This window comes from Bradyrhizobium australafricanum, assembly GCF_020329495.1.
Taxonomy (GTDB): Bacteria; Pseudomonadota; Alphaproteobacteria; order Rhizobiales; family Xanthobacteraceae; genus Bradyrhizobium; species Bradyrhizobium australafricanum.
The window spans coordinates 55,701-113,371 of record NZ_JAGKJL010000028.1 but is presented as its reverse complement, the minus strand read 5'-3'; the positions used below and the strand labels follow the sequence as shown (position 1 = coordinate 113,371).

General features: G+C 65.2%; 50 protein-coding genes and 1 riboswitch (2 of these 51 cut by a window edge). Of the genes, 32 read left to right on the top strand and 18 right to left on the bottom strand.

Going from position 1 to position 57,671, the window contains the following annotated elements; translation table 11 throughout:
- From J6525_RS24415 to J6525_RS24390, 6 genes are all read left to right on the top strand, one after another.
- Positions 1–347, top strand: partial view of a formylglycine-generating enzyme family protein gene (locus tag J6525_RS24415; RefSeq protein WP_225646609.1) — the 3' portion only. Its footprint begins 628 nt before the window's first position; only the last 347 of its 975 coding nucleotides appear in the window; the start codon falls outside the window, past its left edge; it ends in the stop codon at positions 345–347.
- Complete coding sequence (locus tag J6525_RS24410; RefSeq protein WP_225646608.1) at positions 347–2,053, top strand: arylsulfatase; 1,707 nt, start codon at positions 347–349, stop codon at positions 2,051–2,053. The genes J6525_RS24415 and J6525_RS24410 overlap by 1 nt, the downstream gene beginning before the upstream one ends.
- Positions 2,054–2,127: 74 nt before the next feature.
- Positions 2,128–3,141 (top strand): HAD family hydrolase, encoded by a 1,014-nt coding sequence (locus tag J6525_RS24405; protein WP_225646607.1) that lies wholly within the window; start codon positions 2,128–2,130, stop codon positions 3,139–3,141.
- Positions 3,142–3,237: 96 nt separating this feature from the next.
- Positions 3,238–4,542 carry a DUF3300 domain-containing protein gene (locus tag J6525_RS24400; protein WP_225646606.1) on the top strand — a complete coding sequence of 435 codons (1,305 nt, stop codon included), beginning with the start codon at positions 3,238–3,240 and terminating at the stop codon, positions 4,540–4,542.
- Positions 4,543–4,871: 329 nt separating this feature from the next.
- Positions 4,872–5,081 (top strand): hypervirulence associated TUDOR domain-containing protein, encoded by a 210-nt coding sequence (locus J6525_RS24395; protein ID WP_038387511.1) that lies wholly within the window; start codon positions 4,872–4,874, stop codon positions 5,079–5,081.
- Positions 5,074–5,637 carry a DUF488 domain-containing protein gene (locus tag J6525_RS24390; protein WP_092080317.1) on the top strand — a complete coding sequence of 188 codons (564 nt, stop codon included), beginning with the start codon at positions 5,074–5,076 and terminating at the stop codon, positions 5,635–5,637. Before J6525_RS24395 ends, J6525_RS24390 begins: the two co-directional genes overlap by 8 nt.
- Positions 5,638–5,682: 45 nt before the next feature.
- Here the strand turns inward: J6525_RS24390 and J6525_RS24385 are convergent, their stop codons facing one another.
- Positions 5,683–6,288, bottom strand: coding sequence for a TetR/AcrR family transcriptional regulator (locus J6525_RS24385; protein WP_225646605.1), 606 nt, complete (start codon positions 6,286–6,288; stop codon positions 5,683–5,685).
- Between the two features lie 115 nt (positions 6,289–6,403).
- Here J6525_RS24385 and J6525_RS24380 point away from each other — a divergent pair, with 115 nt between their 5' ends.
- Together J6525_RS24380 and J6525_RS24375 are read left to right on the top strand one after the other, a co-directional pair.
- Positions 6,404–7,261, top strand: coding sequence for an oxidoreductase (locus J6525_RS24380; protein WP_225646604.1), 858 nt, complete (start codon positions 6,404–6,406; stop codon positions 7,259–7,261).
- Between the two features lie 59 nt (positions 7,262–7,320).
- Positions 7,321–8,322: an NADP-dependent oxidoreductase gene (locus J6525_RS24375; protein WP_225646603.1), complete on the top strand. Its 1,002-nt coding sequence runs from the start codon at positions 7,321–7,323 to the stop codon at positions 8,320–8,322.
- Between the two features lie 40 nt (positions 8,323–8,362).
- Here J6525_RS24375 and J6525_RS24370 read toward each other — a convergent pair whose 3' ends face one another.
- A complete protein-coding gene (locus J6525_RS24370) occupies positions 8,363–9,517 on the bottom strand; it encodes a caspase family protein (protein WP_225646602.1) in 1,155 nt (384 codons plus the stop codon).
- A gap of 73 nt (positions 9,518–9,590) precedes the next feature.
- Complete coding sequence (locus J6525_RS24365) at positions 9,591–10,823, bottom strand: CgeB family protein (RefSeq protein WP_225646601.1); 1,233 nt, start codon at positions 10,821–10,823, stop codon at positions 9,591–9,593.
- 197 nt (positions 10,824–11,020) lie between these two features.
- Here J6525_RS24365 and glf point away from each other — a divergent pair, with 197 nt between their 5' ends.
- Together glf and J6525_RS24355 are read left to right on the top strand one after the other, a co-directional pair.
- On the top strand, positions 11,021–12,229 hold the full coding sequence (gene glf, locus J6525_RS24360) for a UDP-galactopyranose mutase (RefSeq protein WP_225646600.1): 1,209 nt from the start codon (positions 11,021–11,023) through the stop codon (positions 12,227–12,229).
- A gap of 67 nt (positions 12,230–12,296) precedes the next feature.
- On the top strand, positions 12,297–13,565 hold the full coding sequence (locus J6525_RS24355; RefSeq protein WP_225646599.1) for a serine hydrolase domain-containing protein: 1,269 nt from the start codon (positions 12,297–12,299) through the stop codon (positions 13,563–13,565).
- 110 nt (positions 13,566–13,675) lie between these two features.
- Here the strand turns inward: J6525_RS24355 and J6525_RS24350 are convergent, their stop codons facing one another.
- Positions 13,676–13,963, bottom strand: coding sequence for a hypothetical protein (locus J6525_RS24350; RefSeq protein ID WP_075969423.1), 288 nt, complete (start codon positions 13,961–13,963; stop codon positions 13,676–13,678).
- A gap of 456 nt (positions 13,964–14,419) precedes the next feature.
- Between J6525_RS24350 and J6525_RS24345 the strand changes: the two genes are divergently transcribed.
- The 3 genes from J6525_RS24345 to J6525_RS24335 all read left to right on the top strand — a co-directional run bounded on the left by J6525_RS24345 (position 14,420) and on the right by J6525_RS24335 (position 16,685).
- Positions 14,420–15,721: a PQQ-dependent sugar dehydrogenase gene (locus J6525_RS24345; RefSeq protein ID WP_225646598.1), complete on the top strand. Its 1,302-nt coding sequence runs from the start codon at positions 14,420–14,422 to the stop codon at positions 15,719–15,721.
- 137 nt (positions 15,722–15,858) lie between these two features.
- On the top strand, positions 15,859–16,185 hold the full coding sequence (locus J6525_RS24340) for an ArsR/SmtB family transcription factor (RefSeq protein ID WP_092080338.1): 327 nt from the start codon (positions 15,859–15,861) through the stop codon (positions 16,183–16,185).
- A complete protein-coding gene (locus tag J6525_RS24335) occupies positions 16,182–16,685 on the top strand; it encodes an SRPBCC family protein (RefSeq protein ID WP_225646597.1) in 504 nt (167 codons plus the stop codon). Before J6525_RS24340 ends, J6525_RS24335 begins: the two co-directional genes overlap by 4 nt.
- Before the next feature lie 31 nt (positions 16,686–16,716).
- Here J6525_RS24335 and J6525_RS24330 read toward each other — a convergent pair whose 3' ends face one another.
- From J6525_RS24330 to J6525_RS24315, 4 genes are all read right to left on the bottom strand, one after another.
- A complete protein-coding gene (locus J6525_RS24330) occupies positions 16,717–17,487 on the bottom strand; it encodes an SDR family oxidoreductase (RefSeq protein ID WP_225646596.1) in 771 nt (256 codons plus the stop codon).
- 158 nt (positions 17,488–17,645) lie between these two features.
- On the bottom strand, positions 17,646–18,500 hold the full coding sequence (locus J6525_RS24325; RefSeq protein ID WP_225646595.1) for an alpha/beta fold hydrolase: 855 nt from the start codon (positions 18,498–18,500) through the stop codon (positions 17,646–17,648).
- 40 nt (positions 18,501–18,540) lie between these two features.
- Positions 18,541–19,140, bottom strand: a complete 600-nt coding sequence (locus tag J6525_RS24320) for a TMEM175 family protein (protein ID WP_092080345.1) — start codon at positions 19,138–19,140, stop codon at positions 18,541–18,543.
- 33 nt (positions 19,141–19,173) lie between these two features.
- Complete coding sequence (locus J6525_RS24315) at positions 19,174–19,869, bottom strand: alpha/beta fold hydrolase (protein WP_092080348.1); 696 nt, start codon at positions 19,867–19,869, stop codon at positions 19,174–19,176.
- Positions 19,870–20,055: 186 nt separating this feature from the next.
- Here J6525_RS24315 and J6525_RS24310 point away from each other — a divergent pair, with 186 nt between their 5' ends.
- From J6525_RS24310 to J6525_RS24295, 4 genes are all read left to right on the top strand, one after another.
- Positions 20,056–20,670: a CGNR zinc finger domain-containing protein gene (locus J6525_RS24310; protein WP_225646618.1), complete on the top strand. Its 615-nt coding sequence runs from the start codon at positions 20,056–20,058 to the stop codon at positions 20,668–20,670.
- 29 nt (positions 20,671–20,699) lie between these two features.
- Positions 20,700–21,383 carry a haloacid dehalogenase type II gene (locus J6525_RS24305; protein WP_225646594.1) on the top strand — a complete coding sequence of 228 codons (684 nt, stop codon included), beginning with the start codon at positions 20,700–20,702 and terminating at the stop codon, positions 21,381–21,383.
- Between the two features lie 178 nt (positions 21,384–21,561).
- Positions 21,562–21,909 carry a hypothetical protein gene (locus J6525_RS24300; protein ID WP_076827336.1) on the top strand — a complete coding sequence of 116 codons (348 nt, stop codon included), beginning with the start codon at positions 21,562–21,564 and terminating at the stop codon, positions 21,907–21,909.
- A 341-nt stretch (positions 21,910–22,250) separates the two neighbouring features.
- A complete protein-coding gene (locus J6525_RS24295; RefSeq protein WP_225646593.1) occupies positions 22,251–24,284 on the top strand; it encodes a DEAD/DEAH box helicase in 2,034 nt (677 codons plus the stop codon).
- 256 nt (positions 24,285–24,540) lie between these two features.
- Here the strand turns inward: J6525_RS24295 and J6525_RS24290 are convergent, their stop codons facing one another.
- Positions 24,541–26,034: a sensor domain-containing diguanylate cyclase gene (locus J6525_RS24290; RefSeq protein ID WP_225646592.1), complete on the bottom strand. Its 1,494-nt coding sequence runs from the start codon at positions 26,032–26,034 to the stop codon at positions 24,541–24,543.
- A gap of 115 nt (positions 26,035–26,149) precedes the next feature.
- On the opposite strand from J6525_RS24290, the gene J6525_RS24285 reads away from it, so the two are divergent.
- Positions 26,150–26,407, top strand: a complete 258-nt coding sequence (locus J6525_RS24285) for a DUF7662 domain-containing protein (RefSeq protein ID WP_092080361.1) — start codon at positions 26,150–26,152, stop codon at positions 26,405–26,407.
- Between the two features lie 207 nt (positions 26,408–26,614).
- On the opposite strand, the gene J6525_RS24280 is transcribed toward J6525_RS24285, so the two are convergent.
- The 3 genes from J6525_RS24280 to metG all read right to left on the bottom strand — a co-directional run bounded on the left by J6525_RS24280 (position 26,615) and on the right by metG (position 32,359).
- Positions 26,615–29,491, bottom strand: a complete 2,877-nt coding sequence (locus J6525_RS24280; protein WP_076827342.1) for an EAL domain-containing protein — start codon at positions 29,489–29,491, stop codon at positions 26,615–26,617.
- 120 nt (positions 29,492–29,611) lie between these two features.
- Positions 29,612–30,610 (bottom strand): NAD(P)H-quinone oxidoreductase, encoded by a 999-nt coding sequence (locus J6525_RS24275; RefSeq protein WP_225646591.1) that lies wholly within the window; start codon positions 30,608–30,610, stop codon positions 29,612–29,614.
- A 69-nt stretch (positions 30,611–30,679) separates the two neighbouring features.
- A complete protein-coding gene (gene metG, locus J6525_RS24270) occupies positions 30,680–32,359 on the bottom strand; it encodes a methionine--tRNA ligase (RefSeq protein WP_225646590.1) in 1,680 nt (559 codons plus the stop codon).
- Between the two features lie 273 nt (positions 32,360–32,632).
- Here metG and J6525_RS24265 point away from each other — a divergent pair, with 273 nt between their 5' ends.
- Complete coding sequence (locus tag J6525_RS24265) at positions 32,633–32,824, top strand: DUF1192 domain-containing protein (protein ID WP_016845225.1); 192 nt, start codon at positions 32,633–32,635, stop codon at positions 32,822–32,824.
- Positions 32,825–33,304: 480 nt separating this feature from the next.
- A complete protein-coding gene (gene rcdA / locus J6525_RS24260; RefSeq protein WP_092080371.1) occupies positions 33,305–33,817 on the top strand; it encodes a protease adaptor protein RcdA in 513 nt (170 codons plus the stop codon).
- 13 nt (positions 33,818–33,830) lie between these two features.
- Here rcdA and pdxR read toward each other — a convergent pair whose 3' ends face one another.
- Entirely contained in the window at positions 33,831–35,345 is a 1,515-nt protein-coding gene (gene pdxR, locus J6525_RS24255) for a MocR-like pyridoxine biosynthesis transcription factor PdxR (protein WP_225646589.1), read from the bottom strand.
- A gap of 98 nt (positions 35,346–35,443) precedes the next feature.
- Here pdxR and J6525_RS24250 point away from each other — a divergent pair, with 98 nt between their 5' ends.
- Entirely contained in the window at positions 35,444–36,070 is a 627-nt protein-coding gene (locus tag J6525_RS24250) for an FMN-binding negative transcriptional regulator (RefSeq protein WP_092080377.1), read from the top strand.
- Between the two features lie 159 nt (positions 36,071–36,229).
- A complete protein-coding gene (locus J6525_RS24245) occupies positions 36,230–36,847 on the top strand; it encodes a LysE family translocator (protein ID WP_225646588.1) in 618 nt (205 codons plus the stop codon).
- Between the two features lie 86 nt (positions 36,848–36,933).
- On the opposite strand, the gene J6525_RS24240 is transcribed toward J6525_RS24245, so the two are convergent.
- Positions 36,934–39,507, bottom strand: coding sequence for an MASE1 domain-containing protein (locus tag J6525_RS24240; RefSeq protein ID WP_225646587.1), 2,574 nt, complete (start codon positions 39,505–39,507; stop codon positions 36,934–36,936).
- 777 nt (positions 39,508–40,284) lie between these two features.
- On the opposite strand from J6525_RS24240, the gene J6525_RS24235 reads away from it, so the two are divergent.
- On the top strand, positions 40,285–40,587 hold the full coding sequence (locus tag J6525_RS24235; RefSeq protein ID WP_225646586.1) for a hypothetical protein: 303 nt from the start codon (positions 40,285–40,287) through the stop codon (positions 40,585–40,587).
- A gap of 110 nt (positions 40,588–40,697) precedes the next feature.
- Here J6525_RS24235 and J6525_RS24230 read toward each other — a convergent pair whose 3' ends face one another.
- Positions 40,698–41,204 carry a LysR family transcriptional regulator substrate-binding protein gene (locus J6525_RS24230; RefSeq protein WP_225646617.1) on the bottom strand — a complete coding sequence of 169 codons (507 nt, stop codon included), beginning with the start codon at positions 41,202–41,204 and terminating at the stop codon, positions 40,698–40,700.
- 329 nt (positions 41,205–41,533) lie between these two features.
- Entirely contained in the window at positions 41,534–41,761 is a 228-nt protein-coding gene (gene rpmE, locus J6525_RS24225; protein WP_016845230.1) for a 50S ribosomal protein L31, read from the bottom strand.
- Between the two features lie 194 nt (positions 41,762–41,955).
- Between rpmE and J6525_RS24220 the strand changes: the two genes are divergently transcribed.
- The 6 genes from J6525_RS24220 (at position 41,956) to J6525_RS24195 (ending at position 51,261) form a co-directional block, all read left to right on the top strand.
- A complete protein-coding gene (locus tag J6525_RS24220; RefSeq protein WP_225646585.1) occupies positions 41,956–43,812 on the top strand; it encodes an ABC transporter ATP-binding protein/permease in 1,857 nt (618 codons plus the stop codon).
- A 152-nt stretch (positions 43,813–43,964) separates the two neighbouring features.
- Positions 43,965–44,357, top strand: a complete 393-nt coding sequence (locus J6525_RS24215) for a hypothetical protein (protein WP_225646584.1) — start codon at positions 43,965–43,967, stop codon at positions 44,355–44,357.
- A gap of 153 nt (positions 44,358–44,510) precedes the next feature.
- Positions 44,511–46,001: an amidohydrolase family protein gene (locus J6525_RS24210; protein WP_225646583.1), complete on the top strand. Its 1,491-nt coding sequence runs from the start codon at positions 44,511–44,513 to the stop codon at positions 45,999–46,001.
- A 1-nt stretch (position 46,002) separates the two neighbouring features.
- Positions 46,003–46,932, top strand: coding sequence for a CobW family GTP-binding protein (locus J6525_RS24205; RefSeq protein ID WP_225646582.1), 930 nt, complete (start codon positions 46,003–46,005; stop codon positions 46,930–46,932).
- A gap of 250 nt (positions 46,933–47,182) precedes the next feature.
- A riboswitch (cobalamin riboswitch) is annotated at positions 47,183–47,378 on the top strand.
- A gap of 107 nt (positions 47,379–47,485) precedes the next feature.
- On the top strand, positions 47,486–49,759 hold the full coding sequence (locus tag J6525_RS24200) for a TonB-dependent receptor (protein WP_225646581.1): 2,274 nt from the start codon (positions 47,486–47,488) through the stop codon (positions 49,757–49,759).
- Between the two features lie 2 nt (positions 49,760–49,761).
- Positions 49,762–51,261 (top strand): cytochrome b family protein, encoded by a 1,500-nt coding sequence (locus J6525_RS24195; RefSeq protein WP_225646580.1) that lies wholly within the window; start codon positions 49,762–49,764, stop codon positions 51,259–51,261.
- Positions 51,262–51,268: 7 nt separating this feature from the next.
- On the opposite strand, the gene J6525_RS24190 is transcribed toward J6525_RS24195, so the two are convergent.
- Together J6525_RS24190 and gspD are read right to left on the bottom strand one after the other, a co-directional pair.
- Positions 51,269–51,742, bottom strand: a complete 474-nt coding sequence (locus tag J6525_RS24190; RefSeq protein ID WP_225646616.1) for a tetratricopeptide repeat protein — start codon at positions 51,740–51,742, stop codon at positions 51,269–51,271.
- Between the two features lie 76 nt (positions 51,743–51,818).
- A complete protein-coding gene (gene gspD / locus J6525_RS24185) occupies positions 51,819–54,200 on the bottom strand; it encodes a type II secretion system secretin GspD (protein WP_225646579.1) in 2,382 nt (793 codons plus the stop codon).
- A 336-nt stretch (positions 54,201–54,536) separates the two neighbouring features.
- Between gspD and J6525_RS24180 the strand changes: the two genes are divergently transcribed.
- The 3 genes in view from J6525_RS24180 to gspG are tightly spaced (at most 17 nt apart) and all read left to right on the top strand, a layout consistent with a single transcriptional unit that may run on beyond the window.
- Positions 54,537–56,213 (top strand): GspE/PulE family protein, encoded by a 1,677-nt coding sequence (locus tag J6525_RS24180; protein WP_225646578.1) that lies wholly within the window; start codon positions 54,537–54,539, stop codon positions 56,211–56,213.
- 4 nt (positions 56,214–56,217) lie between these two features.
- The gene (locus J6525_RS24175) at positions 56,218–57,429 is read left to right on the top strand and encodes a type II secretion system F family protein (protein WP_028340295.1); all 1,212 of its coding nucleotides are present in this window, start codon (positions 56,218–56,220) and stop codon (positions 57,427–57,429) included.
- A gap of 17 nt (positions 57,430–57,446) precedes the next feature.
- On the top strand, positions 57,447–57,671 hold the beginning of the coding sequence (gspG, locus tag J6525_RS24170; protein ID WP_225646577.1) for a type II secretion system major pseudopilin GspG. 291 nt of this gene lie beyond the right edge of the window; 225 of the gene's 516 nt are visible here — the first part of the coding sequence; the start codon lies at positions 57,447–57,449; its stop codon lies off the right edge, out of view.

Below are 57,671 nucleotides of genomic sequence, written 5' to 3'. Positions count from 1 at the left end.
CGCGCACTTCGCCTGTGATGGCCTATCCGCCGAACGGCTATGGCGTGTTCGACATGATCGGCAATGTCTGGGAGTGGACCAGCGACTGGTGGGCTCCGAAACACCGCGCCGATGCAAAGAAGGCTTGCTGCATTCCCCAGAACCCGCGGGGCGGCTGCGAGCATGACAGCCACGATCCGTCGCTGCCGCTCAGCAGGATACCGCGCAAGGTGATCAAGGGCGGCTCGCATCTCTGCGCGCCGAACTATTGCCGGCGCTATCGACCGGCGGCGCGCCATGCCGAGCCGATCGATACGTCGACCAGCCATCTCGGATTTCGCTGCATTACACGTTCAGGGAGAAAGTGATGACTGAGAAGACAACAGAAGCCGTTAGCCGCCGCAACCTGCTCGCGGCCTCCAGCTCGCTTGCCACCATTGCCGCCTTCTCGGCCATGGCGCCCGTCCAAACTGCGCAAGCGCAGGCGACCGCCCCGCAGCCGTCATCCTCTGCCGGTGGAGCAAAGCCGAACATCATCCTGATCCTGTCGGATGACTTTGGTTACGGGGACTCCGGCCCCTATGGCGGCGGTGAAAATCGTGGCATGCCCACCCCGAGCATCGATCGTCTCGCGAATGAAGGACTGCAATTCATGTCCTTCTATGCACAGCCGAGTTGCACGCCTGGACGTGCCGCGGTGCAAACCGGCCGGATTCCAAATCGCAGCGGTATGACGACCGTCGCGTTCCAGGGCCAGGGCGGCGGCATGCCGGCGGCGGAATGGACGCTTGCCTCGGTTTTGAAGACCGGCGGTTACAAAACGTTCTTCACGGGCAAATGGCACCTTGGCGAGGCCGACTATGCGTTGCCGAGCGCGCAAGGCTACGACGAGATGAAGTATGCCGGCCTTTATCATCTCAATGCCTACACCTACGCCGATCCGACCTGGTTTCCCGACATGGACCCCGAACTCCGGGCGATGTTCGAGAAGGTCACCAAAGGCGCACTTTCCGGAAATGCCGGGCAGCCGGCGAAGGAGGATTTCAAGATCAACGGCCAGTACGTCAACACGCCGGACAAGGGCGTGGTCGGCATTCCCTTCTTCGACGACTACGTCGAGAAGGCCTCGCTTGAGTATCTGGACCGCAACAAGTCATCGGGCCCGTTCTTCATGAGCATCAACTTCATGAAGGTGCACCAGCCCAACATGCCGGCGCCCGAATTCCAGGGCAAGTCGATGTCCAAGAGCAAGTACGCCGACTCTGTGGTCGAGAACGACACGCGGATCGGCCGTATCATGGACAAGGTGCGGTCCCTCGGCCTCGACAAGAACACCTATGTGTTCTGGACGACGGACAACGGCGCCTGGCAGGACGTCTATCCGGACGCCGGCTACACACCGTTCCGCGGCACCAAGGGCACGGTTCGCGAGGGCGGCAACCGCGTCCCGTCCCTTGCATGGGGCCCAGGCATCAAGGCCGGCACGAAGAATTCCGACATCGTCGGCGGCCTCGATTACATGGCAACCTTCGCAAAGCTCGCCGGCGTGAAGCTGCCGGAGAACGATCGCGAGGGTAAGCCCATCATCTTCGACAGCATCGACATGTCGCCGATCCTGTTCGGAACCGGGAAGCCCGAGCGCAAGAACTGGTTCTATTTCACGGAATCCGAGCTCTCGCCTGGCGCAGCCCGTGTCGGCAACTACAAGGCGGTGTTCAATCTGCGCGGCGACAACGGCGCAAAGACCGGCGGTCTGGCGGTCGACAGCAACCTCGGCTGGAAGGGACCGGAGTCCTATGTGGCGACCGTTCCGCAGGTCTTCGATCTCTGGCAGGACCCGCAGGAGCGCTACGACATCTTCATGAACAACTACACCGAGCACACGTGGTCCTTGGTTTCGATCAATGCCGCGATCAAGGATCTGATGCAGACCTATGTGAAGTATCCGCCACGGAAGATTCAGAGCGAGACCTACGCGGGACCGATCACCATCCAGCAATATGAGCGCTTCGCGTTCTTCAGGGATCAACTCGCCAAGGACGGCTTCCAGATCGGCTTGCCCACAGGCAACTGATCGATGCAAATGGAGCGGCCCCCACTCTCGGGGGTCGTTCCTCTCTGAATGGCTGACGTGGAGGACGGAGATTCGTGAACGGAAGCTTGGTTGACCGCCGTACGATCCTGGCCGGACTGCTGGTGTCGGCGGCCACGCTGTCGGTCTCCGGCCGTATCGCACGCGCGCAGAGTGATCCTCTCCCGTCCTGGAATGAAGGCCGGTCGAAGCAGTCGATCCTTGACTTCGTCGCCGCGGTGACGCGGGAAGGCACGCCGGATTTCGTGCCGGTGCCGGAGCGCATCGCGACATTCGACAATGACGGCACGCTCTGGTGCGAGCAGCCGATGTATGTGCAGCTTGCATTTGCGCTGGACCGGGTAAAGGCGCTGGCGGGCCAGCATCCGGAATGGAAGCGGAAGCGGTCGTTCAAGGCGGTTCTCGACAACGACATCGCCGCGCTGGCCAAGGCCGGCGAGAAGGGCCTTGTCGAACTGGTCATGGCGACCCATGCCGGCATGACAACGGCCGAGTTCGCGCAGATCGCCGGCGACTGGATCAAGTCGGCACACCATCCGAAGTTCAACCGGCCTTATACCGACCTCGTCTACCAGCCTATGCTGGAACTGCTCGCCTATTTGCGCGCCAATGGCTTCAAGACCTTCATCGTCTCGGGCGGCGGCATCGAGTTCATGCGGCCATGGAGCGAGCGGGTCTATGGCATCCCGCCCGAGCAGGTCGTGGGATCGAGCATCAAGACGAAGTTCGAGATCGACAAGGGGAAGCCGACACTGATCCGTCTGCCGGCGATCGATCTCGTCGATGACGGACCCGGCAAGCCGGTCGGCATCAACTCGCATATCGGCCGACGTCCGGTCGCGGCCTTCGGTAACTCAGACGGCGACTTCCAGATGCTGCAATGGGCGACGCAATCGCCCGGCAAGCGTTTCGGCCTGATCGTGCATCACACCGACGCCGAACGAGAATATGCATACGATCGCAAGTCCGCGTTCGGCAAACTCGACAAGGCGCTCGACGCGGCGAGCTCCAATGGCTGGATCGTTGTCAGCATGAAGGACGACTGGAAACGCATGTTCCGCTTTGAATAGAAGCCGAATGATTGCGTAGGCATCGCCGACGCCCGGCGCGGCCGAGCACGCCAGCGCCGCCGGTGATGCAAGCGAGACGAAGAACGAGGAGGCATCATGACACGACTTCTTCCAGGATTGCGCCGGCTCACCATTGCGAACGCGGCGCTGGCGGTTGGTCTGATGCTCGGAGGCTCGGCATACGCGCAGACACCCGCGGACCAGAAGCCGGCACAAGACCAGGCTGCCGCGCCGGCGCCGGCCCCGACAGCCAGCAAGCTTCCGAACGGACAGATCGAGCAACTGGTCGCGCCGATCGCGCTCTATCCGGACGCGCTGCTGTCGCAGATCCTGATGGCGTCGACCTATCCGTTGGAAGTCGTCGAGGCGGCGCGCTGGTCGCAAGACAACAAGACCGTCACCGGCAAGGCGCTCGAAGACGCCATGCAGAAGCAGTCGTGGGATCCGAGCGTCAAGGCCCTCGCGGCGGTGCCGCAGGTTCTTCAGATGATGAACGACAAGCTCGACTGGACCCAGCAGCTTGGCGATGCCTTCCTCGCGCAGGAGCAGGACGTGATGAGCGCCGTGCAGACCCTGCGCCAGCGCGCCGAGGCTGCGGGCAATCTCAAGTCGACGCCGCAGCAGAAGGTGATAAAGAGCGCGCCTCCCGCCGGTGTGACCGCGCCCTCCGGCATGCAGCAGGCGATCTCGATCGAGCCGGTCGATCCCGACCAGTATTACGTCCCGGTCTACGATCCCGGCGTCGTCTACGGGGCCTGGGATTATCCCGACTACCAGCCGTTCTATTGGTCTCCGCCAGGCTATGTCGCCGCGGGCGTGATCGGCTTCACCGCCAGCGTGGCCGTCGGCGCTGCGATCTGGGGCGGCTGCAACTGGTGGGGCCGCAACGTCTACGTCAACGTCAACCGCTATAACCAGTTCAACCGCACCAACATCAGAAACACCAATTGGGCCCACAATCCGGCGCATCGCGGCGGCGTTGCCTATCGCGATGCCGGCGTGGCGAGGCGGTTCGGCAGCGGCAATACCCCCGCCGCGCGCGAGGCGCTGCGCAATCGCACCGGTGCTCGCGGCGGCAGGATCTCGAATGCGGGGGCCGGCCGGGCCAGGACCGCGGTCTCGCAACGCGGCGGCAATCGCGGTGCAAGCGTATCCCGCCGGGCCAGCAGCCGGAACGTCACCCGCGCCCATACGCGCGCGGGCAATCGCGCCGCGATCTCGCACAGGAGCGTCACGCACACCCGCGCCAGCGGACGCATCGGTGGCGGCCGGCCGGCCGCGATCCGCGGTGGCGGCATGCGGGCCGGCGTCGGCGGTTTCCATCGCGGCGGTGGCGGCGGCATGCGTGCTGGCGGCGGCTTCCGCGGAGGCGGCTTCCACGGAGGTGGCCGCCGGCGCTGAGTGGCGTGATTGCTATTCGGGGAATTCCATGCGAGATCGCCAAACGGCGTGACCCACCAGGATGCGACCGTCGCAGGTGGCGGTCTATCGCGACCACCGGCTCCCGGTCCCAGCGATTCGACATATCCTTGTGCGGATGAAATCCTGGTTGAACTTACGTGCTCCAAGGGCCATGAAATCTCCGGCGCGCCGTAGACACTTGAATCCCAAACACGAGGCAGGAACCTGGCCGGCTGCGAGCTCGTTTGCTCCGGCAGGCTTTTTTAGTTCGTGCCGACGATTGGCACCGTATTGTGCGAGCAATTCCGCGCCTGAAGGAGGCGTCAAACATGGCCAGGAAATTCAAGGTCGGCGATCACGTCAGCTGGAATTCCGAGGCCGGCCGCGTCTCGGGCACCATCATTGCGGTTCACACCCGCGATTTCGACTACAAGGGGCACACCCACCGCGCCTCGGAGGCCGATCCGCAGTACGAGATCAAGAGCGACAAGACCGATCACGTCGCGGCCCACAAGGGCAGCGCGCTGCATCATGCGTAGCAAAGACGCGGCGCTTCCGTTCTTCACGATCGGTCATTCCACCCGCAGCCTCGAGGATTTCATCGCTGTCCTCGGCGCGGCCAATATCGAGCGTATCGTCGACATCCGAACCGTGCCGCGGTCGCGCACCAACCCGCAGTTCAACAAGGACACGCTGCCCACGTCGCTCAAGGCTGCTGATATCTCGTATGAGCATCTGGCCGATCTCGGCGGGCTCCGCGGCAAGGCGCGAAGCGTGGCGCCGTCCGTCAATGGATTCTGGAGCAACGAGAGTTTTCACAACTACGCCGACTATGCGTTGTCGCCGCAGTTTCGTGCAGCGCTCCAGCATCTGCGCGACGAGGGCCATGAGCGACGCTGCGCGATGATGTGCTCGGAAGCGGTGTGGTGGCGCTGCCACCGCCGCATCGTGGCAGACTATCTCATCGCGTCGGGCGAGACCGTCCTCCACATCATGGGGGAGGGCCGCCTCGAGCCCGCCCGCCTCACCGAAGGTGCCGTGGTACAGAGCGACGGCACGGTGGTCTATCCGGCTACGGGGCAGCTGGATTTATGAGGGGATGGCGAAGCTTGTCCACCAGCTTCCAGTGATGCCGAGAAATCAACGCTCCAGTCTTTTCTTGGTCGCGCGAAGGATGTCGTCCGCAAGCTTCGGATCATTCACGGCGCGGGCGAGTACGAGCGCTCCGACCAGCAAGGCAAGGGTTGCAGCCGCGCGCTCATCGCGTTGGCGCTGCTTGATCTCCGAGCCCATTCGGTCACCGAGCCATCCAACCATGCCGCGCACTCCGGCTGTGAAACGTTCGCGCACGCCTTGGCTCTGGCGCTGCATTTCAGAGCCCAAAGCTGCGAACGGGCAGCCGCTCCCCGGGTCGTCCCGATGTATTTTCGAGAGGTATTCCGAAAAATAGTTGCCGAGAGTAGGCACCTCATCCAGTTCCTGGCCCTTGACAGCTATCGCGTCGGCCACGGCTTCCTCGACAAGCCGCTCCTTGGAACCGAACTGACTGTAAAGGCTGCCGTGGGTCATCCCCGCCGCTTCAGCCAGCGCGTCGACGCCCACTCCGGAGATGCCGCGCTCTCTCAATAGGCGCGATGCGGACTTGAGAATTCGGTCGCGGTTCTCGGCCGCTTTTTCCTTTGAAACACGCATGCCGCAGATATGGCGCCAGACCCGGCCCTTGACAAGTATAATTACGATCGTCATCTATTCTAAAGATTGCGATCGTAATCAAACGGCCGGAACTGAACTACTGCAACGAACAGATGCCGGGTTGCGAGCAGGTTGATCGTGCTGCGCCGTCCATCGCCAGGAGAAAGAGATGACCAGACCTACCGGGAAGATCGCGCTCGTTACGGGCGCCTCGTCGGGCATCGGCGAGGCCACGGCGGAGCGACTCGCCAGAGCCGGTTACGTCGTCTACGGCACCAGCAGACGTGGAGCCCAGCCTGGCAAGCGGTCGTTCGAGATGCTGTCCCTCGACGTAACCAGCGATGCTTCCGTGGAAGCAGCCGTCGGCGAAGTGCTGAAGCGAGATGGCCGCATCGATCTCCTCGTCAACAACGCAGGGATTGGTGTGGCTCCCGCTGGAGCGGAAGAGAGCTCGATCGAGCAGGCCCGATCCATCTTCGAGACGAACTTTTTCGGGCTGGTGCGGATGACCCGCGCCGTCGTGCCCCACATGCGGCGCCAGGGTAGCGGTCGCATCATCAACATCGGTTCCGTTCTTGGCTTCCTTCCGATGCCGTATGGCGCGCTCTATGCCGCGACCAAGCATGCGGTCGAGGGTTACTCGGAATCGCTCGACCATGAACTCCGCACGCGGGGTATCCGGGTCTCGGTCATCGAGCCGGCCTATACGAAGACACCATTCGACGCGAACTTCGCGGCACCGGACGCCAAGCTCGATGCGTATCGCGAGGCTCGCGAAGGCGTCGACAAGCGGGTGAACGAGGTGATGGCGACCGCCGAGCCACCTGGCGTCGTTGCCGACACCGTGCTGGAGGTGGCCACTGCGGCGCACCCGAAGGTCCGATACCCGGCCGGTCGTCTCGCGAAGCGCCTGCGGTTTCTTCGCAGGTTCGCGCCTGCGAGCCTGGTGGACGCCGGGATTCGAAAGGACCTGCGACTTGACGCGCCGTCGGTTTCGCGGCCCCTCAGCAAGGCGCGAGCTTTCTGAAACCACCAGGCTCGATGCGAGAACCCAAGGTCCAGCCCAGGACCCCGGACATAGGAACCATGAGAGCACTTGTCTTCAAACGTTACGGCAAGCCGGACCAGGTCGGGTTCGCCGATCAGTCCCGACCGAAGCCACGGCCGGATGAAATTCTTGTTCAGGTTCATACGGCTGGCCTGAATCCTATCGACAACATGATTCCAAAGGGGACGTTCAAACCCATCCTTCGGTTTAAGCTGCCGGCCACGCTGGGCAGCGACGTGGCAGGCGTCGTGGTGGAGATTGGAAGCCGCGTGACCCGCTTCAAGCCAGGTGACGAGGTCTTCGCCAGTATCTTCGACCTGGGGACAGGCACCCTTGCTGAGTTTGCCGTCGTGCCCGAGAGCGCGGCCGCCCTCAAGCCGCCAAATCTCGACTTCGTGCAAGCCGCCTCGATCCCGATGGTCGGACTGACGTCGTGGCAGGCGCTCAAGGAGCGTGCGCGCCTCAAGCCCGGCCAGAAGGTGTTCATTCCCGCAGGCTCCGGCGGGATTGGTACATTCGCGATCCAGGTCGCAAAATATCTGGGAGCCAAGGTCGGGACGACAACCAGCACCGGGAACGTTGGCCTGGTCCGGAGCCTCGGCGCTGACGAGGTGATTGACTACACGAAGCAGCAGTTTGAGGATGTGCTGCGGGACTACGATGCGGTGCTTGGCACAGTCAGGGGTGACGCGATCGAGAAGTCGCTCCGGATTCTAAAGCCCGGAAGCGCCGTCGTCTCGCTCGTCGGGCCGCCGGATGCCGCATTTGCTCGTGCCAGAAGCATGAACTTCGTCCTGGTGCTCTTGTTCGGGTTGTTGAGCGGCAAGATCATTCGTCACGCCCGGAAGCGCGGCGTTGAATACTCGTTTCTGTTCGTACGTCCAGACGGCAGCCAACTGGCCGAACTCGGCGAGCTTCTCAAGGCGGAAACCATCCGGCCGGTGATCGACAAGGTATTCCCATTCGAACAGGCGAAGCAGGCGCTTGCGTATCTCGAGAAGGGGCGGTCCAGGGGAAAGGTCGTTGTCCAGATGAGATAATGGCGTTTGGGCACCATCCCTCACGTACGCATCACGCGGCTCACTCCGCGCTGCGTTTCCAATATCCGGTGCCGAGCTTGCCGGTGATGACGGCGGTCGAGTCGTGGATCTCGTAGGAGCCGCCGTCCGTGTAGTTCGCAAGTCCTCTCAGCGCATGCAGCGTCCAGCGGCCGTTGGCAAAGCTGACGGTGCCTTCGTGCGGGCGCGCGGCGCGGGAGGGCTCGGCGTGGAATTGGTAGGTGCCGTCGGCCATGATCCGCCAGATCCAGCGCGACTGGCCACGACCACCCGGCACCATGATCTCCCAGGTGCCGACCAGCGCGGGATCGATCGCGCCGGCTGCTGTCGCCGATGGCGCCGACAATGCGGCGGCTACCGGCGCAGCGTTCGCCTGTTTCGTGGCGGCGGCGTCGGCGGGCGGAGCGGCCACGAGGTAGATCGCCTTGCGTGACAGCGAGCCGTACACAAACGGCTGCTGCGCGTTGCGCGTCGCCTCCATCACGTCGTCGCGGACGTTGCGGAACATGAAGGTGACCTCGACGCCCGGCGTCTCGATGTTGCGGAGCAGCGCCGCGGCGAACGGGCTGTTGCGGTCGTCACCGTCGAGCGCGGTGGTGCCGTCGCGCGCGGCATAGGCGACCAGCACATTGCCGACCGGCTCGATGCGGCCGAGCCCGCTGCCGGCGGCGGCGCGGGTGGCGAGCGAGCGGCTCATCTTCGCCGCGAACGGATTGTTGCGACAGGCATCGAGGATGACGAGGCCGAGGCTTGTGGTGTTGGAGACCTGCAGCATCACGCTTTGCAGGCTGATCGCTTCATTGGCGGCGTCGGTATCGCGCTTCAGCTCGGCATCGACCGGGATCAGCCAGTTGTCGCCGTTGATCTCCATGCCATGGCCGGCGAAGTACACCGCCGCCATGTCGGCGCCGGCGGCATTGCGTCCGAATGCGATCAGGCCGCGCCGCATCTCGTCGAAGCCGGCATTGGTGATGAGCGTCACCGCAAAGCCGAGGCGCTTCAGCGCGGCGGCGATATCGCCGGCATCATTCGGCGGATTGGACAGTGCCGGCACGCTTTTGTAGGCACCATTGCCGATCACCAGCGCCACCCGCTTGCCGTCGGCCGCAGCCGGCAAGGCGAAGCCCGCCAGCGCCGCGGCAACGGCCAGTCCCGAGACAAACGCGCGGCGATTCATGCTGGCCCCGATCGGAGGTGACGGGTGCATGGTAGCGTAGCGGGCGCGACGCGGCCACGGAAATGGTGCGCGATCAGGCCGCCTGCTTCGGCGTCCAGACGCCGGCCGGCACCGGCTCGGCCGGCAACAAACTGGCGCCGGCTGCGCCCGCGATCGACATCGTGATCTCGTGGATGTCCTGCACCGACCGCTGCATCGAGAAGCGCGGATAAAGCTCGCGCAAGGTGGTCGCGGCCGCCGCCTGCGCTGCCGAGGGATCGGCCAGCACGGCCTCGACGGCGGCGGCGATGCTCATCGCGTCCTGGCCGAAGCTGAAGCGGGCGAGATGCGGCATCTCCGCGGCCGAGAAGCGGTTGGCGTCGAACACCGGCACGGTGCCGGCGCCGAGCGCGAAGAACACCCGGTCATGCACCGACAAGTCGATATTGGGATTGAGTGAGACCGCGGCAAGGTAGCTGCCGAGGCCTTCGCGCATCGCATCGAAGGTCATCGCGCCGAGCACGCGGGCCGGACGTCCGCTGACGTCGAGATCGCTCCAGCCGCCGCCGATGAAATCGACCGGATAGTCGGCGAGTACGGTGCCCACCTCGCGGGTGCGCACGCCTCGTGTGTAGTTGTCGAGCCGGGTCAGGATCACGTTGAACAGGTCGCCGCCGGGCTTCAGATAGACCAGATGCTGCTCGGCGACGTCGACGATGATCTTCGGAAATGCGCCGCAGGTCTTGCCGCGCGCCTCGGCGATCGCATCGAACAGCAGCGCGAACAGTTTTGGCGGCATCATCTTGCGCCAGCCGCGCTCGAGCGCCAGCGGATTCCAGCCGGACTTGGCGAAGATCAGCCGGCCGTTGCGCTGCTCGGGCGGCAGGCCGCCGAAGAAGCCGGGATCGGGAATGCCCATATGAGTCGCGAACACGGCGCCGTTGGCCCCCAGATGATCGCGGTTGAAGGCGGCATGGTCCGAAAACACGTAGCCATGCGCGGTGTAGCGGCTCTCGAGCCCGTGACGCCTGGCGAAATAGCAGGGATGATCGCAGAACCAGGTGAAGACCGGGATCTGGGCGACGTCCCAGAACAGTCTGCCGTCCTTGGTGTGGATATCGAGCCCAATGCCGGAGAAGCCGAGCGCCATGGCCTCGGCACGCCGCGGCAGCAGGGCGTTGAGCCGGGCCGAGAAATCCGGCGCCAGCAGATCGAGCATCCTGACCTCGTGCCCGAGCCGGTCGAGCTCGGCGGCCGCCATCGCCAGGATGCCGCGCAGCGAATCATAGGTGGTGTTGCTGGAATACAGGACGCAGATCACGGACATGGGACCTCCGCGCTTGATGGTGTGGCTGCTCGCGCGGGCATTTCCGTCGCCTTGCATGCTGTCAGTTGAACGGCGGAGCCGGCCGTTCCGGGCTCGGAATTATCCTGATGGGCGGATTTATTTCGCCGGAAACGGCCATGCCGCCACGTTGAAGCTTCGTCGGGCGCCGTCGCGATCCGACATGAGGGCGAGAGCGCATGCAGCTTGATGGCTTCGACGTCGTCGTGGTGGGGGCCGGCTTCTTCGGCGCCGTGATCGCCGAGCAGGTGGCGAGCAGACTCGGCCGCTCCGTCTGCGTGCTCGACCGCCGTCCGCATATCGGCGGCAACGCCTATTCGGAGCTCGACCCCGACAGCGGCGTCGAGGTGCATCGCTACGGCACGCATATCTTCCACACCAATTCCGAGACCGTCTGGCGCTATCTGCACCGCTTCACCGAGTTCACCGGGTACCGTCACCGCGTCTTCACGGTGACGAAGGGCCGCGTCTATTCGATGCCGATCAACCTTGCGACCGTGTGTGCGGCGTTCGGGCGCGCCATGACGCCGGACGAGGCCCGCGTCGTGATCGCGGCGGAGGCGGCCGCGCACGGCGCCGCGGGGATCGGCAATCTCGAGGACAAGGCAATCGCCTCGGTCGGCCGCACGCTCTACGATCTCTTGATCCGCGGCTATACGCAGAAGCAGTGGCAGACCGATCCGCGTGAGCTTCCGGCCGACATCATCGGCCGCCTGCCGGTCCGCTTCACGTTCGACGATCGCTACTTCGCCGATCGCTATGAGGGCATGCCGCTCGACGGCTACACCGCCATCTTTCGCCGGATGCTCGATCATCCCAGGATCGCGGTCCACCTCGGCGTCGACTATTTCGACGTCGCCGACCGCATCAATCCGCGGCAGCTCGTGGTCTATACCGGTCCGATCGACCGCTTCTTCGGCTATGCCTGCGGCCATCTCGGCTGGCGCACCGTCGACTTCGCGCGCGAGGTGCACGACGTCGCCGACTACCAGGGCGCCGCGGTCATCAACTATGCCGACGCCGAGGTGCCGTACACCCGCGTCCACGAGTTCAGGCATCTGCATCCGGAGCGCGCGCATGCCGAAGCGCGGACGACGATCTACCGCGAATATTCCCGCTTCGCGGGCCGCAGCGACGAGCCGTATTACCCGATCAACACCGTCGCCGACCGCGCCATGCTCGCGTCCTATCACGCCATGACGGCGTCGCATCCCAACGTCATTTTCGGTGGCCGGCTCGGCTCCTACAAATATCTCGACATGCACCAGGCGATCGGCGCGGCGCTGAAGACGTTCGAGCTCGAGGTCGAGCCGTTCTTCGCCCAGCAAGGCATGCACCCGCGTGACGCGGCCGCGCGCCGCGAAGTCTTGTCGCCCTTGCCGGCGTGATCTAATCCTGCGAGCTGCGGGCAACGAACGCCATAATAAATCGCCCGCGGTCCCCGGTGAGGAAACAATGAGAAAAACCGTTATTGCCGCGGCTGCCGCCGCCACTAGCCTTGCTTTCAGCATCGCCCACGCCGCGCCGCTTCCGGAAACGTCGGCGCACCAGGTCGGTTTTTCGGAGCAGGGGCTGGCGCGGCTCGACGACTTCTTCGCGCGCGAGATCGCCGCCAAGCGCGTGCCCGGCGCCGTGGTGGCGATCGCGCGCGACGGCAAGCTCGTGCATTACAAGGCATATGGCCAGCTCGATCCGGTGAAGGGCACGCCGATGCCGATCGACGCGGTGTTCGCGCTGGCGTCGATGACCAAGCCGATGGCGGCGGTTGCAGGACTGACGCTGATGGAGCAAGGCAAGCTGCCGCTGCAGGCCAGGGTCGCCGAGTTCTATCCGGCGTTCGCCGACATGAAGGTCGGCGTGCAGCAGGCCGACGGCTCGCTGAAGATGGAGCCGCAGACGCAGCCGATCTTCATCCACGATCTCTATCGCCACACCTCCGGCCTGATGTATGGCGGCCGGCCCGACAGTTCGAGCGTGCTGGCGCGGCTCTATCCCGACGGCACCGCGCCGGCGGTCGAGGGCGATACCCAGGCCTTCATCGACCGCATCACCCAGCTGCCTCTGGTGCATCAGCCCGGCACTGAGTTCGAATACGGCTTCTCGATCGACGTGCTCGGCGCCGTCGTCGAGAAGGTCTCCGGCCAGCGGCTTGGCGATTATCTCGCGGCCAATGTCTGGAAGCCGCTCGGCATGAAGGATGCGACGTTCCACCCGGCCGATGCGCAGCGCGCGCGGCTGGCGCGTCCGTTCCCGAACGATCCGCTCACCGGCAAGCCGCAAGCCATCAAGCTGCTCGATACGGCGACCAGGTTCGATTGCGGCGGCGCCTGCTCGTTCGCCACCGTCGGCGACTATCTGCGCTTCGGGCAGATGCTGCTCAATGGCGGCGAGCTCGACGGCAAGCGCATCCTCAGCCCCAAGACGGTGCATCACATGACGTCGAACCATCTCGGGCCCGAGATCAAGAACAACGTCGCGGCGGTCGAACCGCATCGCGGCGGCTTCGGCTTCGGGCTGTCGGTCGCGGTGCGGACCGGCGAGGGGCTGTCGTCGGTGCCGGGCAATCCCGGCGAGTTCACCTGGAACGGCGCTTACGGCACCCAGTTCTTCTGCGACCCGAAGGAGCGCCTTGTCGTCGTTGTGGGAACCGCAGCTCCGGGCGAGCTGCGCAAATATTATCGCGAGAATGTGCAGGACATCGTCTACGGCGCGATGGTGAAGTAACGCCTCAGCAGAAAAATCGGACCTCACGTTGCCACGTTTGCATACGTGGAACGTGGAACAGCAAAAAGGCCCGTCGCTCAAGCCGAGCGACGGGCCTCAAATTCGCGGGCCTACCAGCGCCTGTACACGCCGGTCAGCGTACCGTTGTTGTTCCCTTCAGGACCCACGTCGCCCTGGGTCGAGCTCGGCGTCGGGTGGTTGGTGCCGTTGAATGAACCGTACCAGCCCGGCTCCGCTGGAGAGTACATCACGTCAGGCTGCACGGCCTGATAGCGGGGGCCGCCGTAATATCTCGGACCAGGGTTCCCGTAAGGATAGTAGCCTTGTGCGAACGCGCCTGCCGTTGTTGCGATCAGGGACGCCGCGGCGAGGGACAATATCTTGGTCTTTCGTTGCATTCACACTCTCCTTGCTGGTGTCCCGACCAACGACCGCCATGGAGCGGCGTTCCTGATCTGCCATGCATCTCGCAAAGGCAAATCTGCGCGAGCGTGGGATCAGGTTCTTGTGAAGGGGCTTGTGTTCCGGGAGGGCACTGCCGGGCTCTGCCCGGCAGGATGCATCTGTCGCCGGCCCGTTATGCTTCTATGGCTATAACGGCGGATGCGCGAGCGGCGCCTCGAAAAGCCGGGGCGGTTCGTAAAAGGAAGCCCGCCACTGCGGCGGGCAAGGTCTCAGGGAGGAAAGCGCCCTGACAAGGGAGCGTGCAGCCAGTCTCCCCGATTCGTGCGCGGCTGCGAAGATCGTATAACTACTGTCATCAGGGCCGGCATTATGCGAATGCTGCGGGCCGCGGCCGGTCGGCAAGGGAATGACAAGGCGCGCTAACACTGCGCAATTACAGGGGAAGTTTCATGAGCACGTCTGGAGTTTTTGCCCGCGTCGTCGCGGCGATCGGGGCCGGCGCCCTGGCGTGGCGGCGGATGCAGGGCACGCAGCCCGCGCCCGCCTGGGGTAGCGCGCCAGAGATCCCGCAGGCCAAACCCCAGGGCGCGATCCCGACGCTCAAGATGCCGACGGCGCGGGGCTGGGACAAAGACCAGAAGCCGGTCGCCGCGCCCGGGCTCAAGGTCAACGCCTTTGCGGCCGGGCTCGATCATCCGCGCTGGATCAACGTGCTGCCCAACGGCGACGTGCTGATCGCGGAGGCGACGCAGATCGCAGGAAAGCCGCGCAGCGTCTTCCACTACGCGATGCAGGCGACGATGCGGCGCGCCGCGGCGCTCGGCGTCAGCGCCAATCGCATCACGCTGCTGCGCGACCGTGACGGCGACGGCGTCGCCGAAAGTCGCGGCGCCTTCATGGAGGGTTTGAGCCAGCCGTTCGGCATGGCCCTGGTCGGCGACACCTTCTATGTCGGTAACACCGACGGCGTCGTGGCGTTTCCCTACACCGCGGGCGCCGATCGCATCACCGCGCCGGGACGCAAGCTCGTCAGCTTCAAGCCCGACGGGCACTGGACGCGCAGCCTGCTGCCGAGCGCCGACGGCAAGAAGCTTTATGCCGGCGTCGGCTCGCTCAGCAACATCGCCGAGAGCGGTTTTGCGGTCGAGGAAGGCCGTGCTGCGATCTACGAGCTCGATCTCGCAGGTGGCACCAGCCGCATCTTCGCCGGCGGCCTGCGCAATCCGGTGGGCATCGCGTGGGAGCCGACCACCAATGTGCTGTGGACCGTCGTCAATGAGCGCGACGGCCTCGGCGACGAGACGCCGCCGGACTATCTGACCTCGGTGCGCGACGGCGGCTTCTACGGTTGGCCCTATTGCTACTGGGGCAAGACGGTGGACGATCGCGTGCCGCAGGATCCGGCGATGGTCGCCAAGGCGATCCAGCCGGACTACGCGCTCGGCGGCCACACCGCCTCGCTCGGCCTGTGCTGGATGCCGCAGGGCACGCTGCCGGGTTTCCCCGACGGCATGGTGATCGGCCAGCACGGCTCGTGGAATCGCTCGACGCTGTCGGGCTACAAGGTGGTGTTCGTGCCGTTCGCGGACGGCCGTCCCGCGGGGCCGCCGCGCGACATCCTGTCGGGCTTCCTCGCGCCGGACGAGAAGGTGTCGTACGGCCGCCCGGTCGGCGTCGCGCTTGGCCCCGACGGCTCGCTGCTGGTGGCCGACGACGTCGGCAACGTGATCTGGCGCGTGACGGCGGCGTAAGCGCCTGCACTCGCGGCAAGACGACTTGAACGGCGCGGCTTCGATCGGAGCCGCGCCGTTTCATTTGGAACAGAGCGTTAGCCTTGACTTACCGTAAGTGTTGACTTACGTTAAATCCGACAACGGACGACACGATCATGATCAGCGCAGAACGCGCGCTCGACGCGCTGGGAGATCCGACCCGCCGCATGGTGTTCAAACGGTTGCGCGAAGGCAATCGATCGGTGCAGGAGATCGCCGACGGCCTCAAGGTGAGCCGTCCGGCGGTCTCGCAGCATCTTCGGGTGCTGAAGGACGCCGGCCTTGCCGTGGTGCGGATCGAAGGCACGCGGCGGCTCTATGCCATCGACACCCGCGGGTTGGAGAGCCTGCGCGGCTGGCTCGACGGATTCTGGGACAAGACACTCACCGCCTTCAAGCAAGCGGCCGAACGCGAAGCCGCCAAAGAGAGGAGATCCCGATGACGATGCAAGCGACCTCCGACAATTACGATCCCTACAGCGTCCGCAAGGTGATGAATGTCGAGGCGCCGCCGGCGGTGGCTTGGCGCGTCTTCACCGAGCAGATGGGCACGTGGTGGCCGCTCGCGCATTACAAGATCGGCAAGACCAATGCGGTCGATGCAATCATGGAGCCGCGCGTCGGCGGCCGCTGGTACGAACGCGGCGACGACGGCAGTACCTGCGACTGGGGCAGCGTGCTGCTCTGGGAGCCCCCGTCGCGCCTCGTGCTGTCGTGGGATATCACCGCGGACTGGCAATACGATCCGAACCTGAAGACCGAGATCGAGGTGCGCTTCATTGCCGACGGCAAGGACGCCACCCGCGTCGAGCTCGAGCACCGCAAGCTCGACCGTTACGGCGCCCGCGCCGCCGAGATGCGCCGCATCTTCGATACCGAAGGCGATTGGGGCCGGCTGCTCGCGATGTTCGCGGCACGCGCCGCGCAGGGGCCGAAAGCATGACCGCGCGCGGATCGGCAATAGCGCGGCGATGTCAGACAGTCCTGATCTCGCCGCCATCGATGCGCAGCACGGTGCCGGTCATCCAGCGCGCCGGCGGCGACACGGCATAGGCGACGAGGTCGGCGATCTCCTCCGGCGTGCCGAACCGTCTGATGCCGACCTGCCTGAGGAAGCCGGCCTTGGCGGTGTCGACATCGACTTGCCTGGTTGCCGCGGCCTTCTCCAGCATCGCGAGGCGGCGTCCGGTCATCACGGCGCCCGGGGACACGCAGTTCACCTGCACGCCGTCGTCGATGCCGCGCTCGGCGAAGGCTTTTGCAAGTGCCTCGATCGCGGCGTTGATCGTGCCCACCGCGGCGGCAGCGGCGCGGGGCAGCACGGCGGCATTTCCTGAGGTGAAGATGACAGCGCCTCGTGACGCTTTCAGCGCGTCCCAGGCGCGGATCGTCAGCCGCCTGGCGCCGTGGAACTTGAGCGCGAGGCCGGCGTCCCATTGCGTATCGGTCATCTCGAACAGATCGAGCCCTGCCACCGCGCCTGCGACATTGACCAGCGCGTCGATGCGGCCGAAGCGATCCAGCGTGGCCTTGACGATTTCATCAGCGGCATCAGGCGCGGCGAGATCGAGCTCGAGCGCCAGCGGCGTGCTGCCGTGTCTTTCGATCTCTCGAGCGGCCTCGCGCAGCCTCTCGCCGCTGCGCGCGACGAGGACGATGGCGGAAAAATCCCGCGCGAGCCGCAGCGCGGTGGCGCGTCCGATGCCGGAGCTGGCGCCGGTCACGATGGCGACGGATTGGGTCATGTGCATTTCCTTGGAGTGGTCGGCGTGACTGAGTGGATGTGAGCCCGTCATTGCGAGGAGCGACAGCGACGAAGCAATCCATCCTTCCGTTGTGCGGAGCTATGGATTGCTTCGCTTCGCTCGCAATGACGCGGATGGAGTTGTCGCTGCCGCCACCTTCAGCGGCTCAGGAACTCGCGGATGGCCTGCGCGATCTCGGCGGCGTGCGTTTCCAACGCAAAATGGCCGGTGTCGAAAAATTTGACCACCGCCTTTGGATTGTCGTGCTTGAACGCCTCGGCGCCCGGCGGCAGGAAGAACGGATCGTTCTTGCCCCACACCGCGAGGAACGGCGGCTGGTGAGTGCGGAAGTAAGTCTGGAAGGTGGGATAGAGCGCGACGTTGCTCTTGTAGTCGCCGAACAGATCGAGCTGCACGTCGTGCGCGCCGGGCCGCGCCATGTAGTAGTTGTCGAGGTTCTGGCCGTCCGGCGACACCGCCGCCGGATCCGAAGTGCCGTGGGTGTACTGCCAGCGCGTGGTGTCCGGCGTCAGCAACGCACGCAGGGCGTCGCGGTTCGCCGGCGAGGGATCCTGCCAATAGGCCTTGATCGGGGTCCAGCCGTCGCTGAGGCCTTCGTCATAGGCGTTGCCGTTCTGGGAGATGATCGCCGTGATCCGCTCCGGATGCTTGACCGCCAGGCGGAAGCCGGTCGGCGCGCCATAATCGAACACATAGACCGCGAAGCGATCGAAGCCGATCACCTCGGTAAAGCGATCGATGACGCCGGCGATGCGCTCGAAGGTGTAGTTGAACTTGTCGCGCGGCGGCATGTCCGACTGACCGAAGCCGGGCAAATCCGGCGCCACGATGTGGAATTTGTCCGCGAGCTGCGGGATCAGATCGCGGAACATGTGGCCCGCGCTCGGGAAGCCGTGCAGCAGCAGCAGCTTTGGCGTGCCGGGCGAACCGGCCTCGCGATAGAAGATGTTAAAGCCGTCGACATCGGCGGTGCGGTATTTGATCTGAGACATCTGTCACTCCTTGTGATCGTGCGTTGGCGAATTCCGGGACTTAGGATTTGATTTGCTTCGCGAGCCCGCTGATCGCTTCGGGACGCAGATAGAGCAGCAGGGCGCAGCACACGGTGGCAAAGCCCAGCAGCGGCATGAACGGGGCGATGGCGGCGCCGGCCGCGAACACCAGCACGGCGAGCAAGGTGCGACGCTGCGTCCATGTCCGCACGCGCTCGGAGATCAGGCTCTGGTCCGCTTGCGCCAGCACCGCGCGCTCGAAGGCGAGATAGGCGAGGTCGATCAGCAGGAAGATCACCGCATAGACCACCACCGGCGCGGCGGCCATGTGCGATCGCGCGACCCATGCGGTGGCAAACGGCAGCAGCGAGACCGCGAACAGATGCACGAAGTTCAGCCAGATCAGCCGCGGCGTCGGCTGCCGCACCAGATGCAGCAGATGGTGATGATTGACCCAGATCACCGCAATGAACAGATAGCTCGCGGCGTAGCTGATCGCGGTCGGCCACAGAGGCAGCAGGTCGGCGAACCGCGAGCCTTCCGGCGGCTTCAACTCCAGCACCATCACCGTGATGATGACGGCGATCACCGCATCGGAAAACGCGCCGAGCCGGTCGGCCGAGAGACGTTTCTCCTGCATGGCAGCTCTCCTGTCCGAAATCGTGGGAAGAGGTCAGTGCTCTGTAACGCTGTCGACCGCTTCTCGGATGATGTCGGTGACGAGCTTCGGCGCGGTGACGATCGGGGTATGATCGACGGGATGTGAGCGCACGGTCGCCTGCATCCGCGCCGCCATGCTGCGCTGGGTCTCGGGCGCGATCATCCGGTCGTCCTCGGCAACCAGGAACCAGCTCGGGACGTCCTTCCAGAGCGGGCGGCCGACCGGCACGGTGATGCAGGCTGGCGAGATCGGCCGCTGCACCGCGGCGAGTACCGCAAGGTCCTCGGAGCGCGCGCCTTGCGCGAAGGCCGCCGCGAAAGCGGACTCCGGCAGCCAGATCAAGCCATTGGCGTCGGGCGCGAGCTTCGGCGCGAACGGATGCGGTGGCAGCCGGTAGAATACGTCGGCGACCGTCTCGCCTTCATCCGGCGCCAGCGCCGCGACATAGACCAGCGCCTTGACGCGCGGCGAGCGGGTCTCGGCGATCACGGCGCCGGCATAGGCATGGCCAACCAGCACCACCGGGCCCGCGACGCGGTCCAGGGTGCGGTTCAGCGCCGCGACGTCGTCGGCGAGCGAGGTGAGGGGCAACGGCGCTGCCACCGCCCTGATGCCCTCGGCATCGAGCGCCGTGATCACCCGCGCCCAGCTCGAGCCATCGGCCCACGCGCCATGCGCAAGCACCACGCTGACATCCTTGTTCGACATTGTCCGCTCCCTCGTTTCAGGCCGGTTCTGGCTGTAACCGCTAAAATGCAGTTAGTTAGGTTACTGCGCTTATGATCCGGTGCGCGTAACTTGTCAAATGGATTTTATCAGGTTACTATTTTGCGACTGAGGAAGCCGTCAGAAAGCCGCGAGGAGGGCGTCACCGTGCAATCCCATCCGCCCGCGATGTTCATCGCTGACAGCCTGGGCCTCGATTTCATCAATTCGATCGCGACGCCGGTCGATACGCCGGTCGACTGGATCGCCGATGGCGACGGCCTGTTGCGCTGGCTCGCGCAGGCGCAGCTGGTGCCGCCCGATGTGCTCGACGAGCTCAAGGCGCGCGCGACGCCTGGCGAGCTCGACGACGTCGCCGGTCAGGCCCGCGATTTGCGCGAATGGTTCCGCGGCTTCGTGCGCAAGCATATGGGCCGGCCGCTGGCGCCGCGTGCGCTCAAGGAGATCGAGCCGCTGAACCGCCTGCTGGAAAGCGATCAGGCGTTCAGCAAGATCGTGGCGCATCGCCGCAAGGACGGCGAAGACGGCCATGAGGGTTTCGCGCTGGAGCGGACGCGGCGCTGGCGCTCGGCCGAAACATTGCTGCTGCCGATTGGGGAAGCGATGGCCAGGGTCGTCTGCGAGGAAAGCTTCTCCGACATCAAGGCGTGCGAGGGCCCGGCCTGCACGCTGATGTTCGCCGACCACACGCGGGCGCGTGCGCGCCGATGGTGCAGCATGGCGATCTGCGGCAACCGCGCCAAGCAGGCCGCGCACCGCAGCCGGATGAAGGACAGGGGCTGAGAACCAAACCCAACCAAACGGAGAAAAAAATGGCACTTCCCTTGATCGTGTTCGACGTAAACGAAACCCTGCTCGACCTCGAGACCATGGAGCCGGTGTTCGCGCGCATCTTCAACGACAGGAGCGCGATGCGGCTGTGGTTCGCGAACTTCATCATGTACTCGGCCTCGCTCACTGTCGCGGGGTGCTACGTGCCGTTCACCGATATCGGCGCCGCGGTCATGAAGATGCTGGCCGACACCCGCGGCATCAGGATCAACGAGTCCGACAAGCAGGAGCTGACCGAGAAATTCTCCACCATGCCGCCGCACGGCGAAGTGCCCGGCGCGCTGCGCAGGCTGCGCGCGGCCGGCTTCCGCCTGTTCACGCTGACCGACAATCTGCTCGAGGTGCAGACCCGGCAGCTGACCCATGGCGGCATCGTCGATCTGTTCGAGCGGCGCTTCTCCGCCGACGGCGTCAAGCATCACAAGCCGTCGCGGCAGGCCTATGGCTATGTCGAGAAGGAGCTCGGGGCAAAGCCCTCGGAGTTCTGCCTGATCGCCTGCCACACCTGGGACACGCTGGGCGCGGTCGCGGCCGGCTGGGAGGCCGCGCTGATCAAGCGTCCCGGCAACGATGTCCTCGGCGTCGGCCCGCAGCCGCAGGTCGTCGGCAATGATCTCGACGATGTCGCCGGTCAGCTGATCCGCCGCTACGGCGCCAAAGGGTAACGACGCCTGACGGATTCCCTCGCGGAGAAGAGGGCAAAACGCCCGTCCAGGCCCGATCGCTCGGAAGCGCATAAAACCGGAATGAAATCCATAGCGCTTTTCAACCATGCCCCTTGAGCTTTCCTCAACTTCCGCGGCCGATGCTGCATCCGCCGCAGGGATCGAAGGAGCTCACAGCATGCCGGCCAAGGGACGAGCGACCGCGACCAACGCCACCGCGCAAGGGCGCGAGGACATCCTTAACGCGCGCGCCATCAGCACGCTGGGCGCCGGCGTCGTCAGCGCGATGAGCGCGGTCGGCGCCGCCGTCATCAAGAAGAACAAGCCGGCACTCGGCAAGAACGCGGACTGGTTCTGGCACATGTTCGCGAAATGCGAGGCCAGGGCCGCGCGCATCGCCGAGCAGGCCGCGCGCGATCCGGAGGCCTGCGGCGATGCCACCTTCATCGAGGTCTATGCCGCGCAATTGCCGAAGCTGATGACAGCGGCGCTCGAGAGCCACGAGAAGGCGCTCAAGGCGAAGTGATGCCGCGTCCAGGGAGTCCCGCAACGGTGCTCGTCCCGTTCTCGTCCCTCTTGACCTCTCAAATGCGCCAAGGCGGCAAGTAGCGGCGGCTCTCGCCGATCCGACAGTCTTGCGGATCAGGCGAAGCCGTCACCCGCCATCGCGCTGACCGGCCCTACGGCCCCGATCGGGCAGCCCGCTTGATCCGCGCGCCAGCTTTTCTGCGATGGGGCATGGCGATTTGGCGCTTCTTGGCGTAAAGCACCCCAAATCGTCATGCGGCTGTGCCGCTTGCCGGGTACGCAGCTCCAGGTCGTCCCGCTCGACGTTCTGCGCCCGGACCAATCAAGGTTTCCCATCTCGTGCCCTTTCCGACCACAAGTTCGCCGCTCGCCCGCGCCTTGGCTGAGCGCAACTACGATCAACCGACCCCGGTCCAGCTCGCCGTGCTCGCGGACGACGCTGTGGACCGCGATCTCCTGGTTTCAGCCCAGACCGGCTCGGGCAAGACCGTTGCCTACGGCTTGGCCATGGCAAAGGACCTGCTCGACGGCGCCGAGCGGTTCGAGCCGGCCGCCGCCCCGCTGGCCCTGATCGTCGCGCCGACGCGCGAGCTCGCCTTGCAGGTCCAGGGCGAGCTTGCTTGGCTTTATGAACACGCCGACGGCCGCGTCGTCTCCTGCGTCGGCGGCATGGATCCGCGCCGCGAGCAGCGCGAGCTTGCCGAGGGTGCCCACATCGTGGTCGGGACGCCCGGCCGGTTGTGCGACCATTTGCGGCGCGGCCGTCTCGACATTTCGGAACTCAAGGTCGTCGTGCTCGACGAGGCCGATGAGATGCTCAATCTCGGTTTCCGCGAGGATATGGAATTCATCCTCGAGACCACGCCGGACACCCGCCGCACCTTGCTGTTCTCGGCGACGTTCCCGCGCGGCATCGTTGCCCTCGCCAAGCAGTATCAAGAGCAGGCGTTCCGGATCGAGGTCGCGGGTGACGAGGGCGGCCATGCCGATATCGAGTACCGCGCCATCCGGGTGGCTGCCGACGACGTCGAGCACGCCGTCGTTAACGTGCTGCGTTTCCATGAGGCGCCGAGCGCGCTGGTGTTTTGCAACACCCGTGAGGCCGTCAGGCATTTGCAGGCGGCGCTGCTCGAGCGCGGATTCTCCGTCGCTGCGCTGTCGGGCGAAATGACCCAGAACGAGCGGACCCAGGCGCTGCAGGCGTTGCGCGACGGGCGGTCGCGGGTTTGCGTCGCGACCGACGTCGCGGCGCGCGGCATCGACCTGCCGAGCCTCGATCTCGTCATTCACGCGGATCTGCCGAAAGACCCGGAGGTCATGCAGCATCGCTCGGGCCGTACCGGCCGCGCCGGCCGTAAGGGCGTCAGCATCCTGCTGGTGCCGCCGGCACGGCGGCGGCGCGCCGAATTGCTGCTCGATCTTGCCGGCATCGATGTGGTCTGGGGCTCCGCGCCGCAGGCGGAGGAGATCCGCAAGCTCGACCATGATCGCCTGCTGCAGGATGCAGTGTTCTCCGAAGATGCGACGTCGGACGATCTGGCGCTGGCGCAGGCCTTGCTCGCCGAACGCGCGCCCGAGGCGATTGCCGCAGCGCTCGCCCGGCTCTACCGCGCGCGGCTGCCTGCGCCCGAAGACATCCTCGATCCTGGCGAGGGACGCGGTCGGGACCGCGACGATCGCCGCGGCGAGCGCGCCTCGCGCCGCGATGATCGTGCCGCCGGGCCGCGATCGAAGACCGGCAAGTCCTCTGCGCGTCATGGCATGGAGGAGGCGACCGTCTGGTTCCGGGCCGCGATCGGACGCCGGAAGAACGCCGAAGCCCGCTGGCTGCTGCCGATGATCTGCCGCCGCGGCGGCATCGACAAGCGCGACATCGGCGCGATCAAGATCATGGACACGACCACCGAATTCGAGATCGCCGCGCGGGTCGCGGATTCCTTCGCGGTCAAGATCAAGCGTCCGGACAAGGAGGACAGCATCCGCATCGAGCCGCTGGCGGGCGCGCCGCAGGGAGAGGTGCGCGAGAAGCCGGCGCGCAAGCCCTGGCGCGACGATGGCGACGGCGGATACAGCGCGCCGCGCGCCGAGGGTGCAGGAAAGCGGCGCGGCACGCCGGACCGAGAGGCCAGAGCATTTTCGAGCGAAGGCGCGAGCGGTTCGCGTCAGGAATACGCGTCAAAAAAGGAATCCAGGGATTCGTTCCGATCCGATCGGGACGGAAAAGGCTTCAGGCCGAAATCCGGCGACGAGCCGCGGTTCGGAAAGAAAAAGAAGCACCCGGGCAAGTCCAGCCACGCCGGACCCACGCAGTGGCCGGACGTGTCGGCGAAGCCGAAGTTCGGCAAGAAGCCGAAGAAGAAGCGGCGGGGCTGAGGCGGCGGCAGCGCAACGCGCTTCGGGTGCGGATGTAGGACCCACTGGGCGTGCCACATCCTCGCCGTCGTCCCGGCGAAGGCCGGGACCCATTACCCCAACTGCTCATTGTTGCGCGCGGCTGGGGCCACAATCCCGTTCACAATCACATGCGGTGGTTATGGGTCCCGGCCTTCGCCGGGACGACGATGCGGAGAGATTGCGCGACGAACTTTGATTGGACGTGCGGCCAGTGTCTTCGCTGCCGACTCCGATCCTACGCCACCAGCGCGATCTTCGGCACGGTTGCGAGCACCGACTGGTTGCGGCCGTTGGCCTTGGCGGCGTAGAGCGCCTTGTCGGCGGCCTCGATCAGATCGGACCATTGCTGGCCCGCGGTCGGCCGCATGCTGGCGACGCCGATGCTGACTGTCGTGATCAGTTCGCCCGCGCACCATTGCTGGACCTTGCGGCGGATGGTCTCGGCCAGGTTGAAGGCCTCGAGCGCGGTCATGTTGGGCAGCAGCACGGCGAACTCCTCGCCGCCGAAACGAGCCGGGCAATCGCCGGCGCGGCGCACCGCGTCCGAAATGCAGATCGCGATCCCGACCAGCACCTGGTCGCCGGCCTGATGCCCATAGGTGTCGTTGTAGGCCTTGAAATGATCGGCATCGATCATCAAGAGCGCGACCGGCTGGCCGTAGCGGCCGGCACGGCGCCATTCGCGCTCGATCTCGCCGTCGAACTTGCGCCGGTTCTTCAGGCCGGTGAGGGCGTCGGTGGTCGCCATCTCCTCGAGCTTGTCCTCGGCGTCGGCGCGGCGAACGATCTCGCGGGCGAGCACCAGCGTTGCGCTGAGCACGAACAGGATCAGAAACGCCATGATCGCGCCGATGCGAATGGCCTCGGTGCGCCAGAGGTTGAAGACGGCTTCGAGCGGCTTGCCGACCACCACGTAAAGCGGCCCGGAGCTGCTGCGCCTGACATAGAGCCGCGGTATGTCGTCGACCGGGCCCTTGCCTGAGAAGGCGCCGCCCACCTTCAGGTTCTCGGCCTTCCAGTCCAGCTGCTCCGCGAGGTTCTTGCCGATCACGTCGAGATCGAACGGCGTCCGCATGATGATGGTGCGGTCGTTGCGCAGCACGGTGATGGTGTCGCCCGGCATGAGGTTCAGCCGCCCGAACAGATCGTGGAAATAGCTGAAGCGGATCGAGCCGACCACGACGCCGAGGAAGCGGCCCTCGTCGTCGACGATGCGCCGGCTCAGCACGATGGCATAGGCGCCGCGATGCAGCATCGGCCGGCTGATGTAAAGGCCGGCATCGGGATTGTCGCGCTGGACCGTGAAATACTCCTCGTCGCTGCGGTTCTCCGGCCGCGGATCGAGGCTCGCCGCGTCGATGGTCAAATTGCCCTTGGTGTCGAACACCTGGATCGCGCCGAAATGCTTTGCGGTCGCGGCGTGATCGAACAGGATCAGCTGGCGCAGTTCCTTGCTGATATTACGGATCTCCGGCATCTCGAGATTGCTGGCGACCGCGCGCAGCGACAGGTCGTAGAGCTCGATGTTGCGGCTGATGTCGGCCTCGATGCCCGACGCCAGATTCTCCAGGGTGCGGCGGGCCAGTTGCTCCTCGCCGCGGCGCATGTCGAACATCACGCCGGCGCAGACCGCGGAAAAGCCGAGGACGGTCGCAACCGACGCCGCGATCAGCAGCTTTGCCGATAGCCGCCAGCGCCGCCTTGGGTCGTTTCCCCGTCGAAATGGCATGTCCCGCTCCAATGCGCCGTCATGCAACGGGAAATCTTGTTGTCGCCTTAAATGGCGACAGCGGCCGCCGAATGGGTTAACGGGTGGTTGCCGGACTTTTGTCATCGAGGACGTTGTGAACGACTACGACGCATTGCGGGATTATCTGAAGAAGCAGCATCTGCCCGAATTCGTGCTGACCTTCGAGGAGATCGAGGCGATCATCGATGCAGCGCTGCCGCGCGCCGCGCATCGGGCGTCGTGGTGGGAGACGTTGCGCAGCCCGCAGGAGAAGATGCCGCAGCGCGAGGCCTGCCTCGAGGCCGGCTACATCGCCACCCGCCAGGCCGACGGCAAGAGCGTCAAGTTCAAGCGCACGCCCAAGCCGCGCTAAGGCGCGATCCTGTAAGGTCGGACAGTTATCGCGGAGAAGGTGCGCTCCCTCTCCCGCTTGCGGGGGAGGGCTGGGGTGGGGGCTCTCTCCGCGAGTCGTTCCATGGAGAGAGCCCCCACCCGCTGCGCTACGCGCAGCGACCTCCCCCGCAAGCGGGAGAGGTGCAGCTAGTCCGCAGCAAGACGATGCTAACTTACTTGACCGAACTTAGCTCGCGGCTTCCAGCCGTTCCTCGGTGAGGAGCCGGGTCGCCGCATCCGCGTCCATCGGCTCGCCGAAGGCAAAGCCCTGGGCGTATTCGCAGCCGAGCTGGTAGAGCTCGACGGCATCCGAATCCGTCTCGGCGCCTTCCGCCACCACCTCCATCCCGAGATCGTGCGCCAGCGCGATGATCGATTTCAGGATCACCGGGCGGGTGCCGCGGCTGGTGGTGCGGACGAAGGACTGGTCGATCTTGATGGTGTCGAACGGGAAGCGCTGCAAATAGGATAGCGAGGAGTGGCCAGTGCCGAAATCGTCGAGTGACAGCCCGGTGCCGAGCTCGCGGATCCGCGCCAGCATCTGGGCGGCGTGCTCCGGGTTCTCCATGACCAGCGATTCCGTCAGCTCCAGCTTCAGCGTGCCACGCGCCACCGAGGAGCGCGACAGCACGGTGCGGATATCGTGGATCAGATCGTGGCGCAGCAGCTGCCGCGACGACACGTTGACCGAGGCGAAGATCGGCTCGCGGGCGCGCATCGCGCGCTGCCACACCGCGAGCTGGCGCGCGGTCTGGTCCATCACGAACATGCCGAGATCGACGATCAGGCCGGTCTCCTCGGCGACGTTGATGAACTCCGACGGTGACATCCGGCCGAGCTTGGGATGATCCCAGCGCGCCAGCGCCTCGAAGCCGGCGATCGCGCGATCCTCCAGCCGCACGATCGGCTGGTACAGGATCGTGATCTCCTGCCGCTCGATGGCGCGGCGCAGGTCGCTCTCCAGCGTCAGGCGGTCGGTCTTGCGCGCCCGCATCGCCGGCTTGTAGACGTCGATGCGGTCGCCGCCGATCCGCTTGGAATGATACATCGCAAGCTCGGCGTCCTTGATGATCTCGTCGGTCAGCGGTGCCGCCGGGTCGGACAGCGCAAGCCCGATCGAGGCGGTCAGGAAGATCTCGCGGTCGTTGAACGCGATCGGCGCGCGGATGGTCTTGCGGATGGTCTCGGCGAAATTGGTGATCCGTGCCGGGTCCTGCTCCGACAGCAGGATCAGGCCGAACTGGTCGCCGGCCATGCGGGCCAGCGTGTCCTGCGGCTTGAGGATGCGGGTCAGCCGCCGCGCCAGCGTCAGCAAAATGGAATCGCCGACCGCGATCCCGACGGAATCGTTGACCTGCTTGAAGCGGTCGAGGTCGATCACCATCAAGGTCGGCCGCAGGTTCGGCATGGTCTTGGCGAGATTCGCCACCGCGCCGAGGCGATCCATGAACAGCCGGCGGTTCGGCAGGCCGGTCAGGTTGTCATGGACGGAGTCATGCAGCATCCGCTCTTCGGAGTTCTTGAACTCGGTGACATCAGTGAGGGTGCCGACCACGCGCGAGACCTCGCCGTCGGAGCCGACCACCGGCCGCGCTTTCAGCGCGAACCACATGAAGTGGCCGTCGGGCGTACGCAGCCGGAAATCCTGCACCAGGCGGCCGCGGCGCTGGTCGAGCACGCTGTCGAGCGCGGCGCGGAAGCGGTCCTGGTCGAGCGGGTGCAGCACCTCGAGCCATTTCGCCGCCGGGCCTTCAAGCGTGCCGCGCTTGAGGCCGAGCAGGGCTTCGGTCTCGGGGCTGGTGAACACCTTGTCGGCGGACACGTCCCAGTCCCAGATCAGGTCGCCGGAGCCGGTCAGCGCCAGCGCGCGGCGCTCGACATCGGAGACGACGCCGGTGGTGGCGCCGCCGCCGGCGAAGGCGTGCTGCATCACCGTGAATCCGATCAGCATCACGATCAGCACCAGGCCGCCGAGCAGCGCCGGGCCGACGATGTCGTTGGTGACGGAGCCTGCGACCGTCATGCCGGCCGCGACCACCCAGACCACCAGCAGGAACCAGGTCGGGATCAACAGCACCGCGCGGTCGAAGCCGTGGGTCGAGAGATAGACGATCAGCGCGAAGCCGGCGAAGGCGATCATCACCAGCGACATGCGCGCGATGCCGGATGCGACCGCGGGATCGAACAGCGCCAGCGCGACCAGCGAGCCGAGGAAGACCAGCCAGCCGATCGTGATGTGCGAGTAGCGGACGTGCCATCTGCTCAAATTCAGATAGGCGAACAGGAACACCAGCAGTGTCGCAGCGAGGATCGCCTCGCCCGCCGCGCGCCAGACGCGCTCGGCGTTGTTCGACATGTCGAGCACCTTGCCCCAGAAGCCGAAGTCGACGCCGATATAGACCAGCACCGCCCAGGCCAGCGCCGCGGCGGCCGGGAACATGATGCTGCCCTTGACCACAAACAAGATCGTGAGCACGAGCGCGAGCAGGCCCGAGATGCCGATCACGATGCCCTGGTACAGCGTGAACGAGTTGACCTTGTCCTTGTAGGCGTCGGGTTCCCACAGATAGAGTTGCGGCAGCTTGTCGGTGCGCAGTTCCGCGACATAGGTGACGACGGCGCCGGGATCGAGCGTGATGCGGAACACGTCGGCGGTCGGGCTCTCCTGCCGCTCCGGACGATCGCCGACCGACGGCGTGATGGTGGCGATGCGCGACAGGCCGAGGTCGGGCCACAGCAGGCCGGACGACACGATGCGGTAGTGCGGCGCAACGATCAGGCGGTCGAGCTGGTCGTCGGTGTTGTTGGCGAGCGCGAACACCACCCAGTTTTGGCCGCCTTCGCGGGCGCGAACCTCGATGCGGCGCACGATGCCGTCGGTTCCGGGTGCGGTGGAGACCTGGATGCGGTCGGCTTCACTTCGCTGATGGTCGAGAACCGCCGTCAAATCGATCGCCGGCGCATCGCTGCGCACGCTGACCGCGTCGATCGCATACGCGGCAGGCGCGGCGGCAAACATCATGAGGCCCAGCGCGAGCAGCGCAAGGCACCTGATCAGACGCAATGTCAGTACTCCGCGATCGACAAACTGACCGGACCCGGCGACCGGCCCGGCGGTGGCGCGATAAATGACACGAAAGCGAAGGGAATCAAAGGGTTTCCGCCCCTGCTTCCGTCGCGAGGGTTAAACCGCCAACACAATTTTGCCAATATGTTCGCTGGTCTCCATGCGCCGGTGCGCGTCGGCGGCTTTTTCCAGCGGGAATGTGCTGTCCATCAGCGGTTTGACGCGGCCTTCGCGCAGCAAGGGCAGCACCTTTGCCTCGATCGCGGCGACCATCGCCGCCTTGTCCGCATTACTACGGGGGCGCAGGGTCGAGCCGGTGTGGTGCAGCCGCTTGACCATCAGCTTGGCGAAATTGGCCGTGGCCTTCGGTGTTCCCGACAGGAACGCGATCTGGACGATGCGGCCCTCGACCGCGGCGGCGTCATAGTTCCGGTCGATATAATCGCCGCCCACCATATCGAGGATGACATTGGCGCCGTTGCCGCCGGTGGTCTTCTTCACGGCTTCGACGAAATCCTCGGTCTTGTAATTCACCGCGTGATCGGCGCCGAGCTTGAGGCAGGCATCGGCCTTGTCCTGCGAGCCGACGGTGACGATTACCTTGGCGCCGAACGCCTTGGCAAGCTGGATCGCCATCGTGCCGATGCCCGACGAGCCGCCGTGGATCAACAGCGTCTCCCCGGCCTGGAGTGCGCCGCGCTCGAACACATTGTGCCACACCGTCATCAGCGTTTCCGGAATCGCGCCGGCTTCCTGCATCGACAGCGAGGGCGGCACGGTCATCGCCTGCGCGTCCTGCGCGACGCAATATTGCGCATAGCCGCCGCCGGCGACCAGCGACATCACCTTGTCGCCGATCTTGTGCTTTGCGCCTTCGCCGAGCGCGACCACTTCGCCCGCGATTTCGAGGCCGGGCAGGTCGCTGGCGCCGGGCGGCGGCGGATAGGAGCCGGAGCGCTGCGCGACGTCGGGGCGATTGACGCCGGCGGCCGCGACCTTGACCAAAATCTCGCCGGCCTTCGGCACCGGCACCGCGCGGGTCTCCGGCACCAGCACCTCAGGGCCACCCGGCTTGCTGATGGCAACGACGGTCATTTGCGCGGGCAGATTTGGCATGGCTGGTCCCTGGTCAGTGGAGAGGATTGGCGGATGGCATACCGCCTTTTCCACCGAAGCGAAACGCCATTAAGCCCCGAACCGCGCCGTGAGCTGGCTGGCTCTCTCAGGCGTGATTTTCTCGACCAGCGGGCCGAGCCTTGCGACCGGCGTGCCCGCGCCACGATCGAGCAGCGGAACGAGTGGGCCAGTGGGCCAGCGCGGTACGGCATCGCTCTGACCGAGCGCGCCGAGCACGCGCGCCGCGAGGTGAGGCACGATGCTCCACGCCAGCGTGGCGCTGAGCGCGACAAGATTGAGCCCGGTGCGGGTGATGACTGCCGCGCGTGCCGGATCGGACTTGATCGCTGTCCAGGGTGCCGCGTGTTGCAGATAAGCGTTCGCGGTGTCCCAGATCGCGCGGGTCGTGGCCGCCGCTGCGCGAAATTCCAGCGCCGTGTGATGGCGGTGCAGCGCTGCGATGCGCTGCTCTAGTTCAAGCGCGAGTTGTCGCTCGGCATCGCCGGGAGCGCCACCATCCGGGATGCGGCCGTCGAAGGCGCGATGCGCGAAGCTGATGATGCGGTTGGCGAGATTGCCGAAGACATCGGCGAGATCCTTGTTCACGTCGGCGACGAATCTGGCGACGCCAAAATCGGTGTCGGCGCTCTCCGGCGCGTTGGCGATCAGCCACCAGCGCCAGAGATCGGCAGGCAATTCCGCCAGCGCCGCATCGGTGAAGATGCCGCGCTTCCTGCTGGTCGAGAACTTGCCGCCCTCGTAATTCAGCCAGTGGAATCCCTTGATCACATCGGCGGTCTTCCACGGTTCACCCGAGCCGATCAGCGTCGCCGGAAAGCTCACGGTGTGGAACGGGATGTTGTCCTTGCCGAGAAACTGGATGTAGCTGACGTCATCGGCCTGCCACCACCAGTGCCGCCAGTCGCGGCCCGGCGCGGCGTCGGCCCATTCCTGCGTCGCCGCGATGTAGCCGATCGGCGCGTCGAACCAGACATAGAACACCTTGCCGTCGAAGCCGTCGCGCGGCACCGCGATGCCCCAGGCGAGATCGCGCGTGATGCAGCGATCGCGCAGCTCCGCATTGAGCCAGCCCTTTGCGGTCGACACCACGAAGGGCGGCCATCCGGTGCGGCTGTCGATCCATGCGCCGATGCTGTCGACCAGCTGCGACTGGCGCAGATACAGATGACGGCTGTCGAGGATCTCGAGCGCGCGGTCGCCTGATAGCGCGGAGCGGGGATCGATGAGGTCCGGCGGGTCGAGCAGCGTGCCGCAATGGTCGCATTGATCGCCGCGCGCGCCGGCGTCGCCACAATGCGGACAGGTGCCGAGCACGTAGCGGTCTGGCAGGAAGCGCCGGTCGGCCGGCGAGAACACCTGTCGGGAGGTGCGTGCTTCGATCAGCCCGGCGTCATTGAGCCGGCGATAGAAGTGCTGCGTCAGCGCATGGTTGTACGGCGAGCTGGTGCGGCCGAAATGATCGAAGGACAGGCCGAAGCGCCGGTAGATGTCGGCCTGGACGGCGTGCTGTGCGTCGCAGAACGCCCGGACATCCTGTCCGGCCTCGATGGCGCCGAGCTCCGCCGGCGTGCCGTGCTCGTCGGTCGCGCAGATGAACAGCACGTCGCAGCCGATCTGCCGGCGGAAGCGGGCGTGGACGTCGGCGGGCAGCAGCGAGCCGACGAGATTGCCGAGATGCTTGACGCCGTTGACGTAGGGCAGCGCGCTGGTGATGAGAATCTTGGTCATGGGTTAAGGTCTTTCGCGTTCGGTGATGCCGACCCCGCAAGAATCAAAGCGGAAAATCAAAAAGCCCTCCCGCATGATCGGAAGGGCTTGGGGTCGGCTCATGCCTCGCGCGCAGGCGCGCAACTATCCCGTCCGGTCAGACTCCTTGCGGTCGGGCCGGGGCATTCGCGTCAGATGTTGCGCGCACACGAAAGTCACTGCAAAATTCTCCTCTCGACGGATATCTATCATCGCTGGGCGCAGGGCGCCAGATCAGCATCGCGGGGAAGACACATGCCGATTGAGGATGAGGACCGGCCGCGGAAGAAAATCAGCCACGAGATCGGACAGGATCTCTCGCTGCTGTCGGTCGAGGAATTGACCGAACGCATCGCGCTGCTCAACGCCGAGGTCGATCGCCTGAAGGAGGCGATGACGAAGAAGCGCGCGTCGAAGGACGCCGCCAACGCGTTCTTCAAGTCGTAGGTCGCCATATCACTCGGGCTACGCTGCTCCACCTCCCCTTGAAAATGGGAGGTCGCTTTGCTCGCCAGAGCAAAGCGGGTGGGGATCAGCTCTCTCCACATACGCCGTCGCCTGCGGTTGACCCCATCCCGACCTTCCCACTTTCAAGGGGAAGAAGAGGCTTGTCCCAAACTAGGTCAATGGCCGACATGGCAAACAAAGTGTCAAGAAATCCGTTCATTTACGATCGGTTAAGCTTTCTCGATTATGACTGCATTGTCCTCGTTTGGACACCGAGTGGCTCCTGTCCACTCTGTTTGACGCCTCCCTGTTATCAACTTCAAAGCCGCCGGAAACGGCGGCTCTTTTTTGTGCGTCCTAGCGGCTGGAAACCATAAATCCGGTTGCGGCTGGACTCTTCGGCGCGCCCGCGCAATGATTTGTTCATCATAAGCTGGCGCGTCAGATGCCAGCGGGCGTTACGGTGTGAGGGCGTTAACCATGGCCGATCGTTCCCAGAGCGAAGCCGGGCTTGTGCTGTTCAGTGAACGGCTGACCAATTCTGCGGCATTCGGCGTGCTGTTCCGGGAAGGCATGGACCTGGTCGAGCAGACCGCCGCCTATCTCGACGGCGACGGACGTGCCGAGGCCAAGGCGCTCGAACGGTCCGTGAGCCTGACCTATGCCACCGAAAGCATGCGCCTGACCACACGGCTGATGCAGCTCGCCTCCTGGCTGCTGCTGCATCGCGCGGTCAAGGAAGGCGAGATGACGCTGACCCAGGCCAATCGCGAAAAGACCAAGGTGAAGCTGTCGGCCGCCGATCCCGGCTCGGCCGACATGGTGACCAAGCTGCCCGAGCAATTGCAGCAGCTGATCGCCCGTTCGATGGATCTGCAGGCGCGCGTCCGCCGCCTCGACACCACGATCCACGCGCCGGCGCCGGATCGCTCGACGATCGGCAACCCGCTGGTGCCGCAGCTCAACCGCCTCAAGGCGGCGTTCGAGCAGTAATCCGGGCCGCAAATCAATGTGACGCGTCCGCGCGGCGTGGCCTGGTCCGCCGCGGCGACGTGTGCTGATCGATTGCGCGTCGTAGCCTGATCGCCGCCGCCTCCAGCTCCTCCGGTTCGAACCCGCCGAAGCCGAGCATCAGGCCGGCGCGCGGTGCGGCCTTGTACATCGGCGAAATCGGCCGCACGACGATGCCGGCGGCAAGCGCTGATTTTGCCAGTTGCACATCGTCGACGCCGTGGGGCAGCCACAACAACAGATGCATGCCCTGGTCGCTCGGCTGCAGCGTGACGTCACCAGGCATGTGACGCGTCAGCGCAGTGATCAGCGTCGCACGCCGTGCGGCGTAGACGCCGCGGATGCGCCTGATATGCGCCTCGAACAGCCCCTCGCGCATATAGGCCGCCAGCACATGCTGATCGGTGGTCGGCGAATGCCGGTCGAGCAGCGCCCGCGCGCCGGCGAAGGCGTCGATCAGCGGCGAAGGCGCCACGATGTAGCCGAGCCGCAGCGAGGGAAACAGCACCTTGCTCAGCGTGCCCAGATAAATCACCTGCGATGGGGCGAGGCCCTGCATCGACGGGAACGGATGCCCGGCATAGCGCAGCTCGCTGTCGTAATCATCCTCGACGATCCAGGCATTGCTTCGTTGCGCCCACGCCACCAGCGCATTGCGGCGGGCCATGCTCATCGGCATGCCCAGCGGATATTGATGCGACGGCGTCACGAAGGCCGCGCGTGCGTGCGGGCACGCGGCGATCGCGGCATCGACGTCGATGCCTTGCGCATCGACGCCAACGCGCGTGGTGAAGAGATCGAGATCGTCGAGCACGGCGGTCATGCCGGGATAGGCGGGATCCTCGGCCCAGACACGATCGCCTGACGACAGCAGCACGCGGCCGGCGAGATAGAGGCCTTGCTGGGTGCCGGCCGTGATCACGACCTGCTCGGGCTCGCAATGCACCGCGCGGGATTTGCGCACATAGTCGGCGATCGCCTGCCGCAGCTCGATCAGGCCGCGCGGATCGCCATAGCTCGCAGGTGCCGCCGCGCGCGATGCGCGTACGCGGTTGCCGAGGCGGCGCCAATGGTCGTCGGGCGCGACCGCGCCGCCAGGGACCGCGATCGCAAACGGGACCTCCGGCATCGGCGTGAAGGCCGCCGCCACCTTGGCGAGCCGCGCCGCGCGCGGCGGCAACCGGATCGGCACTGATTTGTTCGGCTTGCGAGTGACCACGACGGGCCGTGCCTGCTCGGCAAGCGTCGGCGCGACGCGGGTGCCGGCACCGACCTGCGATTCCAGATAGCCCTCGGCCTGCAATTGCTCGAAGGCCTCCGTCACCGTGCCGCGCGCGACGCCGAGCGAGGCCGAAAGCGAGCGCGTCGACGGCAGATACTCTCCGGCCTTCAGTTCGCCGTTGGCGATCGCGGCACGCAGGGCTTGCGCGATCTGCCGTCCGACCTGTCCGGCGGCGCGGTCGATCGCGCCGAGTGAGGGGATGCTGATCGTGGCGCGCAGGCGGGGCATAGTGGACCACTCAATATGATCGAAAGTGGCTCTTATCATAGGCCACTTCGGCGCTATGGTGCGAGCAGCAATTGATGAGGTCTGCCAAGAGGTCCGCCATGTACCTGCCGCCGCATTTCAAGATCGATGAGCTCGGTCCGATCCACGCCGCAATGCGGGCCTCGAAGCTTGCGACGTTGGTCACCGCGACCGCCGACGGTCTGATCGGAACGCCGCTGCCGCTGATCCTCAACGTGAACGAGGGCGAGTACGGCACGCTGTACGGTCACGTCGCGCGGCCCAATCCGCAGTGGAAGCTGCCTGCCGTGGGCGAGGCGATGGCGATCTTCATGGGCCCCGACGCCTACGTGACGCCGTCCTGGTATGTGACCAAGGCCGAGCACGGCAAGGTGGTGCCGACCTGGAATTACGTCGCCGTGCACGCCTATGGCTCGGCCGAGTTCTTCGAGGATGCCGATCGTTTGCTCGATATCGTGACCCGGCTGACTCAGTTGCACGAGAGTTCGCGCAAGGAGGCCTGGCAGGTCAACGATGCGCCCGATGATTTCATCACGGCGCAGCTGCGCGGCATCGTCGGCTTCCGAATGCCAATCACGCGGATCGATGCCAAGAAGAAGATGAGCCAGAACCGCAAGCTCGAGGATCGCGCCGGCGTGATCGCGGGGCTTGAGGCCAGCGACAATCCGACTGATCGCGAGGTCGCGGCAATGATTCCGGCGAGCTGAGACGCCTTGAACAAATTCCAGACCGTCATTGCGAGGAGCGATAGCGACGAAGCAATCCATCTATCGGCATATGCGGGCAGATGGATTGCTTCGCTTCGCTCGCAATGACGGCGGAGGAAGTTGCGCCCGCTCAACCCCTTCAGAGATTGACGCCCACACATGGAATTGTACTTTGCCTTCGCGATCACGACCGCGACCTTCGCGCTGATTCCGGGTCCCGCCATGCTGTACGCCGCGGCGCGCACGCTGGCAGGCGGCCGGCGCGCGGGGCTGATGGCCTCGCTCGGGCTGCATCTCGGCGGCTATGTCCATGTCGTCGCCGCGGCGGCCGGCCTCGCGCTGCTGTTTCATGCGGTGCCGCCGTTGTTCATGGCGATGAAGCTTGCCGGTGCGGCCTATCTGGTCTGGCTCGGGCTGTCGCTGTTCCGCGACCGCGACAATGCAAAGCGCCCCACACTTGCGCCGCTCTCCGTGGAGCGCGCCTTCGCGCAAAGCATCGTCGTCGAGGTGCTCAATCCGAAGACGGCGATCTTCTTCCTGGCGTTCCTGCCGCAATTCGTCGATGCGTCGGCCAGCCTGCCGGTCTGGGCCCAGCTGTTTCTGCTCGGCACGACAGTCAATCTGACCTTCTCGGCGGTCGATATCGTCTGCGTGTTCTTCGCCAGCGCCGTGATGTCGAAGCTGCAGCGCTCGAAGAGGTCGCGGCGCATCATGCAGCGGATCGGCGGCAGCATCCTGGTCGCGCTCGGTGCGCGGCTGGCCTTCCAGGATCGCTAGAAGCAGTCATGTCCATCAGCGGCGATGGTGCGGATCAACGCTTCGCCAAGCTGCGCGACGAGCTGCTTCTGCAATGGCGCGACCGGTCAATTTCTGCGCGAGGCTTCAGTCGTATTCGACGTCATGGGCGCGCCGGATGATCGCGTCGGTCGCGGCGGCGCAAGATCGTGGATAAAATCTCTCAGTGCGTCTGTATCGAACGGCTTGCGGAGTATTTTTAGACTTGGCGGAGCTGCTTTTGCGGCATCGCTGTAGCCGGTTGTAAGGGCGATCGGCAAACCGGGGTATCGCGACCGGACTTCTCTCGCGAGCCCGACGCCATCGATGGTCCCGGGCATGACGATATCGCTGAAGACGAGATCGATCTTTGTACCGGCGTCGAGCAATTTCAGCGCCGCTTCGGCCGAATCTCGATAGATCGTGTCATAACCCAGATGCTCGAACAGCGAGGAAGTCACATCCGCCACTTCGGGGCTGTCGTCGACAACGAGAACCGTCTGCCGCTGCGGCTGCCTTGCTCTTGTTCTGGCAGCGGCCAGCTCTTTACTGGTGGTCTGCTCGTCCGCGCAGGACGGCAAGTAGATTGTAATCGTTGTTCCCTGTCCAACCTTGCTGTCCGCCGTCACCGTTCCGCCGGCCTGGTGCGCGAAACCATAGACTTGGGACAAGCCGAGCCCGGTACCCTTGCCGACCTCTTTGGTCGTGAAGAACGGGTCGAACATCTTGGACAGCAGGTTTGGCGGAATGCCGGTGCCGGTATCGCCAAGCGCGATCGCAAAGAAAGCCTTTGCGCGGCGATCGCCGCCGGTTTCCTGGTTCGCAGTCACCGCATGGACGGATAAGGTGAACGTGCCGCCGCTTGGCATTGCATCGCGCGCATTAACGGCGATGTTGACGATCGCAAGTTCCAGCTCGGCGAGGTCCACCTTGACCGATGCTACGCCCTCGCCGACGTTCTCATTGTACACGATGTTCCCGCGCAGCGAGCTCTCGATCATGGTCCGCATGTTCTTGATGGACGCATTCAGATCGACGACCGTCGGGCTGAGATGCTGATGACGAGAGAATGTCAACAATTGGCGTGTGAGGCTTTCGCCGCGTTTGGCCGCGGTCTGTATGGCTTCAATTGCCTTGGGCAGTTTTGGATCAAGCAGGCGAGTGAAGATCTGGGCACTGCCTCCGATGATCATCAATAGATTGTTGAAGTCGTGTGCAATCCCGCCGGTCAGCTTGCCGATTGCCTCCATTTTCTGCGACATCGCGAGCTGTTCGCGTGCCTGAACCAGCTTCTCCTCCGCGTCGCGTCGCTCGGTTGCGTCCCGCAGAATACTGATGAAGCCGATCAGATTTCCTGAGTCATCATGGCTCGACGAGACCGAGCCCGTGATAAAGAACGGCGTACCATTCTTTCTGATGCGCCAACCCTCTACGTCGTACTTGCCTCTTTCGATTGCCGTTTCCAGCGCGTGTGTTGGCGAACCCGCGCGGCGTTCATCCGGCCGATAAAATATTCCAAAATGCTTGCCGATGATTTCTTCCGAGGTGTAGCCGATGATTTTTTGAGCGGTGCTATTCCAACTCGTAACGTGTCCTTCTCTATCGAGCGCAAAAATCGCATAGTCGACGACGCCTTCAATAAGGGTTTGGAAGTGCCGTCTGATGCTGTCGAGCGCCGAAGCGTTCCGTTCAAGTTGACCGTTCAGTTGGTCCTGCACGGAAAGCAGATGGGCTTCCGTGGTCTGACGCGTGGCAATTGCCGCAGCCAGGGCAAGAGGGGGCGCCGCTACGCTGATCGAAAGCACGAGCAGTGACAACAACGCTCCGTTCGGATCCGTTTTCGGAAATGGATCATGACCGAACGCGAACCCCCAGACTGCCATTCCGGTAAAAATGAGCGCAGCTGTAGCCGCGGTGCATCGATTGCCGCGCAGACCAGTCCAGATCAACGGGAGCAAGGCCAGAAAACCCAGCAGGCTGCGATGCGGCAACGGCACGTTGAGATCGTCGCTGACGAGGTCACTGCCGATGAGCGGGCTGTAGGCTACGATCCCAATGAGACCAGCGAGAGCGATAACTGCGATCGATTCCAACAGATCCCACCTGGAGGAAATCCGTAAGGGCATCATCGCCCAGAGCACGATGACCGGAGCAATCACCAGGGTCGCGGCTGCGTCGGCAAGCCACCAGGTCAACCCCGCGGCGACGGAATCGGGAAAGCTCGGTTCGTTGACGAAGATGGATCCGGCCAGGGCGGTGAATGAACTGATCATCGCGGTCGGCGCAAAGGAGATACCTGCGAACTTTGCGACACCGGATGGTGTGGCAAACGTCTGGCAACCGTTCGACCAGCGTCCGATCAGCCATGTCCCGGCCAGTGCAGCAAGGAGCGTGCCGATCCCGGCGGCGGCAAACTCCAGGAGCGATCGGTCGGTTATCAGGTAAGGCGCGACGGCGCCCACCAGGATCGCGGGCCAGATCCGGTAGCCACGCAGCAGCATTAGCGCGAGCGCAACCCCGGTTGGCGGCCACAGCGGCGTCGCGGTCGGATTGATAGCGGGAAGCAAATGTGCGGAGGCCGCAAGGCTCCCGTAGATCGCGGTGACGATAAAAAGTTCGACCGAGTAGGTCACAGCGCTCCGAGCATCGCCAAAAGCGAACATCCCGGCCTTATCGAACCTTGCCCGTTCCATCACAAGCCTTTGCGGTGGGCACCTCAAGAATGCGGTAGGGAACGACCTGGCACCCGGTTCCATGTCACCCGAAGGAGGGCGATCGTATTTTCTCCAAGTCGATGACCCTGCCAAACACTCAACGCAGTTTTGACCAAAGCATGGCCGCTGGATCGAGAGTAGAGGGCGCCAGCAACTTCTGAACAAGAGACCATGGGGCAGAACCGCTGACCTAACGGCGTGGGCCTGCAAAATTGATCCGATCCCACCGCGTGTCGGTGTCGTTCAACTAACTGCTCCGGGTCAAAGGCGAATATCGGCAAGAGCCGTTCGAACGCAGCTATGGGCCGGGAGCAGACGCCGGAACGGTGCGAGCGGTCGGCGTTCTCTCGCCGTCATGTCGATGTCGAAACACCAGCTGGAGTTTCATCAACCCTAGGTAGTCAAAATCGGGATGTATGGTACCGTGCGCCCGCCGGGACGCATTTCCGTCCCGGATTTGGGAGGGCTATGTCATGAGATTGCCGTCGAGCCTTGTCGCGCCTTCAGCCGTCGCCGTGTTGTCAACTGTCTGGCTGTGCGGCCCGGCAGCGTCGCAAACAGACCCCGCCAAGCCGCTTCCCTCCATCACGGTCGAGGCGCCGAAGCCGGTGGCAAGGCCAAATCGTCCGACGCAGGTGGTGACCACGGGGGCATCTCACCGGAGATCGAGAACCACCCAGACGTCGTCGTCAACCGCTCGAGCTCCGTCAGCCGGCGCCGGATTCAGTGCTGGGCAGGATTGCCGCGCTGGAGAAAGTCGCCAGCAATTGCAACGGTGGCTGCGAATCGAGCCTCCCGCATGGCAAGGATCCTTGGGTCGGGTGTAGCGAGTCGACGGGCGGACAAACCCACGGACCGTTCTCGTCGACGTGCCGGGACAACCTCACCTACAAATCCTATGTCGATTGCGTCGAGACCAAATGGTTCCTGGGCGAGTACCGAAACAGGGCCTGGTGGCTTTGCAGCAGCCTGCAGGCCGCGGGGAAGTTCAAGGTCGCCGAACTCAAGCGACCGAAGCGTCCACGCTAGGTTCGCCGTCGGAATTCGCGCGACGGCGCGAGCTACCATTTCCTGTTCGTGATTGAGCCGTCGTGGCGGGTCCCGGAAGCAGGCCATCCGCAGCAATTCCCGCAAGGCGGCTACGCCTTTGTTTCTTCCGGCCTCGGTAGAGGGGAGACGCGCTTGGCAAACTCGCGTCCCGGATAGTGCTGGCCGCAATAGGCGACGAGTTCGTCGATAAAGGATTTGGCATAAGGGGCCAGAAAGCGCTGCGGATCCCAAGCCACGGCAGTCCATCGCCCGATCGAGGCGCCCCTGTGAATCAGCGGAAAGGCGCGGACGCCCGCGGACGGGATCTGGACATTCGACGGCACGATGGCGACATCGTTGCCGCCTTTTGCCAGCGCGAGCAGGGTGTGAGGCGCTGCGCTTTCGAGGATCACGCGTGGCCTGATGTGTGCGACGTTGCAGGCGGCATCGAACCAGCCGCGAGATGCGAAGTCCTGCCGCAGGAGCAGCAGTGACTCTTCGGCGAGTTCGGCAATCTCCAGCTTCCGCATGCTTGCGAAGCCATGCCGCGGCGAAACCGCAGCAGAAGTCGCCCATCCATGCTTGCTTGCAGATGTATGACCCAAAAGTCGAGCCACACATTCAGTATCGTCCCGGGCTTGACCCGGGACCCATAACCACAAATGACAGTAGTTGCGCGACGCTGGGGCCGCAGCCCTCTTCAACACACAACCCTGTGGTTATGGGTCCCTGCTCCCGTGCGCAATTGCGCACTAGGCAGGGACGACGATTGTGGATGGATGCCGTGCCACACATTCGCTGTCGTCCTGGCCTTTGCCAGGACGACGCATCGGGAGAATCGCGGGCCCGTTCAGCCCGCCGGTCCGGAGCGGCCCCCAAAAAACAAAAACGCCCCCGAGACGGGGGCGTTTTGCGTGTGGTCGCCAGGGCGATCCCGAAGCGGACTTTAGTCCTTCTTGAGGAAGCCCGAAAACTTCTTCTGGAAGCGCGAGACGCGGCCGCCGCGGTCCATCAGCTGCTGGGTGCCGCCGGTCCAGGCCGGGTGCGACTTGGGGTCGATGTCGAGGTTCAGCGTGTCGCCTTCCTTGCCCCAGGTCGAGCGGGTCAGGTACTCGGTGCCGTCGGTCATGACGACCTTAATCGTATGATAATTCGGATGAATATCGGCTTTCATGACAGTTCCTTCGGCGCGCCGGCGCCCGTCTCAAGATGTCTGGAATACGGGATTTGCGCGGGTCTATAACCCATGGAGCCCGCCAAAACAAGCCAAGAAAGGGCCTAAGCCCATCACCGGATTGGGACTTTACCGGATTTGCCAGCCGGGGGTCGGCGGGCCTATGTGGGGGGCGATAGAACCGGTCTAGATTGATGAGCGTAGCCGAACAGCTTGAGACCCCGCGCGGCGCCCCGCAGCCTCCGCGCGACGCGTTGCTCGATGAGGAAGCCTTCATCGAGAGCCAGATCACGGAGCCGGCGAAGAGCCGTGCCCGGTTGCGGCCGTTGCTTGCGCTCGCGCCCTACGTGGCGCGCTACAAGGGCCGGGCGATCCTCGCGCTGATCTCGCTGACGATTGCGGCGATCACCACGCTGATCGTGCCGGTCGCGGTGCGGCGGATGATCGACATGGGCTTCACGCCCGAAGGCATCGCAATGATCAACAGCTATTTCAGCGTGATGATCGCGGTCGTCGCGGTGCTCGCCTGTGCCAGCGCCTCGCGCTATTACCTCGTGATGACGATCGGCGAGCGCATTGTCGCCGATCTCCGGCGCGACGTGTTCGCGCATCTGATTTCGCTGTCGCCCTCGTTCTTCGATTCCGCGCGATCAGGCGAATTGGTGTCGCGGCTCACCGCCGACACCACGCAGATCAAGTCCGCGGTCGGCGCGTCGGTGTCGATTGCGCTGCGCAATCTGATGCTGTTCTTCGGCGCCGCCGCGATGATGGTGATCACCAGCCCGCGGCTGTCCGGCTTCGTGCTGCTCGCGATCCCGATCATCGTGATTCCGCTGGTGGCGTTCGGCCGCTGGGTGCGGCGGCTGTCGCGCACCGCCCAGGATACGCTGGCCGATGCCAGCGCCTATGCCTCCGAACTGGTCAACGCGATCCGCACCGTGCAGGCCTATACCGGCGAACGGCTCGCCAGGACGCGCTTTGCCGGCGAGGTCGAGCAGGCCTATCAAGCCGCGCGCAGCTCGACCAAGGCGCGCGCGGTGCTGACGCTGATCGTCATCTTCATCGTGTTCGCCAGCGTCGTCGTGATCCTCTGGGTCGGCTCGCACGATGTGCTGGTCGGGACCATCAGTCCGGGCCGGCTCGGCCAGTTCATTCTCTACACGGCGTTCGCCGCGAGCGGCCTCGGCCAGCTCAGCGAGGTCTGGGGCGAGGTGTCGGCCGCATCGGGCGCCGCCGAGCGGCTGTTCGAGATCTTGCGCGTCAGGCCGCAGATCGCGGCGCCCGCTTCGCCGCGCGCGCTGCCGCAGCCGGCACGCGGCGATGTCGGCTTCGACGATGTCAGCTTCGCCTATCCGACCCGGCCCAACGCGCTTGCGGTCGATGAAGTGTCGCTCTCGGTCCGGTCAGGTGAGAAGGTCGCGATCGTCGGCCCGTCCGGCGCCGGCAAGAGTACGCTGTTCCATCTGCTGCTGCGCTTCTACGATCCGAAATCGGGCAGCATCTCGCTCGACGGCGTGCCGATCCGACAGGCCGATCCGGCCGAGGTGCGCGCGCGCATCGCGCTGGTGCCGCAGGATTCCGTGGTGTTCGCCGCCAGCGCCCGCGAGAACATCCGGTTCGGCCGGCCCGATGCGACCGACGCCGAGGTCGAGCGTGCCGCCGATCTCGCCCATGCCACCGAATTCCTGCGCCGCCTGCCCGAAGGCTTCGACGCCCAGCTTGGCGAGCGTGGCGTGACGCTGTCAGGCGGCCAGCGCCAGCGCATTGCGATCGCGCGCGCGATCCTGCGCGATGCGCCGCTGCTGCTGCTCGACGAGGCGACCTCGGCGCTGGACGCCGAGAGCGAGACGCTGGTGCAGACAGCGCTGGAGGAACTGATGCGCCACCGCACCACGCTGGTGATCGCGCATCGGCTGGCGACCGTCTTGTCGTGCGACCGCATCCTGGTGATGGACCAGGGCAGGATCGTCGAGCAGGGCACCCACGCCGAACTGGTCGCCGCGGGCGGCCTCTATGCCCGGCTGGCCCGGCTGCAATTCGAGGGGATCTGAAAGAATTGGGGCTCGGCGCGCTCCGCCTATGCGATTCCTATGCAATCGGGCGCGCGCTCCCCTCGAAAACCTATTCCCGCGCAAGGATAGTCGCGCCGCGCCCGACCTCCCTCGACAGCCGAAGGAAGTCAGGCGCGCGGGGTGTTCGACTGATGCGCGAGAATGCGACCGAACCGGAGAGCAAGCTGCTCCGTGCCTGGCAGCTTGCCGTGCTGCGCTTCGCAGTGACGCTCGACGACGACGATCGGATGCACGCGCTCGGTGTGGCCGGCGAGGTCGACCGGCTGGGCGGCGCGGCCGATGACGCCTTCCACTTCTTCCGCAGGACGACCGCGGAGCTGTGCGCGGCGATCTCCGGTCAGGGCGCGGATCAGGATGCCGTCATCCGGCGGTTCCTGGCGCAGATCGACAATGTCAGGCTCAAGCGTGCGGTCGAAGCGGCGATCGCCAGGGACCGCACGCCGCCGAAACTCGTGGCGAGCCGCGTGAAGCCCGGCGCCGATCTCTGGCGCGGGCTGCCGTCGCGGCGTGCAACCGGAACGTAGGAAGGGCGTCACTCTGCAATCGCCATCACGGCGCGGCGGATATTCCGTCACAGCATGTCGCCACAACCCTGGCCGGCTTGCTGCGATCAGTGCGATGCGCTTCTCTGTGCTCGACAGGAGACCGGTCGGTTTCGGAATGCGGGGAGTGGCGAGATGGGTGGCTTGGTGATCAGCGGCGGCCGGGTGGTGGATCCGGCCAGCGGGATGGACGCGATCGGCGATGTCGCCGTCGTCGACGGCAAGATCGCCGCGGTCGGCACCGGCCTCGGCGGTTCCGAACGGCAGATCGACGCGACCGGGCTCGTGGTGGCGCCGGGCTTCATCGACCTGCACGCGCATGGCCAGACCATTCCGGCCGACCGCATGCAGGCGTTCGACGGGGTGACGACCTCGCTCGACCTCGAGGCCGGCGTGTTGCCGGTCGCATCCTGGTACAAGCGCCAGGCCGAGAAGGGCAGGGTGCTGAACTACGGCGCCGCCGCCAACTGGGCCTTCGCGCGCATCGGCGCGATGACCGGTTCGAATTCGGAAAGCTCGCTGGAATCGTTTGGTGCCGCGATGCGCGATCGCCGCTGGATCGAAAACGTGGCGACCGAAGGCGAGGTCGGCGGCATCCTGGAGCGCCTCGCGATCGGCCTGAACGAGGGCGGTATCGGCATCGGCATTCTCAACGCCTATGCGCCGGGTGCCGGCGTGCAGGAATTGACCGCGGTGTGCCAGCTCGCGGCGGATCATGCGGTGCCGACCTTTACCCACGTCGCCTACATGTCGCGGATCGATCCCGAGAGCGCGGCCGAGGCCTATATCCGCCTGATCGGCTACGCGGGCGCCACCGGCGCGCATATGCACATCTGCCACTTCAACTCGTCGAGCAAGACCGATATCGAACGCTGTGTTGGGCTGATCGCGAAAGCGCAGGCGCAGGGCCTGCCGATCACGGTGGAGGCCTATCCCTACGGCACCGGCTCGACCGTGCTGGCGGCGACCTTCTTCAGCGATCCGAAATTCGAGGAGCGCAACGGCCTCGGTTATGATTCGGTGCAGCGCGTGACCGACGGTCACCGTTTCGGCAGCCGCGAGGAGCTGCTTGCGGCACAGGCCGAAGAGCCCTCGACCTTGGTACTGTGGCATGTGCTCGACATCGAGAACAACGCGCATCATCGCGATCTGCTCGACATGGCGGTGCTGTATCCGGGCGGCGCAATCGCCTCCGACGCGATGCCGTGGACGCTGTCGGACGGCCGTCCCTACAGCGGCGACGCGTGGCCGCTGCCGGACGATGCCACCTCGCATCCGCGCTCGGCGGGCTGCTTCACCCGCTTCATCCGCGAATGGGTGCGCGAGCGCAAGAAGGTGTCGCTGCTCGAGGGCATCCGCAAATGCGCGCTGATCCCGGCCGAGATCCTGTCGGCGAGCACGCCAGCGATGCGGGCCAAGGGCCGGCTGCAGGTCGGCGCCGACGCCGATGTTGTAGTGTTCGACTACGAGACGCTGAGCGATCGCGCGACCTTCTCGGCGATGAATCGTCCGGCGGAGGGCGTGCGGCATCTCGTGGTCAGCGGCCAGCCGCTGATCAGCGATGGTGTGCTCGATGTCGCGGCGCGTCCCGGCCGGCCGGTGCGCCGGCCTATCACGGGGGGCTGAGGTGCCGGTCCCGATCCTGCTGGTCGCGGGCTTCCTCGGGGCGGGCAAGACCACGGTCGTGAACCATCTGCTGGCGCATGCGCAAGGGCGGCGCATCGCCGCCGTGGTCAACGATTTCGGTGCGATCAATATCGACGCCGAGCTGATCGCCGGCGCCAGCGACGGCGTGGTCAGCCTGAGCAATGGCTGCATCTGCTGCACGCTGGAGGGCGACCTGCTGCGCACGCTCGCCACGTTGCTGCGGCGTGATCCGCGTCCCGAATTCATCGTGATCGAGACCAGCGGGATCGCCGATCCCGCCGACATCGTGCGCAACCTGATGGATCCCGTGATCTGGAAGGAGGCGCCGCTGGAGACCGTGCTGTGCGTGGTCGACGCGACGCAGCCTGCGGCGAAGCTGAACGATGCGCTGCTGCGCTCGCAGCTCCGGGCGGCGGACGTGGTGGCGCTGAGCAAGGTCGATCTGACTGACGCCGCCACCTGCGCCGCGATCCGCGACGCCGTGCGCGCGGCGCGTCCGGCGGCCGTGGTGGTTGATGCCTTGCATGGCGAGGTGCCGGCCGCGCTGCTGTTCCCAGCGGACCTCGATCATGTGCCGGCGCCGCGCGAGACCGCGCCGCGACGGCCGGCGTCCGATCGCTTCGAGACGCTGAGCTGGACCTCGGAGCGGCCCGTCTTGCTGCCGCGCTTGCAGCAGGCGATCGGCAGACTGGCCTCGAAGCTGGCGCGGGCGAAGGGATTGTTCGAGACGGTGGAGCAGCCCGGGCGGCTGACCGTGTTTCAACTCGCCGGCGGCCGCGCGACCCTGGCTGCGGGCGGCGTGCCGTCGCCCGGCGTGCCGCGCACGCGCATCGTGTTCATCGCCGAGATGGGTGCGCTGTCGCGCGCGGAGATTGATGAGGTGATGCAGGGATGCGTCGAGGCTCAGTGACGCGAACCTACGTTTCCCGTCATCCTGAGGTGCGAGCCTTGCGGCGCAATTGCGCCGCTGGGCGAGCCTCGAAGGATGCACGGCCCGGCTGGTGGCCGTCGATCCTTCGAAACGCCGCTGCGCGGCTCCTCAGGATGACGGGATTAGAGGGAGCTCCACGTCATCCGCAGATGCCTGTGTCATCGCCGCAGCATTACCCGCAAAGCATGTGTGCGACAATCGCATCGAATTGACAGCCCTGCCGGCACCACCTATCGTTTTTGCCGACGGTTCCCTTCGGGGATCAAAAGGGAATGCGGTGCGAGGGTAACCCCAATGCCGCAGCTGTCCCCGCAACTGTAAACGGCGAGCCTTTCGTCAATTTGCCACTGGGCCATCAGGCCCGGGAAGGCGTCGACAGGCGATGACCCGTGAGCCAGGAGACCTGCCGTCAGTCGTGGTCACACGCGAGCACATCGGGCGGGGGCGTCCTGGTGGGATCGGAGCACTGCCTTTTGGGCAATGCGCCAGTCCGCGTTCGCGGTGACGTGCCACGTTACCGCGAGTCCTTTTCATGTCTCCGTCCTCTCCCGTTGCGCGCAAATGGCGCCTCGGTCTTCTCTGCTCCCTGTCATCATTGCTGTTGCCGGCCGAAGCCTCGGCACAAACACCGCCACCAACCAGGCTCGATCCGATCGAGGTCGCGCCTTCCGCTGCGGCAAAGCCGAAGCCCGCGGCGCGCAGCCGTGACATGGCCGCTGCGGCGCGGCCACGGCCGAGGCCCGCGACGGCCGGCAACACGCCGCGCGCCGCGGCGTCAGGCGTATCGGGGGCGGCATCGCCGACACTCAATGCCGCCACGCAGGGCGGCACCGGTAGTCGTCTCAATCTGACGCCGCTGCAGACGCCGGCCAGCGTCGAGATCATCACGGCGCAGACCATCGCCGAACGCGGCCAGCATAATGTGCTCGATGCCGTCACCCAGGACGCGGCCGGGTTCGTCGCAACGCCGGCGCCCGGCAATGGCGGCCTGTCGTTCAGCAGCCGCGGCTTTGCCGGCAGCAACTCGGTGATGACGCTGTACGACGGCACGCGCTTCTATATCGGCTCCGGCACGCTGACGTTCCCCTACGACACCTGGTCGACGCAGCGCATCGAAGTGCTGCGCGGGCCGGCCTCGGTGCTGTACGGCGAGGGCGCGATCGGCGGCGTCATCAACGTGATTCCGAAGAAGCCGCAGAGCACGCCCTATAACGAGGCCGAGGTCTCGCTCGACAGCAACATGACGCGGCGGCTCTCGGTGGACAGCACCGGTCCGATCAATCCCAATGTGTCGTACCGCGTCAACGCCACCGGCAACATGTCGGACGGCTGGGTCGATCGCGACAAGACCTCGAACGCGGTGGTCTCCGCTGCCGTGCGGGTGCAGGCGTCGGACAATCTCGCCTTCACGCTGTCGGAGGACTACGGCGACCGCAGCCCGTCGCGCTATTTCGGCACGCCGCTGATCAACGGCTCGATCCAGGACGCGCTGCGCTTCAAGAACTACAATGCAGCAGACAGCGCGATCCGATATCAGGACAGCTGGACCCGGTTCAAGACCGAGTGGGACGTCGCCGACGGCATCAAGGTCAACAACACGCTGTATTACCTGACCAGCGGGCGGCACTGGCGCGACATCGAGAACTACACCTGGAATCCGAAGACCCGGCTGATCGATCGCACGAGCTACATCGAGATCTTCCACGACCAGAAGCAGCTCGGCAACCGGATGGATGCGACCTTCAGCGGTCACGTGTTCGGCCTTGCGAACCAGGTCGTCGCTGGCTTCGACGTCAACCGGATCGACTTCACCCACACCAACAACTCGCCCTATGGCGGCGCGTCGTCGGTCAATCCTTACGTGTTCGATCCGGGATCGTTCTTCGCGACGACGACGGCGACCACGCCGGGCTTCAATGCGATCGTCAATCAATACGCGCTGTTCGCCGAGGATCGTCTCTTGCTGACCGATCAGTTGTCGCTGGTGACCGGTGTCAGGTATGACCGTCCCGAGGTGGATCGCACCGACTACAAGACGCCCGCAAACAGTTTCGAGACGGCGCTATCGGGCACCAGCTGGCGCGCGGGGCTCGTTTACGAGCCGATCAAGAACCTCGCGTTCTATGGCCAGTACGCGGTCGGCGTCGATCCGGTCAGCAATCTGATCTCACTGTCGACCACGCAGAAAACGTTCCAGCTTGCGACCGGCAAGCAGACCGAGATCGGGGTCAAGCAATCGTTCTGGGGCGGCCGCGGCGAGTGGACGCTGGCTGCCTACGAGATCGTCAAGACCGGGCTCACGATTCCCGATCCCGGCAATCCCACCGGCGGCCTGGCATTGCAGATCGGCCAGCAATCATCCCGCGGGGTCGAAGGATCGATCGGGCTCGCACTGAGCGACGGCTGGCGCGTCGACGCCAATCTTGCACTGCTGCGCGCCAGATACGACAACAACAGCCAGGTGGCCGGCGGCAAGATCGTCAGCTTCAACGGCAATGTCCCGGTCAACGTGCCGCAGCAGGTCTCGAACGTCTGGCTGACCTGGGACTTCGCGCCCAACTGGTCGGCCTATGGCGGCGTGCAGATCGTCGGTGCGATGTACTCCGATCTTGCCAACACCCAGCTGCGGCCAGGCTACAACGTGGTCAATGGCGGCGTCAGGTGGAAGCCGGATGACCGCACCACGGTCGCGTTCCGCCTCTACAATCTGTTCGACAAGGCCTACGCGGTGACCTCGAACGGCACCGGGCAGTGGCTGCTCGGCATGCCGCGTACCGCCGAATTGTCCGTCAGCGTGAAGTTCTGACCATGCGCAACGCTCTGATCCGGCGCGGGCGGCGGTGGCTCTATATCGTCCACCGCTGGATCGGCATTGCGACGTGTCTCCTGTTCGCGATGTGGTTCATCTCCGGCCTCGTCATGATGTACGTGGCCTTTCCGCGCCTTACCGACAGCGAGCGCCTCGCCGCGCTTCCTGTCATTCCCTGGAGCAAGGTGCGGGTCACGCCTGATCGCGCGATGGCGATCGCGGGTGTCGAGCGTTATCCGCGTGACCTGCGGCTTTCGATGATGGACGACACGCCCGTCTATCGGGTGACCGGCTGGAAGGGAGGGACGATCACCATTTCGGCGACCGACGGCAGCGTGATCGACCGGATCACGCCGGCCCAGGCGCTGGCCATTGCCGCTCATCATCCGCATGCCTTGCAGCCTCGCTTGATCGAAACGATCACGCGCGACCAATGGTCAGTCACGTCGCGCTTCGATCCGTTGCGGCCGCTCTATCTGATCGGTCTCGGCGACGCCGATGGCACCGAGCTCTATGTTTCCTCGCGCACCGGCGAGATCGCGCTCGACACCACGCGTTGCGAGCGCATCTGGAATTGGCTCGGCTCGATCCCGCACTGGATCTATCCGACCGTGTTGCGCAAGGACGGCCCGCTGTGGCGGGATGCGGTGCTGTGGATCTCGGGTGTCTGTCTTGTCGTCGCGGTCACCGGCTTCTGGATCGGCGTCCTCCGCCTGCGGCTGATGCGCCGCTACGCTGATGGCGCCGTCTCGCCCTATCGCGGCTGGATGGCCTGGCATCACATTGCCGGCCTGGTCGGCGGCATCTTCGTCCTCACCTGGATGTTCAGCGGCTGGCTGTCGCTCAACCCCGGCGGCGCGTTTTCCGGGCGCGGCGTCACCCGTGAGATTGCGATCGGCTATAGCGGCCATGACACGGCCGACATCGTCGCTGGCTTCCAGTCGTCGCCATCGATGCCCGCGGTGGAGGCCCGCTTCGTCTGGATCGGCGGACACCGGTTAATGTTGCTCGACGACGGCAACGGCGGCCGCAGCATCGCCGATCCTGTGACCGGTGCGCGGATGACCCTCTCGCGCGACGAGGTCATCGCTGCCGCCCGACACGCAATGCCCGGCGCTGCGATGACATCAGCGCGGCAGCTCGATGAACCCGACGCCTATTGGTACACGCTGCACCAGGCGCGCGAGCTTCCGGTATTGCGGATCGGCTTCGACGATCCCGCCCGCACCTGGCTGCACATCTCCCCCGTCACCGGCGAGATCCTCGAGCGCAGCGACGACAGCCGCCGGTCCTACCGCTGGCTGTTCAACGCGCTGCACAGCCTCGATGTCCCGCTGCTGCTGCGCATCTGGCCGGCGCGCGACGTCGTGGTGTGGCTGCTATCGGCGGCTGGTACGATTATCTCGATCAGCGGGATCGTGATCGGGTGGCGCCGGTTGCGGCGGCGGAAGGTAAGAGGCAGGCGCGTATCGGCGAGCCTCGTGCGCAGACCCCCGTAAGCCGCGATTACTTGACGGTCAGGTGCACGTCCGGCGCCGGCTGATCGGGTGCCCATTCCAGTGCGAACCGCTGTCCGGCAATGATCTCATAGGTCGAGAGCTTGGATGCGACCGCATCGCGGAACCGGAGATAGGCATCGCGCTGCCGCCCGTTCGAGCGGGCCGCGGCCAGATTGAGCCATTTGTAGGCCAGCACGAAATCTGTCGGAACGCCGTGACCCTTGTCGTACATCAGGCCGAGCTGGGCCTGCGCGAACGGGTCGCCCTGCACGGCGCCGCGATAGTAGCAGTCGGCGGCGGCTGCGTAGGCCTGCGGCACGCCGAAGCCGTGCTCGTACAAGAAGCCGAGCATGCCGAGGGCGCGCGCATTGCCGTGCTCGGCGGCCGGCGCGAGCTCCCGGGCCGCCCGGACATAGTCGCCGCGATGGAAGGCGGACGATCCGCGCGCCACGCTGTCGGCGCTCGCGACAGAGGCGGTCATCGCGCAAAGCACGACCGCAAGCGAGGTCGAGAGGCCTGTCCGTCGTGTGAGAACGCGGCGCATCCTGCTGTCCGGCTCAGTGATAACTGGTGGTGATCGGTGCATTGGTCGATGTCGTGGCGATGCTGCCGCGCAATTTCGATCGAAGCTCCTCGGCCACGGTCTGGGCGTCGGAACCGTTGCGGATGATCTGCGGGCGGATGAAGATGATCAGCTCGGTGCGCTGGGTGCCGTTGCTCTGATGCCCGAAGGCGTCACCGAGGCCCGGAATCTGGTCGAGCACCGGAAGCGCATTGCGGGCGCCGCTCTGCTGTTCGCTGATCAGGCCGGCCAGCAGCACTGTCTGACCGTTGGCGACCGAGATCTGGCTCTTGACCCGCCGTTCCGAGACCGTCGGCGTCAGGTTGACCGTGCTGCCGCTGCTTTGGGGAACATTGCTGATCTCCTGCTCGACGTCGAGCCGCACGGTGCCGTTCACGCTGACGCGGGGCGAGACCTTCAGGATGATGCCGGTGTTGCGATAGTCGATGGTGTTGACCACCGTGTTACTCGTGGTCAACACCGTCGCGCTGCCGGTCGAGACCGGGACGACGTCGCCGACCTGCAGGGTCGCGACCTGGTTGTTGATCACGACCAGCGAGGGATTGGACAGCACCTTGACGCTGGTGACGGCATGCAGCGCATCCAGGATCAGGCTCGGCTGCGTCGCATTTCCGATCAGGAAGTTGAAGCCCGGGAAGCTCTGGTTGATGAAGGCATTGGTGAGCGATCCCGCGACCGAGACCGCGCCGGTGGTTGCGTCCGTGGTGGTCGCGGGCGCGGAAGTGGCCTGGGTTCCGAGGATCGAGCCGGTGTTCGGCTTCAGGCCGAGATTCTGGCTGGTGAGATAGGTCTGCACGCCATAGGACAGGGTGTTGTTGAGCGTGACCTCGGCGATCGTCGCGTCGATCGCGACCTGGAGCTGCGGCTCGTCGATCTGCAGCAGAGTCGCCTCGATGATGCGGTAGTTGGCCTGGTCGGCATAGATCAACAGATTGTTGTTGACGACATCGGGCGTGATCCGGACGTCCTGCATGACGGGCTGGCCGTTGCCGCCGCCGGCGCCGCGTCCGGCATCCAGCGCGGCATTGTTGCCCTGGCCCGGATTGTTGGGATTGTTCGCTTGCCCGCCGGCGCCAAATCCCTGGCCCAGGCCTGTTGCACCTGTCCCCGACGTGCCGCGGGATGCGAAGCCGCTCATGCCTGAATTCGCCCCGTTGTTGTTGTTGAGCGACAGACGGTCGGCGACGCTTGAGGTCGACGAGGTGCCGGAGCCGGGCGCGAGCTGGCTGTCGGCGCTGTCGAGCAGGTTGCCGGACGATCCGCCAAGGAACATGTCGGTCAGGACCCGCGCGATCTGGCGCGCATCGCCGTATTTGACGCGGTAGACATGGACCGAGGTGCGCGCCGTGTCGTTGCGGTCGAGGCGCTTGATCCAGGTCGCGGCCGTGTGCAGCATGTCGGGCTTCTTGGTCACCACCAGCACCGCGTTCAGGCGCGCGATCGGCATGAACTTGATGACATTCTGGCTGAGGCCGTTCTCGCCGGAATCGACGATCTTCTCCAGCTCGGCAATGACAGGCGCGGGCGAGCCGCTCGAGATCGGGAAGATGCCGACGGATTGGCCGCGCATCCAGTCGACGTCGAAACTGAGCACGGTATCGACCGCGGTGCGGCGCTCGGCGCCGGTGCCCTGGATCAGCAGCAGGTTGCGTGTCGTGTCAGCGCGGATCGCGCCCGCCCTGGTGGCGAAGCTGTCGGTCAGCTTCATGAGGGTCTGCGCCGACACATATTGCAGGGGGACCACCGAGATGCCGAATCCGGGTTCGGGATTGGCCGCCGCAGCATCGACGCGGCCGCCGCCGACGGCGTCGCCGAGCGGCGTCAGGCGATAGCCTGCCGTATCCTTGAGCAGCACGACGCCGCTCAGGCGGAGTGCGTTTTCAAGCACGAACACCATGTCGGACTTCGGCACCGGGCGGACCGAGACCAGGCTGACCGTGCCCTGCACCCGCGGGTCGATGGTGTAGCCGACATGCAGGATGTCGCCGAGCACCACCTTGGCGACGGTCGCCACCGGCGTGCTCTCGAAATTCAGATCGAAGCCATTGCCGTTCGACGCCGGCTGAGGCCGCGCGTCCGCGACCGCCGTCACTTCGCTTCCGTCATACATCGCCGCGCGGACGCTGCCGCTCTCGCTGCCGCCCGTCGCCGCCAGTGCGTTCGCCGGTTGCGGCTGGCGCTGCGCCAGGTCCAGCGAGCGCACCTTGTCGGTGACGTCGAGTTGGGATGCGTCCACGCTCTCGCCGACCGTCGCGGAATTGCAGGACGCCAACAGCCCCAATGACGTCAAGGCAAAAATGGCTGCGAGGCCGCCACGGATCGTCGGGCAGCGGCCCACTGTGCCTACGCGTTGCATGAAGGCCCTTCGCTTTGACTAACTGAAATTTCGATTGCTTGCGACGATCGGTCCTGCCCCGGAGGGACTCTTAGCGATCGAACATGACAGAAATAAATTGGTTACATGATTGTCGTTCGCGACCTGCCCATCGCATCGCACCTAAACTGTGCAGCCGGCGCGCTGCTTGTGTCCGCGATGCCACCCTCAAAGTTTCTTGAGCGCGACGAAGGATGTGACTTCGCACAGCTGTCACACTTCGGATCGATAACCGCACAATTGCCGGGAGCCGAACGCGACGGCACGCAGCGGCACTTGGCACGAACTGATCCGGGATAGTGTGGCGGGATATCGAGAATGGCCAACGACCTGTCCGTTCGGTTCGTGGATTATCTGCGTCAGAACAATCACCTGGCGCCGAGCGATGGACCGGCTGAGCGGACCGGGCAGGGCGCCGATGTCAGGCAATTGAAGCTGTGGGAGGTCACCAGCCTCTCCCCGACCGAATTCGCCGACGAAGCCGCGCGCTTCTTTGCGCTCGGCCGGCTGACGCTTCAGGAGATGACGTCGGCCGAACCGCTGGTCGGGTCGTTCTCGCCGCGCTTCCTGCGCGAGACCATGGTCTATCCGTGCCGCGCGGTCGACGGGACCACGGTGCTCGCCGTCGTCGACCCGACCGATCAGGCGACGCTGCGGGCGGCACAGATCGTGCTTGGCGCCGGCATCCATGTGAAGGTGGCTTCGTCGGAAGACGTCGCCATCGCGCTGAACAACTCGTCCAGCACTGAAGAGGCCGAGGCCGCCGATAGCGCGGCAGCGTTGCCCCGGGAAGACGACATCGAGAGTCTGCGCGATCTCGCCAGCGGCGCGCCGGTGGTGCGCGCGGTCAACGATCTCATCGAGAAGGCGGTCGAGCTTCGCGCCAGCGACATCCATATCGAGCCGTTTTCCGCCGGCCTGATGGTGCGCTTGCGGATCGATGGTCTGCTCCGGCCGGTCGCCGCGCTGTCGGGCGTGCTGCCACAGGCGGTGGTCTCCCGCATCAAGATCATCGCCAACCTCAACATCGCCGAACGCCGCCTGCCGCAGGACGGCGCGGCGCGGCTGCGGGCCGGTCGCACCGACATCGATATCCGCGTCGCGATCATGCCGACGCAGCACGGCGAATCCTGTGTCATCCGCATCCTGCCCAAGGATCGCGGCCTGCTCGTGGTCGAAAAGCTCGGGTTCTCCGAGCCTGACGAAGCCAAGCTGCGGCGGCTCTTGAAGCTGCCGCACGGCATGGTCGTGATCACGGGACCGACCGGCAGCGGCAAGACCACGACGCTGGCGACGATCCTGTCGATCCTCAATGAGCCGAGCCGCAAGATCCTGACCATCGAGGATCCGGTCGAATACGAGCTTCCCGGCGTCAACCAGTCCCAGATCAAGCCCGCGATCGGCCTGACCTTCGCCACCGCGCTGCGGTCCTTCGTTCGCCAGGACCCGGATGTGATCATGGTCGGCGAAATCCGCGATTCGGAGACCGCGCATGTCGCGGTGCATGCGGCGCTGACCGGGCATCTGGTGCTGACGACGCTGCACACCGAGACCGCGGCTGCCGCGGTGCCGCGTCTGCTCGACCTTGGGGTCGAAGGCTATCTGTTGCGTTCGGTGCTGCGCGGCGTGATCGCACAGCGTCTGGTCCGGCAACTCTGCGAACGCTGCAAGACGGCGCGGCCGCTGGCAACAGCCGATTTCGCCGAGGATCCCCGGCTTGCCGCGCTCGGCTTCAAGGCCGACGAGATCATTCAGGAGCCATGCGGCTGCGAGCGCTGCGGCGGGACCGGCTATCGCGGCCGCCTCGGCGTGTTCGAACTGCTCGAACTGTCCAATGAACTGCGCGAACTGATCGGGGAGCGAACCGACGGGCTGAAGATCGATACGATGGCGATCCGCTCGGGCATGACCACGATGCTCGATGACGGGGTCGCGAAATGCCGCGCCGGATTGACCTCGCCCGCCGAGATCCTCCGCGTCGCAACGGTGCGGTGACGCTGTGCCGAATTATCGCTATCGCGCCCTGACCCAGGCCGGCGAGATCGTGAACGGTACGATCTCCGCCCCGACGGCGGCCGAGGTGGCGCGGCGGATCGAATATCTCAAGCTGCTGCCGATCGAAACCACCGAGGACAAGCGCGCGTCCGGCGCCGCCGGCGGCCGCAGCCTGTTCGGCGGGCCCAGCGCGGCCGAGGTCACCACGTTCACGCGCGATCTCGCGCTGCTGCTCAAGGCCGGTGCGCGGCTCGACGATGCCTTGGAACTGCTGTCCGGCGACGCCGATGTCGGCCGAATGCGTCCGGTGGTGGCGAAAATTCGCGCCGCCCTGCTCACCGGCGAGAGCTTTGCCGACGCGGTCGCCGATCATCCAACCCTGTTCCAGCCGATGTACATCGCCCTAGTCCGGGTGGGAGAAATCTCCGGCACGCTCGATTCCGTGCTGGAGATGCTGGGCACCGAGCGCGCGCGTTCCGAGCAGATGCGGCGCAAGCTGACCGACGCCATGCAATATCCGGCCTTCGTGCTGGTCGCGGCGTCCGGTGTGATGCTGTTCTTCCTGCTGTTCGTGCTGCCGCAATTCTCGACCGTGCTCGGCGATTTCGGCGGCAAGTCGGACACCGCGCTCGCCAGCTTCATTGCGGTATCGGATTTCCTGCGCGCCAATGCCACTGCGGCAAGCCTGATCAGCGCGGCGACGATTGCGCTCGCATGGTGGCTGCTGCGGCAGGCGCGCGTCCGCGCCGCGCTGGTCAACGCCATCTCGCGCGTGCCGGGCATCAGCAGCGCCTTCCAGTTCTATCGCGCCAGCCTGTTCTGCCGCAATCTCGGCGTCCTGCTCGGCAGCGGCGTCAACCTCACCGCCGCGTTGCGCATCCTGGTTGACATCATGTCAGTGACCGGAAGCGAGGCGAACTGGACCGCCGCCGCCGACCGCGTCCGCCATGGCGGCAAATTGTCGGAAGCACTCGCCGTGGCGGACAGCCTGCCGCCGATGGCGGTCCGCATGCTGCGGCTCGGTGAAGAGACCGGGCAGCTGCCGGTGCTGGCCGGGCGGGTCGCGGAATTCTACGAAGCAAAATTGCAGCGCAGCCTGGACCGGGTCGTCGGCATCGTCGGTCCGCTGGCGATCATCACGATCAGCACCGTCGTCGGTGGACTGATCGTGTCGGTCATGACGGCGCTGCTCTCGGTCACGCAGCTTGTCGGTTAGAGCAGGGGTCATCGGCCATGATATCGCGCAACACCATCATAAAGGCATTCGCCACGCGAGTGGAACGCGCTCGCACGCCGTCGCAAAGCCAGAGGCGTTCGGGGCAGGAGGGCTTCACGCTGGTCGAGATGCTGGTGGTGATCGCGATCATCGGCCTGATCATGGGGCTGATCGGCCCGCGCGTGCTCAACTATCTCAGCGAATCCAAGGTCAAGACCGCGCGCATTCAGTTGCAGAGCTTC

Coding starts and splice junctions, on each gene's coding strand:
- J6525_RS24410 (WP_225646608.1), top strand. CDS start 347: ATGACTGAGAAGACAACAGAAGCCGTTAGCCGCCGCAACCTGCTCGCG.
- J6525_RS24400 (WP_225646606.1), top strand. CDS start 3,238: ATGACACGACTTCTTCCAGGATTGCGCCGGCTCACCATTGCGAACGCG.
- J6525_RS24395 (WP_038387511.1), top strand. CDS start 4,872: ATGGCCAGGAAATTCAAGGTCGGCGATCACGTCAGCTGGAATTCCGAG.
- J6525_RS24390 (WP_092080317.1), top strand. CDS start 5,074: ATGCGTAGCAAAGACGCGGCGCTTCCGTTCTTCACGATCGGTCATTCC.
- J6525_RS24385 (WP_225646605.1), bottom strand. CDS start 6,288: ATGACGATCGTAATTATACTTGTCAAGGGCCGGGTCTGGCGCCATATC.
- J6525_RS24380 (WP_225646604.1), top strand. CDS start 6,404: ATGACCAGACCTACCGGGAAGATCGCGCTCGTTACGGGCGCCTCGTCG.
- J6525_RS24375 (WP_225646603.1), top strand. CDS start 7,321: ATGAGAGCACTTGTCTTCAAACGTTACGGCAAGCCGGACCAGGTCGGG.
- J6525_RS24370 (WP_225646602.1), bottom strand. CDS start 9,517: ATGAATCGCCGCGCGTTTGTCTCGGGACTGGCCGTTGCCGCGGCGCTG.
- J6525_RS24365 (WP_225646601.1), bottom strand. CDS start 10,823: ATGTCCGTGATCTGCGTCCTGTATTCCAGCAACACCACCTATGATTCG.
- glf (WP_225646600.1), top strand. CDS start 11,021: ATGCAGCTTGATGGCTTCGACGTCGTCGTGGTGGGGGCCGGCTTCTTC.
- J6525_RS24355 (WP_225646599.1), top strand. CDS start 12,297: ATGAGAAAAACCGTTATTGCCGCGGCTGCCGCCGCCACTAGCCTTGCT.
- J6525_RS24350 (WP_075969423.1), bottom strand. CDS start 13,963: ATGCAACGAAAGACCAAGATATTGTCCCTCGCCGCGGCGTCCCTGATC.
- J6525_RS24345 (WP_225646598.1), top strand. CDS start 14,420: ATGAGCACGTCTGGAGTTTTTGCCCGCGTCGTCGCGGCGATCGGGGCC.
- J6525_RS24340 (WP_092080338.1), top strand. CDS start 15,859: ATGATCAGCGCAGAACGCGCGCTCGACGCGCTGGGAGATCCGACCCGC.
- J6525_RS24335 (WP_225646597.1), top strand. CDS start 16,182: ATGACGATGCAAGCGACCTCCGACAATTACGATCCCTACAGCGTCCGC.
- J6525_RS24330 (WP_225646596.1), bottom strand. CDS start 17,487: ATGACCCAATCCGTCGCCATCGTGACCGGCGCCAGCTCCGGCATCGGA.
- J6525_RS24325 (WP_225646595.1), bottom strand. CDS start 18,500: ATGTCTCAGATCAAATACCGCACCGCCGATGTCGACGGCTTTAACATC.
- J6525_RS24320 (WP_092080345.1), bottom strand. CDS start 19,140: ATGCAGGAGAAACGTCTCTCGGCCGACCGGCTCGGCGCGTTTTCCGAT.
- J6525_RS24315 (WP_092080348.1), bottom strand. CDS start 19,869: ATGTCGAACAAGGATGTCAGCGTGGTGCTTGCGCATGGCGCGTGGGCC.
- J6525_RS24310 (WP_225646618.1), top strand. CDS start 20,056: ATGTTCATCGCTGACAGCCTGGGCCTCGATTTCATCAATTCGATCGCG.
- J6525_RS24305 (WP_225646594.1), top strand. CDS start 20,700: ATGGCACTTCCCTTGATCGTGTTCGACGTAAACGAAACCCTGCTCGAC.
- J6525_RS24300 (WP_076827336.1), top strand. CDS start 21,562: ATGCCGGCCAAGGGACGAGCGACCGCGACCAACGCCACCGCGCAAGGG.
- J6525_RS24290 (WP_225646592.1), bottom strand. CDS start 26,034: ATGCCATTTCGACGGGGAAACGACCCAAGGCGGCGCTGGCGGCTATCG.
- J6525_RS24275 (WP_225646591.1), bottom strand. CDS start 30,610: ATGCCAAATCTGCCCGCGCAAATGACCGTCGTTGCCATCAGCAAGCCG.
- metG (WP_225646590.1), bottom strand. CDS start 32,359: ATGACCAAGATTCTCATCACCAGCGCGCTGCCCTACGTCAACGGCGTC.
- J6525_RS24265 (WP_016845225.1), top strand. CDS start 32,633: ATGCCGATTGAGGATGAGGACCGGCCGCGGAAGAAAATCAGCCACGAG.
- rcdA (WP_092080371.1), top strand. CDS start 33,305: ATGGCCGATCGTTCCCAGAGCGAAGCCGGGCTTGTGCTGTTCAGTGAA.
- pdxR (WP_225646589.1), bottom strand. CDS start 35,345: ATGCCCCGCCTGCGCGCCACGATCAGCATCCCCTCACTCGGCGCGATC.
- J6525_RS24250 (WP_092080377.1), top strand. CDS start 35,444: ATGTACCTGCCGCCGCATTTCAAGATCGATGAGCTCGGTCCGATCCAC.
- J6525_RS24245 (WP_225646588.1), top strand. CDS start 36,230: ATGGAATTGTACTTTGCCTTCGCGATCACGACCGCGACCTTCGCGCTG.
- J6525_RS24240 (WP_225646587.1), bottom strand. CDS start 39,507: ATGTTCGCTTTTGGCGATGCTCGGAGCGCTGTGACCTACTCGGTCGAA.
- rpmE (WP_016845230.1), bottom strand. CDS start 41,761: ATGAAAGCCGATATTCATCCGAATTATCATACGATTAAGGTCGTCATG.
- J6525_RS24220 (WP_225646585.1), top strand. CDS start 41,956: ATGAGCGTAGCCGAACAGCTTGAGACCCCGCGCGGCGCCCCGCAGCCT.
- J6525_RS24215 (WP_225646584.1), top strand. CDS start 43,965: ATGCGCGAGAATGCGACCGAACCGGAGAGCAAGCTGCTCCGTGCCTGG.
- J6525_RS24210 (WP_225646583.1), top strand. CDS start 44,511: ATGGGTGGCTTGGTGATCAGCGGCGGCCGGGTGGTGGATCCGGCCAGC.
- J6525_RS24200 (WP_225646581.1), top strand. CDS start 47,486: ATGTCTCCGTCCTCTCCCGTTGCGCGCAAATGGCGCCTCGGTCTTCTC.
- J6525_RS24195 (WP_225646580.1), top strand. CDS start 49,762: ATGCGCAACGCTCTGATCCGGCGCGGGCGGCGGTGGCTCTATATCGTC.
- J6525_RS24190 (WP_225646616.1), bottom strand. CDS start 51,742: ATGACCGCCTCTGTCGCGAGCGCCGACAGCGTGGCGCGCGGATCGTCC.
- gspD (WP_225646579.1), bottom strand. CDS start 54,200: ATGCAACGCGTAGGCACAGTGGGCCGCTGCCCGACGATCCGTGGCGGC.
- J6525_RS24180 (WP_225646578.1), top strand. CDS start 54,537: ATGGCCAACGACCTGTCCGTTCGGTTCGTGGATTATCTGCGTCAGAAC.